Genomic DNA, 55,728 nt, shown 5'->3' with positions numbered 1-55,728 from the left:
CTGGGGCTGTCATCCGATCAATCCCATTCTGTGACCAATGTGTTATCGGCCACGTCGGTTTCGCGGTTCCCGACCGCAGACGGCGTGGGTGGTTCACAATGTCGCTCCCGCCCGCCGCCGACGCGTGCTCGACCGCTCCGAGGACGACGCGCTGGACGCGGATCGGTGCCTCCGCTGCTGATCGGGTCGACGTCGCTTACCGTAGACAGGTGACCAATGCAGCTCAGGGCGCCGACACCGTCTGGCCCGCGGTTCTCACGTGGCGGGCACACAACGCGCCTCGGATGGAGTCGGTGCGAGTGCAGTTGGTGGGCAACCGGATCAAGGCGTCCGGCCGGATCATCGGCGGGCAGTGCGCCGATCACCCCGCGTTCAGCGCCTCCTACGACCTCGTCACCGACGAGGCCGGGGTGACCCGACGCCTGTCGCTGCGGGCCAGCCTGGCAGCCGGGGAACGGCACGTGTCGATCAGCCGGGACGCCGAGGGGTACTGGATGGTCGAGGACGGCACCAACCATCACCGGTCCGCGTTCGGCGGCGCCCTCGACGTGGACGTGGTGCTCAGCCCGTTCTTCAACACGCTGCCGATCCGCCGGTTCGGGATGCAGCACGACTCCGAGGACATCCAGGTTCCGGTGGTCTACGTGTACCTGCCCGACCTGAGCGTGCGGCCTGCGGACCTGACCTACAGCTCGGGTCCCGACGGCATCCACGTGCTGTCGCCGGTGTCGAGCTCGTCGGTGACCGTCGACGCGGACGGCTTCATCCTCGACTACCCGGGGCTCGCCGAGCGGATTTGAGCGCTTCGCGTCCGTGCGTGATCTCACCCCGGTGAGGGTGAAATTCACTCACAGGGTGCGCAGCGCTCCGCCTCGCCTGCCCGCGTCCCTCAGGGCCTCGGCCCAGCCCGGGCTGCCGATCTCGATGTCGGTGATGTCCCAGCGGTCGAGGTCGTCGTGCCGCCTCCGTGCCCGGTACCCCGCCTCGACCAGCGCCTCGGTGCTGCCCGAGTCGGCCAGGGCGCGGCGGGCGTCGGTCAGCAGCGCCAGGGCCTCGTCCAACGCGACCGTCAACGCCTGCGCGTTCGCCTCGCACATCGCCCGCACCAGCCTCGGGGCGGTGCCGGCGACGCGGGTGCCGTCCCGGTAGGAGCCGGCCGCCAGCGCCAGCGCCAGGTCGCCGCCGGACGCCGCGGTGACGGCGAGCGCCTCGGCCAGCAGGTGCGGCAGGTGGGAGATCCGCGCGACCGCCGAGTCGTGTTCGGCGGCCCCGGCGGGCACCACCACGGACCCGCAGTCGAGGGCCAACCGCGCGACCGAAGTCCAGGCGGCCGGGTCGGTGTCGTCCTCGGCGGAGACCACCCACACCGCGCCGCGGAACAGGTCGACGTCCCCGGCCGACCATCCGGACTGTGCGGTGCCTGCCATCGGGTGCCCACCCACGAAGTTCGCGGCCAGGCCGTGCCGTCGGACGGCGTCGAGGACCACGCCCTTCACGCTGACCACGTCGGTGAGTATGCAGTCGGGGGCGTGCGCCGCGACCTGCGTCAGGACGGCGTCGAGCGCCGGTTCGGGCACCGCGACCACCAGGATGGCGCCGGTGTCGCGGGCCCGGGTCAACGCGGTCTGCAGGTCGGTGTCGGCGTCGTAGCCGTCCGCGCGGGCGCCCTCGACCGGGTCGGCCGACCGGTTCCAGCCCCACACGGTGCGGCCCGCCGCGGCCGCCGCCCGCACGAGTGATCCGCCGATCAATCCGAGGCCGAGCACACACACCGGACGATCAGCAGATTCAGCAGACACCCGGATAGGTTGGCACATTTCCCCGTCGGACTTCATGTAGGGGCCGCGCGCGGACTACGGTTGCCGCATGGCTGCACAGCGCGCGGGGAACAACGCCCCCTCGGACCGGTTCGAAGACCTCGAAGGCTTCGGTGTGGCAGTGGTGCTCGACGACGGGAAATGGAAGTGCACGGCCCTGACCGCGGCCGCACTGACCAGCCTCGATCAGGCCGAGAAGGAGCTGCTCGAGATGCGCGCGTCGGGCGCGGTGTTCGGCCTGCTGGACGTCGACGAGGAGTTCTTCGTCATCCTGCGGCCCGCACCGACCGGGACGCGGCTGCTGCTGTCCGACGCGACCATGGCCCTCGACTACGACATCGCCGCCGACGTGCTCGAGGCGCTGAACATCGAGGCCCCCGACATCGACCCCGACGACCTCGACGACATCGAGCCGTGGGAGGAGGGCGACCTGGGCGTCCTCTCCGACCTCGGTCTGCCGGAACCGGTACTCGGTGTGATCCTCGCGGAGACGGACCTGTACCCGGACGAGCAGCTGACGATGATCGCGCAGCGGCTCGGCTTCGGCACGGAGCTGACCGCGGTACTCGACGCCGCGCCGCGGTAGTGACGCTGTCGCAGTCGCCGCTCGCGCGCGACGAGGCGATGGTGCGTGCCGCGATCGAGGCCGCCGCCGCTGCCGGGGACGCGGACGTCCCGGTCGGGGCGGTCGTGTTCGACGCCGACGGGATCGAGCTCGCGCGGGCGGCGAACGCCAGGGAGGCGTCCGGCGACCCGACCGCGCACGCGGAGATCCTGGCGTTGCGGCAGGCCGCGAAGGTGCACGGGGACGGCTGGCGGCTCGAGGGTGCCACCCTCGCGGTGACGCTGGAGCCGTGCACGATGTGCGCCGGCGCGCTGGTGCTGGCGCGGGTGTCGAGGGTCGTGTTCGGGGCGTGGGAACCGAAGACCGGGGCAGTCGGGTCGTTGTGGGACGTGGTCCGCGACCGCAGGCTCACCCACCGCCCACAGGTGCGCGGCGGGGTCCTCGAGGCCGAATGCGTGACGCTGCTCGACGACTTCTTCCGCACCCACCGCTGACGGCGACCTGCTCGTCGGCGGGTGTGGGGCTCAGCGCGGGAGGAGGCCCGCGACGAGCGCGTCGACGATCTCGTCGGTCGAGGTGTCGGGCATCAGCGGTGTGGTGAGCCGGTCCAGGAGGAGCCCGTCGACGGCGTAGTGGAACAGCGCGATCTCGCGGGCGCCGCCGGGCAGGCCGGCCGCGGTGTTGAATGCGACGTCCGCTTCGAAGCCCGATCGTCCCCACTCCGACATCATCGCCGCGACTTCCGGGCGCCTCGTGCTCTCGAGTCGCAGTTCGAAGAGTGCCATGGTCACCTCCCGGTTCTCGGTCAGCCGGCGCACGATGTCGCGCAGGTAGTCGGCGAACAGTTCGCGGCTCGGCTCCCTGTCCGCGAGGGTGGCGAGGACGTCCGCGTCGGGCGTCAGGCGCTCACCGATGCGTTCCACCAGTCCGGCGATGAGCTCGTCCCGGCTGCGGAAGTAGTTCGAGGCCGTGCCCAGGGGCACGCCCGCCTCGCGATCGACCGCCCGGTGGGTCAGCCCCCGAGCGCCCTGATTCGCCAGAACCGTCAGGCCTGCGTCGGCGAGCAACTGCCGACGCTCGTCGTTGCGCGCCATGGAAAACATGCTAGCCGAACCACGACACCTGTTGTACATTGTCATTCACGACAGTTGTAGTGATTGGAGTTGGAATGCGTGAACTCGTGTACTACGTCGCCACCAGCCTCGATGGTTACATCGCCGGTCCCGAAGGTCAGTTCGATGCGTTCATCCTCGAGGGCGACCACATGGCCGACCTCGCGCGCTTCGCCGACGCACTCCCCACCGACGGCGCCGAGCATCTCGGCATCGCTCAGCCGCGTACCGGGTTCGACACCGTGCTCATGGGGTGGAACACCTACGCCGCCGGGCTGCCCGACGGCGTGACCAGCCCGTACCGCCATCTGCGGCAGATCGTGTTCTCGCGCAGCAACACCGCCGACGCCGAGAACCTGGAGGTGACCGATGCCGATCCGGTGGAGTTGGTGCGTGAACTGAAGCGCTCGGACGGCGCGGACATCTGGCTGTGCGGCGGCGGCAAACTGGCCGGCCGGCTCGCCGGCGAGATCGACCGGCTGATCGTCAAGCGCCATCCGGTGCTCTTCGGGGCCGGCATTCCGCTGTTCGACGGGGTCGCGTACCTCCCTGTCGTGTTCGACGTGGTCGACACCCGTGCGTTCGCCTCCGGGGTCGAGGTCGTCGAGTACGCGCCGCGGCGCTGACGGGCCGGGTCGGCCGGTGCCGGTTGACCTGCGGATTTAGTGCCGTGCGGTCGAGTCGGGTAAAGTCACCAGCGGTGGCGTGTCCGAGCGGCCTAAGGAGCACGCCTCGAAAGCGTGTGACGGGTAACCCCCGTCCGAGGGTTCAAATCCCTCCGCCACCGCCAAAGCTCCCCACCTGTGTACGCAGGTGGGGAGCTTTTTTCATGGACAGAACCGTCGGGCTGGTCGGGAGAACGCGAGAACGACCACCCCTCGAGGCCGCGGCGAGACTCACCGAATGCGCGCCGACAGGCCGGTCGGCGCGACCGAATGCCTAGCCGGCGCGGCGACTGTACGGCGCCTCGGCATCCCTGATGACGTCTCGCATGACGTCGTAGCCGCAATCGGCGGCCGTGCCTGCGGCGATCACCACGAGTGCCACGCGGCGGCCGCTGTCCCCGAAGACGTACATCTGGTTCGTGGGTTGGCCGGGGAGTGGGCCGGTGACCGTTATCCCGTCCCACTCGTCGATACCACGCTGCCTGACGCTGATTGCGTTCCAGTCGAACGCAATTCGCGTGACATGCCCGAGGCGGATCGTGAGGGCGGTGGCCAGATCGTGGAGTTCGGTCGTGAGATTGGTGGTCCACGGCCACCAGGCCCCATCCACTGCGGTTCGGTGCTCCGCCCGTGGGGTCAGCAGTAGCCGAGAGGTTCGAGTGGTCGGGGCGAACGGCTGCCGGTTGGCCGGAGTCGGTGTGTGTCGTCCCATGTCGAAATGCGATGGGATGCGGGAAGGCGTCATGACGACGCTCCTTCGAAGCCGCGAATCGGCTGTTGATTTCCAATCGGTGCAGACCGAAGTGATGTCAATTCCGGTTCACGGTGCGTCCGATGCCTCAACTGTACAGCGCCCGCGAGGCGCCGAGACCGTGGTCGCCGCCGGTGAGTGTCCGTCGAAGGGACCGATTTTCCCCGGACCGGCGGTGACGCGCGCGTCGATCTGGTAACCATGTGGCCGTGAACAAGGCTTCGATCGTGATTCCCCTCGCCGGTGCAGCGGTGCTGGCGCTCGCCGGCTGCTCGTCGGACGACTCGTCTTCCTCCTCCGGCGCCACCGAGGACGGCCTGCGGGCCGCGGTCGACGCCCAGTACGCGAACCTGCAGAAGGCCGACTGGTCCGCGGACTACGACAACCTGTCCGCGCGGTGCCAGGAGAAGTTCGGCCGGGAGGAGTACGCCACGGCCGCGGCGACGGCATACGCCGGCCGCGACTTCTCCGGGGCGCAGGAGGTCGCCATCACCATGGACGGGGAGTCGGCCACCGTGGTCGCGACCTCGTTCGACGGCAAGGGCAGCAAGGCGCCGATGACGTGGACATACGTGGACGGGCAGTGGAAGTTCGACAACTGCTGACACCTCGCTCACCGGTTGCCCCTCGGGCTCCGCGCGCATCGTGACGCCCCCACGACCTTGAAAGCTCAACTATTCTGGCCGTCATGACCAAGCGCTGGTGGATTCTCGGTGGAATCGTCGTCGTCGCGCTCCTCGCGCTCGTCGCAGGACCGTGGGTGTACGGGAACTGGATCGCGGAGGACGACGCCCCGGCCGCGTCGGTGTCCACGGAAGGCGCACAGACGGCGCAGGGCGACGTCAACGGTCAGTGGACCGTGGTCGCGGGCGCGGAGCCCAACAAGACCGCCGCCGGCTACACCGTCCACGAGATCCTCAACGGCGCCAGCGTCACCGTCGTCGGCACCACCGGCGACGTCTCCGGCTCGGCGACCGTCGAGTCCGACAAGCTCACCGCCGCCGAGGTCGTCGTGCAGGTCGCGTCCGTCAAGACCGACAGCGCCCGCCGCGACGGCCAGTTCACCGGCAACGTGATGAATGCCGCGCAGTACCCGACCGCGACCTTCACGCTCGACGGTCCGGTCGACCTGTCCGCGGTGCCCACCGACGGCACCGCAGGCACCGTCACCGCGACCGGCACCCTCACCCTCAAGGGCACTTCGCGCCCGGTCAGCGTCGACGTCGAGGTGCTGCGCTCGGGGAACGAGCTGATCGCCTCCGGTGCCATTCCCGTCACCTGGACCGACTTCGGTGTCACCCCGCCGTCGCTCGGGTTCGTCACCGTCGACGGCACCGGCACCGTCGACTTCCTGGTCAGCCTGCAGAAGTAGGCGTCCACCCGGGTGGGCCGAAGACGTAGCCGAACTTGTGCCGCCACGAGTCGGCGGCGCGCACGTCCCGGGCGATGGCCGCGTACTCGTGGCCCTGCAGGGTGAGGATGTTGTATGTGCCGACGGGTTTGGTCAGCCCGTACGTCGGCCGGTGCGTCTCCTCCCGGAAGGTGCCGAACATCCGGTCCCAGAGGATCAGGATTCCCGCGTAATTCCGGTCCAGGTACTCCGGGTCACAGCCGTGGTGGACCCGGTGGTGCGAGGGTGTGTTGAAGACGAACTCGATCGGCCGCGGTAACCGGTCGACGTGCTCGGTGTGCACCAGGAACTGGTAGACGCGGTTCGCCGAGAACCCGACGAACACCATCCACGGCGGCATCCCGAGGAGCGGCAACGGGAGCCACATCAGGATCTCGCCGCTGTCGTTCCACTTCTGCCGCAGCGCGGTCGCGAAGTTGTAGTACTCGCTCGAGTGGTGCGCCTGGTGGGTGGCCCACACGATCCGCACCCGGTGCGCGATCCGGTGATACCAGTAGAACAGCAGGTCGACGCCCACGATCAGGATCACCCACGTGTACCAGGCGTCGGGCGGCAGGTGCCACGGCGCGAGGTATGCCCAGATCGCCGCGTAGCCGACCAACGCGAGTGCCTTCCACGCCGCGCTCGTGGCGACCGACACCAGCCCCATCGAGATGCTCGTCCGCGCGTCCCGGCCCTGGTAGCCACCCTTCGGTGGGTGCGTGCGCCCGGCCTCGTCGATCTCCGGTTCGGCGAGGTAGCGGGCCGCGACCCACTCCAGCACCAGGAACAGCACGAAGAACGGGATCGCGAGCGCGACCGGGTCACGCAGCGGCTGCGGCAGAGAATTCCACAGGTCGGGCACCGAGAACATGCAAGCAGTGTGGACCCGTCGGCCGCCCGCGATCCAGGGAATGGCGGACGCAATGCGGCGGTGCCCGGTTCCCCTGGGGACAAGCCCCTGTGCAGCGCCGCCGCCGCGCCGATCCCGCCGATAGCGTGCCGGTGACGTGAGCGGAGGGGGACCGGATGGACGGGGAGATGCGCGTCGACGCCGACGCGGTGGTCGCGCTGGCGCGGGAGCTGGCGGCAGCCGCGGACGCGGTGGCCGGTGGTGATCCGGGGAGACCGGTCGGATCGGCCGCGGAGGCGCTGCCGGGATCGGACACCGCCGCCGCGCTCGCGCCGCTGTCCGCCGCCCTCACGGACGCGGTCGCGGACACCGCGCTGCGGCTCCGGGCGCTGTCCGCCGCCGCGACCGGCACGGCCGCCGGATACGCCGGCACCGACGCCGCCACCGCCGCGCGGCTCGCCGCGGAGAACCACCGGCGGCCCGCCGCCGGCGATGACTGGCGGCCCGCCGCCGGTGACCGCTGATGCGCCCGACCCTGACCCGGCTGCGCGGCTGGACCCCGGATGCGCTCACCGACTGTGCGGGCGCGCTCGACGCGGTGAGCCGGGACCATCTCGCCGCCGTCCGCGCCGCCCACGTGCGGACCCACGACACCGACTGGACGGGTGTGGCCGCAGTTGCCGCCCTCGACCGTGTCGAGCGCGAATTCCGTTCGGCGACCGAGTTTTCCGCGGCGCTGGACGACGTCGCGACCGCGCTGCGAACGGCCGCGGCCACCATCGTCGCGGCCCGCTCGACAGCGCTCGCCGTCGCGGGCGACGCTGCCGACGTGTTCGGGTTGCGCGTGAGCGACAGCGGACGGGTGACCGCGCTCGCGGCGCCGTGGCTCGCGGCCGTGCCGGCCACCGCGGTCGTCGGTGCCGCCCTCGCCGTCCTCGCGCGCATGCAGGACGCCCGGCTGTCGGCCGCGCTGGACGCCGTGGACGAGGCCGACCGAGCGGCCGCGGACGCGCTGCGACGGGGCGGGGTGGGACCGGTGTCCGAACCCGCCTTACCGGCGAACGAAGCGGTGCCCGAAGCGAACACGAGCTACTGGACGCGCCTGACCGAGGAGGAGCGCCGCGAGGTGATCGCGGCGCACCCCGGGTGGATCGGCAACCGGGACGGCATCCCGGCCGCCGCTCGTGACGCCGCGAACCGGGCCCAGCTCGCCGCCGACCGGCACGGACTCGGGCAGCGTCTCGAAGAACTTCGTGCCGCCGGTCGCTACCAGGAGTCCTTCGGCGCGGCCGGTTCCTGGGCCCGGGCCGAGATCGGGGCCGTCCGCGCCCGGCTCGACGAGATCGACGCGGTCTCACGGGCTATCGCCGATCCGGACCGGCGGCTGCTCGTCTACCGAGGCGGAGTGGAGGTGCGGGCCGCGGTCGCCATCGGGGACGTCGACAATGCCGACCACGTCGCCGCGTTCACTCCGGGCGTCAACTCGACCGTGCGTGACGACCTCGCGAGGTATGCCGAGTCGATGGAGGGGCTGCGCGGTGACGCCACGCGCCAGCTCGTCGCCGCCGATCGCGCCGACGAGACCGTCGCGGCCGTCGTCTGGATGGACTACCGTGCACCGCAAATCGATCCGGGCGATCCGGTGGGATCGGTGCGGGACGCGATCGTCGACCTCGGCGGCGCGAAGGCGGCGCGCGCCGGAGCCCAGGCACTGGCGTCGTTCTACCGCGGTCTCGCCGCGTCCCGGACGGATCCGATGCATCTGACCGCGGTCGGACACTCCTACGGGTCGACGACCACCGGGATGGCGCTGCGGCGCGGGGACACCGGGGTCGACGACGCGGTGTTCCTCGGCTCGCCCGGGCTCGGCACCGACACCGTCGCGGATCTCGGCCTGGCCCCGGGGCACGTCTACGTGGCCGAGGCGCACGGTGACCGGGTGGCCGACCTCGCGGCCTACGGGACCGACCCGAACCGTCTCTCGGGGGTCACCAATCTTTCCACGGTGGCTGCCGAGGTGGACGGCGAATCATATTCCGGTGCAACCGGACACAGTGACTACCTGAGTGCCGGGAGCACGAGCCGACACAACGTCGCCGCCGTGGTCGCGGGGCTGCCGGAGCACACGGTGGAGGGAACCGACCGCGGGGTCGCCGACCGCGTGCCCGGATCCCCGCTCGGCGACCTGCGGGAACGGGTCTTCGGCGGCGGGCGGTGACCCGGGCGGACGGCTCAGGCGTGGACCAGGGCGCGGTCGCCGGCCAGCAGGCCGCGGCGCGCGAGGATCGGACGCACACCCTCGCCGAACCAGTACGCCTCCTCGACGTGCGGGTAGCCGGACAGGATGAACTCGTCGATGCCGAGGGCGTGGTACTCCTCGATCCGGTCCGCGACCTCGGTGTGGCTGCCGACCAGGGCGGTTCCGGCGCCGCCGCGAACCAGTCCGACCCCTGCCCACAGGTTCGGGGCGATCTCCAGGTCGGCGGTGCTGCCGCCGTGCAGGGCGGTCATCCGGCGCTGTCCCTCCGACTCGGCGTTCGCGAACCGGGCGGCGGTGTCGGCGATCGCGTCGGGGTCGAGGCCGGCGAGCATCTTCTCGGTCACCGCCCATGCCTCGGCCGAGGTGTCGCGGGTGATCACGTGCAGTCGGATGCCGAATCGGATTGTCCGGCCGGCCCGTTCGGCGTGCTCGCGGACGGCGGCGATCTTGGCGGCCACCGCGTCGGGGCGTTCACCCCAGGTGAGGTAGACGTCGGCGTTCGCGCCCGCGACCGGGAGTGCAGCTGCGGATGAGCCGCCGAAGTACAACGGCGGCACCGGATTCGGCGGTGCGGAGGTCGTGGCACCAACCAGGCGGTAGTGCTCACCCGTGTAGTCGAACGGGGCCTCGCCCCACGAGCCGCGGAGCGCCTGCATGAACTCGGCGGTGCGCGCATACCGCTCGTCCTTGGTCAGCCAGTCGCCGAACTGGCGTTGCTCGGCGGAGTCGCCGCCCGTCACCACGTTGAGCAGCAGTCGTCCGCCGGACAGGCGTTGGAAGCTCGACGCCATCTGCGCGGCCAGGGTGGGGGAGATGACGCCGGGGCGGAAGGCGACGAGGAACTTCAGGCGGGTCGTCGCCGGGATCAGTGCCGCGGTCGTCAGCCAGGCGTCCTCGCAATGGGTTCCGGTCGGGGTGAGCACACCGGTGAATCCGGCCGCCTCCGCGGCGCGGGCGACCTGCGTCAGGTACTCCAGGGTGGGGGCCCGGTTGCCGGCCGTGCGCGGGTCGGCGTTCGAGGAGTTCGAGTTGTCCACGATGCCGCGGCCGTCGCCGGCGGTGGGCAGGAACCAGTGCAAATCGATGCTCATGGGGTCTTCCGATGCGGTGTGGCGGTCGGGGCCGCGCAGGAGAGCGCCGTACCCGGGAGGATCCGGTCGACGAGAGAAGAGGAGGCAGATCGATCAGCGACAGAGAGCGCCGGCGACGCGCAGGAGGTCGACGTGGCGTCGAACCGTGAGTGCGAGGTGGCCGGACATGCGCACAGGATTTCAGCGCACGACCTGTCTGTCAATCGGTTCTTGGCTATTCCATACCGAAATGGTAGGAATTGAGCTCGACTTCAGGTACAGGGAGGGACACGCGTGCACATCAGCGCGAAGGTCGACTACGCGGTGCGCACGCTCGTCGAGATCGCCGCCGCCGACACGACCACCCCCGTCAAGGCGGAGTACCTGGCCACCGCCCAGACCATCCCGCACAAATTCCTCGAAGCGGTCCTCGGCGACCTGCGACGCGCAGGCATGGTGCACAGCCGCCGCGGACCCGACGGTGGCTACTGGCTGGCCCGGCCCGCGGACGAGATCGCGGTCGCGGACGTGATCCGCACGGTCGAGGGCCCGCTGGCCTCGGTGCGGGGGGAACGGCCCGAAGAGGTCGAGTACACCGGCGCGGCCGCGCCGCTGCGGGACGTGTGGATCGCGGTCCGGGTCAACCTGCGTGCGGTGCTCGAAGCGGTCACCATCGCGGACATCGCGGTCGGCGCCCTTCCGGAGTTCGTCGACGAGCTGACGGCCGAGCCTCAGGCATGGCGCCGCCGCTGACCGACCTGCTGTGATCCGAGCGCGTCCCCCGGGCAGCAAACAAGCAGGTTGGTAGCCTCGGTCAATATGTTGTACTCACTGCTCCGGACATACCTGCGGCCGTACCGGGCCGATCTGACGGGTGTGATCGTGCTGCAGTTGATCTCCACGATGGCGTCGCTGTACCTGCCGAGCCTCAACGCGGACATCATCGACAAGGGCGTCACCAAGGGTGACACCGGTGTGGTGCTGTCCACCGGCGGCGTCATGCTGCTCATCACCGGCCTGCAGATCGCGTGCAGCATCGGCGCGGTGTACTTCGGTGCCCGCGCGGCGATGGGTCTCGGCCGTGACCTGCGCGCCGCGGTGATGTACAAGGTCGGCGACTTCTCCTCCCGGGAGGTCGGCTTCTTCGGCGCGCCGTCGCTGATCACACGCAACACCAACGACGTCCAGCAGATCCAGATGGTCGTCGTGATCTCCTGCACCATCCTGGTGGCGGCCCCGATCATGTGCATCGGCGGTGTTGTCATGTCGATCCGGCAGTCGCAGGGCCTGGCCTGGGTGCTGGCCGTCGCCGTGCCGGTCCTGGCGGTGACGATGTTCCTGGTGATCCGGAAGATGGTCCCGGAGTTTCGGTCCATGCAGGTGCGGATCGACGCGATCAACCGGGTGCTGCGTGAACAGATCACCGGCATCCGCGTGGTCCGCGCCTTCGTCCGGGAGCGGCACGAGGAAGAGCGGTTCGGCCTCGCGAACGATTCCCTCGTCTCCGTCGCGCTGCGGGTGGGCCGGCTGACGGCGTTCATGGGCCCCGCCGTGATGCTGATCGCGAACCTCACCAGCATCTCGGTGTTGTGGTTCGGTGCCCACCTGATCAACGACGGCAAGATGGAGATCGGCGCGCTGACCGCGGTGCTGTCCTACATCATGCAGATCCTGATGTCGGTGATGATGGTCACGGTGATGACGGTGCTGTTGCCGCGCGCCTCGGTGTGCGCCGAACGGATCACCGAGGTCCTCGACACCGAACCGTCCGTCACCGAACCGGAGTGGCTGCTCGAGTCCTGGCGCGAGCGCGGCATCGTCGAGATGCGCGACGTGTCCTTCGCCTTTCCCGGCGCGGACGAGCCGGTGCTCCGCAACATCAGCTTCCTCGCCGAACCGGGTATGACCACCGCGATCATCGGCGGCACCGGCGCGGGCAAGTCAACCCTGCTGAACCTGATCCCCCGACTGATAGATGTCACCGACGGCCAGGTCCGTGTCGGAGCGGCGGACGTCCGGTCGATCGCCCCGGAGCGGTTGCGCGCCTCGATCGGGCTGGTACCGCAAAAGCCGTTCCTGTTCTCCGGCACCGTCGCCACCAACCTGCGCTACGGCAACCCCGACGCGACCGATGCCCAATTGTGGCGGGCGCTCGAGGTGGCGCAGGCAGCGGACTTCGTGCGCGCCGTCCCCACCGGGCTCGACACCCCCATCGCGCAGGGCGGGACCAACCTGTCCGGGGGGCAGCGGCAGCGCATCGCGATCGCCCGCGCCCTCGTCCGCCGCGCCGAGATATACCTGTTCGACGACTCGTTCTCCGCGCTCGACCTCGGCACCGACGCCCGGCTGCGGGCGGCACTGGAGCCGGTCACCCGCGAGGCCTGCGTGATCATGGTCGCGCAGCGGGTGTCGACGATCGTCGCCGCCGATCAGATCCTGGTGCTCGACAACGGGCGGATCGTCGGCGTCGGCAGGCACGAGCAACTTCTCGACACCTGTCCCACCTATGCGGAGATCGTCGCCTCCCAGTTCACCGCACAGGAGGCGTCGTGAGTGCCGCAAAGAAGGGCGGCGCGAAGAAGGCCGCCGCCACGATCCCTGGCAAGAAGGCGCTGAACTTCTGGCCGTCGCTGCGGCGGCTGCTGCGCCGGTTGGCCCCGCACCGCTTCCAGGTGGCGGCAGTCATCGTCCTCGCCACGATCAGCGTGGTGTTCAGCGTGGTGAGCCCGAAGATCATGGGGCGCGCCACCAACATCATCTTCGACGGCATGATCGGCAGGCAGCTTCCTGCCGGTCTGACCAAGGACCAGGCCGTCGAGGCGCTGCGCGCGGAGGGGCAGGACACCTTCGCCGACATGATCTCGGGGATGGACGTCGTCCCGGGTGTCGGCATCGACTGGTCCGCGCTGACGCAGGTCCTCGTCCTGGTGCTCGTGCTGTTCCTGATGGCGTCGCTGTTCGCGTGGCTGCAGGCGTACCTGCTCAACGACGTCGTCCAGGGCACGGTCAAGCAGTTGCGCGCCGACGTCGAGGCCAAGATCCACCGGCTGCCGCTGCGCTACTTCGACACCACCCAGCGCGGCGACCTGCTCTCCCGGGTCACCAACGACATCGACAATGTCGCCCAGACGGTGAGCCAGACGGTCAACCAACTGCTCACCGCCGTGCTCACCGTGGTCGGCATCCTCGCGATGATGCTGTGGATCTCGCCGCTGCTGACGCTGATCGCGGTGCTGACGGTGCCGGCGTCGGTGGCGGTGACCGCGGTCATCGCGAAGCGTTCGCAGAAGCACTTCGTCGCCCAGTGGCAGAACACCGGCGCCCTCAACGCACAGATCGAGGAGGCCTACACCGGCCACGACCTGGTGCAGGCGTTCGGCAGGCAGCGTGAGGTCCGTGCCGCGTTCGACGAGAAGAACGGCAACCTCTACGAGTCGGGGTTCAAGGCGCAGTTCATCTCCGGTCTGGTGCAGCCGGCAGTGATGTTCCTCGGCAACCTGAACTACGTCGCGATCGCGGTGATCGGTGGCATGCGAGTGGCGTCGGGCTCGATGACCCTCGGTGACGTGCAGGCGTTCATCCAGTACTCGCGACAGTTCTCCCAGCCGATCACCCAGATCAGCTCGATGATGAACCTCATGCAGTCCGGCGTCGCCTCCGCGGAGCGGGTGTTCGAGCTGCTCGACGAACCGGAGGAGATCCCGGACCCGGAGTCCGCCGTCACCCCCCGGGTGAACCGGGGCCTGGTCGAATTCCAGGACGTGTGCTTCCGGTACAAGGAGGACCAGCCGCTGATCGAGGACCTGAACCTCATCACGCGGCCCGGCCAGATGGTCGCGATCGTGGGTCCGACCGGCGCAGGCAAGACGACGCTGGTGAACCTGGTGATGCGGTTCTACGAGGTGAACGCGGGCCGGATCCTGCTCGACGGCGCCGACATCGCGCACATGACGCGCGACGACCTGCGGTCCCGGATCGGGATGGTGCTGCAGGACACGTGGCTGTTCGGCGGCACGATCCGCGACAACATCGCCTACGGCCTGCCCGGAGCCACCGAGGAACAGATCCTGGAGGCCGCGCGGATGAGCTACGTGGACCGGTTCGTGCGGACCCTGCCGAACGGCTACGACACGATCATCGACGAGGAGGGCAACAACGTCAGCGCCGGCGAGAAGCAGCTGATCACCATCGCCCGCGCGTTCGTGGCCCAGCCGTCGATCCTGATCCTCGACGAGGCCACCAGCTCCGTCGACACCCGCACCGAGCTGCTCGTCCAGCACGCGACCGCCGCGCTGCGCAGCGACCGCACCAGCTTCGTCATCGCGCACCGGCTCTCGACCATCCGCGACGCCGACGTGATCCTCGTGATGAAGGACGGGCGCATCGTCGAGCAGGGCTCGCACACCCACCTGCTCGAGCAGGGCGGTGCGTATGCGGAGCTCTACCACAGCCAGTTCGCGGGAGCGATGAGCTGACCTTCAGTTCACCCCACCCGGTGTCGGTGCCGGGTGGAGTCGACCGTCACGCGAAGCTGCTCTTGCGAATTCGTGCGTGCACGCCCTTCACGACATCGACCACCTGGGAGATGTTGAAATCCGTTGCCGCGGAAAGATAGGCGTAGGCGTAGCGAGGGTCCATGCCGTAGCGGGCATCGAGCAGGGCGATCGCCGCCCGCACACAGTTCTGCATGGCGACATCGAGATCCTCGTCGAGACCGGTGGGGATCAGGTACTCGGTCGATTCGGCGACGGGGCCGACCAGGGCACCGAACGCGTCGACGGCCTCCTCGTGCGGGATGACGTCGAATCGGATCGTGGCGCGCAGCGATGCTTCGAGCGCGGTGAGCGCCACCTCGCCGTCGCCCTGCGCGAAGTGGGGGTCGCCGATGTAGGCGAGCCCCCCGGGCACCTGCACCGGCAGGTAGAGGGTCGAGCCGGCCGTCAACAGATTGATGTCGATGTTGCCGCCGTGCGGTCCCGGCGGCACCGAGTGCGCCCGGGTCTCGGTGTCCGTGGCCACCCCCATCGTTCCGAGGAAGGGGGCCACCGGGAACGAGGCGGCGCGCGCGTCCTCGGGCCCGAGCGGGACCCGGGCCCGCGAGGGATCGTTCTCGTCGAGTGCGGCGAACACGCTGAACACGTCACCGGACAGCGGGAACTCGCCGGGCAGCGCACCCCTGCCGTGCCGGTTGGAGATCACGCCATAGGGCACCCGGGGCAGGGTCTCGACGACCCGCATCGCCAGCACGTCCCCCGGTTGCGCCCCGCGGATCTCGATCGGACCGGTCACCACGTGCGGGCCGTCCACGCCGAAGGTGCGGGGGTATTCGCTGGCCGCGAGCGCGACGGCATCGTCGAGCACCCCCTCGACGCCATGGGCCCCGAAGAAGGCCTTGGGGTCGCGGCCCTGGTCCTCGAGGATGCCCTCGTGGCTGATCGTGTCGATCGTGACCTCGCTGCCCGAGTCGATCGAGAGTACGGCCCGATCGGTGCGGCAGGGCAGCCGACCCCACAGCACGTTGTCCAGGGTGGAGGGCAGGTAGAGGTCCGAACGAATCGGTCCCGCACCGGGATTGAGCATGGCGGTGTCGCTTTCTCGAGGGCGCCGCGCCTGCGGCCGGGGAAGTGGGTCAGTGGAAGGGGGTGATGGCGTGCCTGCGCGCGCGGATCTCCTGGCCCGCCTGCCGGGCCAGCGGGTGCAGGCTGCGCATTCCGTCGCCGACCCGCACCCCGCCGACGTAGACCCCGCGCAGGTTCCGCAGCCCGCACGCCAGGACATAGGCGTCGACCGGATTCCACAGCGGACCGACGTCCGGGGCGGTGGGGTCGACCACGACGAAGTCCGCGTACTTGCCGGGGGTGAGGCTGCCGACCCGGTCGTCGACCCCGAGGATGCGGGCCGCGCCGAGGGTCTGCATGTGCAGGACCTGCCGGATCCTGACCGCTCGGGCGTCCCGGCGGGCGGCGCGCACGCTGTAGGCGGCGATCCGCATGTTCTGCCAGGGATCGGCCAGGTCCGAGCAGGCCTGGTCGTCCAGGCCCAGTCCGATCTCGATGCCGGCCGCGAGGATCTCCGGGATCGGCGCGACGCCGGAACCGAGGCGGCCGTTGGCGGTGGCCTGCCAGCTCATCCGGGCACCGGCCCGGGCGGTGCGTGCGATCACCTCGTCGGTGGCCTGGACGAAGTGCCCGAAGATGAAGTCCGGACCAAGTGCCCCGGCCTCGTCGTACCAGGAGAATCGGTCGAGCTGGTGGTCGAGTGCTTCGGCGGTCTCCAGGAAATGTGCCTGGTTGACGATGCCGAACTCGCGCATCAGGGTCACCTCGTGCTCGGCGGCGTCCCGGTTCCGGGCCCACTGCACACCACCGAAGACGGCGGCGCCCAGCGCGAATCGCGGGTCCAGCCGGTCGAGGTACTCGACCGTCGGCCGGAACCGCTCCACGATCTCCTCGGCGGTGCCGATGTCGGAGTCCGGCCGGGTGGCGTTGACGAACCGGATGCCGGCGTCGTGCTTGGCGTCGATCTGGCGCAGGATGTACTCGACCGGCCGCAGCGACTCCGGAGCAGGCTCGGATCGCTTGCCGTCGACCATCTCCGACCACGGTTCGCGGGAATCGGTGAAGTCGAACGCGGTGGTCACCCCGGCGCCGAGGAAGTCGAGCGACCCGTGCAGGGTCGCCCAGTAGATGTCCTCGGGAGTGGCGTCCCGGGTGGCGCCCATCGTGGCACCAGCCCAGCCGTACAGGGTCTCGTCGCTGGCCACCCCGCGCAGCCCGCTGGTGAAAAGGTGGCTGTGTGAGGAGACGAAGCCCGGCGCGACGATCGCGCCCGCCGCGTCCACGCGGGCGACCTCGGGGCCGACCGCGGGCGGTGTGCCCGACCCCAGGTCGGCCACGACTCCGTCCTCGACCAGCAGCCAGCCCTCCTCGAGGTACTCCGGCAGGTCAGGGTCCACCGGGATCAGCAGCGCGTCGGCGACCAGGACGGAGGCGGAACGGGCGGTCACCGTGCGGCCTGCTCGAGGGCGGCCAGTGTGTCGGCCCAGCCTGCGGTGAACCCGAAGCACTGCCGGGTGTTGTACAGGGTTGCCTGAACACAGAATTCGGGGGAGGAGGTCGTCGCGGCCCCCTCGACGAGAACGACGTTGTAGCCCAGGCCCGCGGCGTCCATCAGGGTCGCCAGGACGCACTGGTCGACGTTCACGCCCGCCAGCAGCAGGGTGTCGACCCCGCGCAGTCGCAGCACGCTGTCGAGCTCGGTGTCGAAGAACCCGCTCATCCGGTACTTGTCGACGGCGACGTCGCCGGGCTCGACGGTCAGCTCGTCGACCACCGCGGCGCCCCAGCTGCCGCGGGTCAGCACCGCGTCGCTGCGGCCGGCCCGGTCACCGATGCCGCCGCCGGTGCCGTCGCCGTCGTAGACGTGCACGACGCCGGCGGGCAGGTTCGCCAGATCCGGCCTGTTGCCCCAGTTCACCCACGCCACAGGAACATCCGAGGAGCGGGCGGCGACGGTCAGTGCCGCGCACGGGGCGATGGCGGCGCGCGGTCCGCTGACGTCGACGCCGATCCCGGCGAGCCAGCCGTCCGGATGGCAGAAGTCGTTCTGCATGTCGATCACCACGAGTGCGGTGCGCGTCAGGTCGAGGGTGAGGGACTGCGGCAGCGCGGGCAGGTCCACCCGCACCGGCGCGGGCGGGGTGGGGTGGAGGTCCACGTGATCCGGTGTGCGGATCCAGGTTTGCATGGGGGCCATCAGAGTCCTCGGGAACGGGGGGTCGGGAAGGCGAAGGTGCTGATCTCGGTCAGCGCGTCGGCGAGCCGGTCGATCTGATGCTCCACGACCGCGCGGCCGAGCTCGGCCGACGACCTCCGCGGGTCGCCGATGACGCCGTTCTCCGGCGAGATGTCGTCGGTCGTCCAGGCCGGGGAGATTCCGTTCTCGATGGTGAGAAGCGTTGAGGCGGTGAAGAGTTCGTGGGCAGACATGCCGCCGACGACGGCGGCCTCCAGGTCGACCAGGTCGGGAGCGACGTGCATCATCATGCTGGTCTCGAGCTCGCCGGCATGGATGCCCCACTCGGCATCGGCGACGGTCACGTCCTCCGGCACGCCCAGCTGTCCGGGCATCACGTTGACCACCTGCAGACCGAACTCGACCCGGATGTCGCGGGCGAGCATCGACAGCAGGTGGGTCTGGCCGCCGTGGCCGTTGACGAACACCAGCCGGGTGAAGCCGGAGGCGTGCACCGAGCGGGCGATGTCCCGCCCGACGGCGAGCAGGGTGGCGGTGTCCAGTGACACCGTGCCGGTCCAGCCGAGGTGTTCGTTCGAGGTGCCGTAGGAGAGTGTCGGCAGCACCCAGGCCGGCGCCGTCGATCGGCTCGCACCCTCTCGTGCAATGTATTCGGCGAGAAGGGCATCGGTCCCGACCGGAAGGTGGGGGCCGTGCTGTTCCACCGCGCCGATCGGCTGTACGACGACCGCGTTCTCGCGGTCGAGGTCGTCGATTCGGGTGGTGGGCAGGTGGGCGAGAAGGGGAACGCGCGTCACACGAGCACCCGCGGAACGAAGTTCGCGAAGATCGCTGCCTTGTCCCGCTCGTCGAGGATGGTGGGGGTGCCGTTGACGACCAGGTGCTCGAATCCGTTCGCCATCGAGCCCTCGGCATCGACGGTCATGATCGTCACCGTGTAGAGGCGCTCGGTCTCGGATGCGTTGCGGATCTTGTGAACCGAACCCTTCGGCAGGATCAGGACGTCACCCTGGCGGAGGGGCACGGTGTGCTCGTCGCTGTGCGCCTGCGCCTCGCCGGACAGGACGACGAAGATCTCGACCGAGTCCGGGTGCGAGTTGTCCGGCTGGGCACCGCCGGGCTCCCAGATCTCGAAGAAGACGCTGGAGGGGGAGCCGTCCCCGGGGCCTGCGAGCGGTACCAGTTTGACGGTGTCCTCGGGCGAAATCAGGTGTGCCGTAAGGTCGTCCAGGTTCTTCAGGATGGGGGCATCAGCCACGGGATTCTCCTTCTCGCCGAGTGCGGGACGCATGGGTGCCGGCGCGCCGCTTCTCGACCGTATACGCCCTCCGGGCTGTCAGACCGCGATGTAAACGACCCGTAACACGACCTTTACCGCGGCGACGCGCGCCGCCCCGGAATGTGGTCCGGTTCACTACGCGGCGCAAGTGGTGGATGCGAAACCGATTGTGGTGAAGGGAATTAACGCAGGAAATGTCGACGTAATGCTGTGGAGAAAGTTGCGTTACAGCGTGGTTTTACGATCGGTCCCACCGAAAGGTCAAGTGGCGCAATTCGGTGCCCTTCCACAGAGGAGAACCAAGTGTTCAAAATGGCGCGCCAACGTGTCCTGGCCGCAACCGTTCTCGCGTCCGCCCTGACGCTGTCCGCCTGTTCGAGTGGATCGTCGGAACCTGCGGCAGACGGCGGACTGACCGATGTCACCGTGGTGCTCGGCTGGTACCCCAACGCGGAGAGCGGCGGCTTCTACGCGGCCCAGCAGCTCGGCTACTACGAGGAGGCCGGCCTGAACGTGAAGATCGAGCCGGGCGGACCGCAGGTCTCCGGGACCCAGCTCGTGGCCTCCGGTCGCGCGGACTTCGGCATCACCGGCAGCGGCGCCAACGAGATCGTGCAGGCCCAGGAGGAAGGCATCCCGCTCAAGGCCGTGAACGCGATCATCCAGAAGAGCATCACCGGCATGATGGTGCACGCCGACTCCGGCATCGACAGCTTCGAGAAGACCGACGGCCTGACCTGGGTCAACTCCCCGGGCGTCCTGGGCGCCGACTGGGTCAAGCAGGAGTACGGCATCGACTTCAAGCAGATGCAGTACACCGGCAGCCTCGCGAACTTCATCCGCGACGACAAGCTCGTCCAGCAGGGCATCGCCGTGAACGAACCGTACGTCGCGCACAAGGAGGGCGACCTCGCGGTCAAGTTCCTGCCCTTCGCCGACACGGGGTTCAACCCCTACAACACCGTCACGTACGTCACCGAGGACTACCTCGACGGGAACCGGGACGTCGTCGAGGCGTTCGTCGAGGCCAGCAACAAGGGCTGGCGGGACTACATGGGTGACCTCGACGTCGCCCAGAAGGTCAACGACCACCTGATGACCGAGGTCGACAAGGAACTGTCCCCGGACCTGCTGTGGTTCGAGTGGAACGCGCAGCGAGACTATGTCCTCACCGCCGAGGGCGAGGCGAAGATCGGTGCGATGACCGAAGAGCGCTGGTCCACCCTGATCGAGCAGATGAAGAAGCTGGGTGTCATCAAGCAGGACATCGCAGTCGAGGACGTCGCCGATCTGACCGTCACCCCGGACATCGCACCGCTCGACACCCGTCCGGTGGCCCCCGAAGGCTCCTACGAGCACATCGAGTTCTGACCGCTCGGCGGGCGGATCCCCCTGACGACTTCCGCCCCGACGGACGGATCCCCCGCCCGGACAGACGACTCCCGAGGAGAGGCTATGACCACCGCAACCCTGGACCCCGTGACCGTGCCGACGCCGCAGCCCATGCTCGAGTTCCGCGGAGTGGAGAAGGTCTTCCGCAACGGGTACCACGCGATCACGCCGCTGGACCTGAGCATCGAGAAGGGCGAAATCGTCTCGATCGTAGGGCCTTCCGGCTGCGGCAAGACCACGGTCCTGCGCATGGCCGCGGGCCTCTCCGAGGTGAGTCGTGGCCAGCTGATCCGGCGTGCGCAGGAGCAGGCCTACGTCTTCCAGGACCCGACGCTACTGGCGTGGCGCACGGTGCAGAGCAACGCGGAACTGGTTGCCAAGCTCAAGGGCGTGCCCAAGGCAGAACGCCGTGCTGCCGCCACGGCGGCCCTCGAGACGGTCGGCCTGGCGCCGTTCGCCTCCTCCCTGCCGCGCCAGCTCTCCGGCGGTATGAAGATGCGGGTTTCGCTGGCCCGGGCGATCACCAGCTCGCCGGAGATCATGTTCTTCGACGAACCGTTCGCCGCACTCGACGAGTTCACCCGCGCGAAGATGTCGGAAGTCGTGCTGGACCTGTGGCGGATGCAGCAGTTCAGCGCCCTGTTCATCACGCACTCCATCCAGGAGGCGGTGAACATCGCCCATCGGGTGGTGGTCATGGCCGCCCGTCCGGGGCGGATCGACCGGATCATCGACTCGCCCAGCCCGCCACGCCAGGACGGCGGCCCGCGTGACCTCGCGGCGCTCGACGCCCTCACCACCGAGATCTCCGGCCTGCTGGCCTTCGAACACTGAGAGGCCGCCGATGTCCCAGACACTGCAGTCACCCGTCGAAACACCGCCGCCGACCACCCTGGACGGCGCGGGCACCGAACCCGCGGCGCCGAAACCGCGTAGGGGACTGGGCCGCAAGGTCGCCGTCCCGATCGCCTTCGCCGTCGTCGCACTCGCGCTCTGGCAGGGCGGGGTCGCCCTCTCCGGTGTCCCTTCCTATCTGGTGCCCTCCCCGCTGGACGTGGTCTCCGCACTGATCGAGCGGGCCCCGGACCTGGTCGAGCCGACCTTGGTGACGATGCAGGAGGCCTACCTCGGGTTCCTGCTCGCCGCGGTGAGCGGCTTCGCCACCGCCCTGATCATGGGCCGCTGGAAGACCGCCGAACTCGGCATCTACCCCTATCTCGTGATCCTGCAGACGATTCCGATCATCGCGGTCGCGCCGATCCTGGTGGTCTGGTTCGGGGCAGGTATCGCCACCAACACCCTGGTCGCCGCGATGCTCGCGGTCTTCCCGGTCGCGGCGAACACCCTGCAGGGACTCAAGTCGACCGATCGCAATCTCGTCCAGCTCTACCGGATGGCCGGCGCACCGGCTCGCGTGCAGCTGTTCTCGCTGCGCGTGCCGCATGCCCTGCCGGAGATCATGACCGGGCTCAAGGTCGCCGCCAGCTCGGCCGCGATCGGTGCGATCGTCGGCGAATTCGCCGCCGGCATCGGCGGCGGCGCAGGCGGTCTCGGTTACGCGATCACCCACTACGCCAATCAGCTCCGCACCCCGGAACTGTTCGCGGCCGTCGTGCTCGCCAGCGTCGTCGCCCTGATCCTGTTCGGGATCGTCAGCTTCGTCGAATGGCTGGTGCTGCACCGCTGGCACGAGTCCGCGGTCCCCGAGGACGAGTGAGAACCACGAGGGAACACGAGAACTGAACACTCACACCCGACGGAGACCCGGCTGGATACCCCCCAGCCGGGTCTCGTCGTGTGCGGATGCCCTCCCTCGGCGTCCCGTTCCCTCGTCTCCCGGGGCGACGCGAGGTCGTCTGCGGGGTGCGGTCGTGGGTGCCGGCAACCGGCACCCGCTGACATCGGCCACCGGGGATGGGACTGGTCGGTGGCCGAGCCGTCGTCGGTGGCGGTGGTCCGGCCGAACGGGTGGAGGTGTCTGCGCGACCGCGTCCGTTCACGCGGGGCCCGCACCCGTCCGCGCCGGCTGCCGCGGTCCCGCCCGCACCCGCTCGTGCGTGAGGCTGTGGTCGCGGTGCACGCACAGCAGGACGGCCGCGACCTCCCTCGGGGGAAATCGCGGCCGTCGGCCGGTGTCTTCGGCTTTGGGGCTCAGGCCAGGGCGGCAACCGGATTCTCGACCGTGAGCCGGGTGAACACCTCGTCGGTGATCCCCCGGGCCGCCAGCTGCGGGCGGATGCCGCGCAGCAGGTGCCGCAGCCCCCACCCTCCGTAGTGGGTGAACTGGGGTTTCATCGCGATGTCGTGGCTCAGCAGTACCCGGTCGCCGTAGCCGGCGTCGAGCAGCGCCACCAGCAGTTCGATCCGGTGGTGGTCGAACGAGCGCGGGGGATAGTCGTCCCCGCGGCGCGCCGAGACCGCCCACTGCTCCATGCCGAAGGTGTCGAGCTCCACCCAGCACCCGCGGCGAGCCAGCTCGAACGCGAACTCGGATCCCGGTCGCTCGTCGCAGTGGCTGACGATCAGCTTGCGGGGATCGACGCCCATCTCCAGTACCTCGTCCACCACCGGCAGTGTGGCCAGCGGGTCGGGAAAGATGGTGCGGTGCAGGTTCAGTGCCAGGCCGGACTCCATCTGCGCCAGCGCCGCACCGCGGACGACCTTGCGTTCCTCCGCGGTAGGCGGATTGCCGGTGCCGATCTCGCCGATGATCCCGGGCCGGACGCCGGTGTTGCCGACGCCGTTCTCGATCTCGTCGAGCAGGACGTCCCGCACCACCTCGGCGGAGGAGAACTTCACGTACGGGGAGTGCGAATGCTCCACGTACTCACCGCAGCCCATGATCACCGTGGCGCCGGTCAGCTCGGACAGCGCCTTGAGGGCCACCGGATCTCGGCCGAACCCGGGGATTCCGAGATCGACCACGGTGTGCCCGCCCGCGCCGAGGTAGCTGTCGAGCTCCTCCCGGGCCACGTCCAGGTCCAGCTGCTGCATCGCCGAGCGGAACGAGAACGGTTCGAGCTGAACCTCGCCGTGCAGCTGCGCGGTGTAGGCCTGGGTGTAGTAGTCGAGTTCGCCGCGGTCCTCGGGGTAGATCCACTGGGTGTGGGCGTTGGCGATCAGGTGTTCGTGCGGCATGACCACGCCCAGCGACTCGACGTCGACGGGGCCGGTCACGCTCATCACCTCGCGTGTCATACCAGTGCCTCCCGTCCGACCGGGATGCCTGCGCGGCGCCGGACCTCGGCGATCAGCTCGGACTGCTCCACCGAGGCCGCCAGCGCGTTCTGCCGACCGGTCACCGGTGCCAGCAGGCAACCGGAGACACCCTCGCTCTCGATCAGCTCGGTGAGCAGTTCGGCGGCGATCTCGATGCCCTCGTCCTGCGGGTCCTTGGCCTGACGCAGCCGGGTCAGCAGCGTTTCGGGGATGGAGAATCCGCGCAGTCCGGCGTTGACCTGACGGGCGATCGTCTCGCTGGGCATGATCGCGATGCCGCCGAGCAGGTGGAACGGCCGCTCGCCGACGCGGAGACGGTTGACCTCGGCGAGGAACGACCGCCAGCGATCGACGTCGAAGATGTGCTGGGAGATGATGAAATCAGCGCCGGACCGCACCTTCCGGATGGCCTGGCGGGGCCGGTCGTCGTAGGGCGGGGCGAAGGGGTGCACCACGGCACCGAGGTAGAGGTCCGGCGCCACCTCCACCGCGCGGCCGTTGTCGAGAACGCCCTCGGTGCGCAGCCGGTCGGCAATTGCCAGCAGGCGCGGGCTGTCGAGATCGAAGACCGCGCGGGCATCCGGCGAATCACCCACGTCCACATGGTTTCCGGTCACGATCAGGGCGTTGCGTACGCCCAGGCTGGCCGCGCCGAGGAGATCGCCCTGTAGCGCGATCCGGTTGCGGTCGCGGCACCCGAAGGTCGGCATCACGTCCAGGCCGGCGTTGCGCAGGTGTGCGGTCGCGGCGATGTTGCCCATGTGCACGTTCGCACCGGAGTGGTCGGTGATCGAGACGATGTCCGCCACCTCGGCGACGACGCGGGAGGAGTCGACGAATTCCGTTGCGTCGGAACTGTCGGCGCCGTTCACCTCAGCGATGATCGTGAACCTGCCGCTGTCCAGGGTCGCCTTCAGGCTGCTGCCCGCCGGGTGTGCTGGACGGCTGCCTGCGGCGGGGACGAAGGCGGACTCGTCGGCCGAGCGGGCCTCGGCCTTCCCGAGGTCGAGGAAGCTGCAGGCCCGGCTCGGACGGATCTCGCAACCACCATCGGCGAAGACGCCACCGCACGGTCCGATCCGCATCGACTTGGGACAGGTTTCTAGGATGGGCAGCATGTTCGGCAACTTTCTTCCTTACTTCGAGGTGAGGGCAAATCCCATGGAGCGGAGTGTGATCGGGACATGAACAGTCCACGGATCGGGCTGGTGGTACCGGCGGTCGGCGGCGACGCGGGCTGGCTGGACGGGGCCTGGGGCGCGTTGGCATCGTGGCGTGAGGCCGGTCTGGACGCCGAGGTCGTGGTCGGCGCGGTCGACGACACCGTCGACGGCTGGGATGTGGTGGTACTGCACGGAATCCAGTACCTCGACGAGGCCCGGCGGTTGGCTGATGGGAAGCGGACGGTCATCCTGTCCGATGTGCCCGCCGAGTACGCGCAGGCCCCGGACACCTTCACGACGCCACCTCGGGTGACGATGGTCGACTGGTGCTGGTGGCTGGGGGCCGAGCATGCCGGCCGGGCCGCGGTGGAGGAGGTCGACGGGCCGCTCGGCTACATCGCCGGCCCGCCGGTGCCGACTCAGCAACGGGCGGCAGCGGGATTCGTCCGCGGTGTGGCCGCTGTGGACCCAGCGCGCCGGGTGAACGTGCTGTACCTGTCGAGCTTCCTGGCGATGGACGAGGGGCCGCACGCAGCGCGGGTCCTGGTCGAGCAGTTGGAGTGCGCGCTCGTCGCACACTCGGTCGACGCCCCCGGGGCCGCGGCGACTGCGGTGGCGCGGGAACTCGGCGCCACGACCTACGGTTTCCTGACCCCTGTCGGTGCGGACTCGGCGAGCGTACGATCGGCGATCACACCGGTTCTCGTCGATCTGGCACGCCGGGCGCTCGACGGCGAGGAGCTGCCCGACGTGTACGAGTGTTCCTGGGAAACGGGGGAGATTCGGCTCGAGCGTCCCGGCGGGTGAGCGGCTGTGGGCGGGTCCGGTCAACGACGGCTCCTTTCGCTCGTTCTTGCGGGTGAATAGAACGTAAGACGACGTCGTAACCCATTCATATCCGTGGTATGACATTCATGTTGCGCCACTACGATTTTGCGAAGGTAGTGCTTAGACTCAGCCGGTCTGTTCGAAGGAGGGGCGGGGACCGATGGAACACAGCTGGGACGACGAGTTCGGCGGTGAGCTCGAACGAATCTGGCGCGAGGCCGCCACCCAGCGAGTACCCCTCCCGACCGAACTCGAACTCGCCAAGGCGCTGGGCATCAGTCGCCCCATGGTGCGGGAAGCGCTGGTGCGACTCGAGAGTCAGGGACTGGTCGCCCGGCGGGCGCACCAGGGCACCTTCGCGAACGTCGCCGCACTCTCGGTTCCGTTCCGCATCGACCAGAGCTACGAGCTGAGCAAGCGGCTCGTCGAGGCCGGCTACGAGGTGAAGGTCGACATTGTCAGCGCGCAGTGGTCGGAGCTGACCGAGGAGGAGGCCCGCGACCTCGAATCGACACCCGGAGCGTCCTGTTTCCGGGTGGTCAAGCGGTGGCTGGCGGACGGCCGTCCGCTGATCCTGGCCGAGGACGTGGTGCCCGCGCGCCGGCGGGAGGGCGTCGAGTTCGACGACGAGTACTCGATCTTCGAGTCGGTCACGACCCTGCGCGGGGTGCCGGTGGAATGGGAGTCGGCGACCCTCAAGCCTGTCCTTCCGGATCCGGCCGTGCAGGAACTGCTTGCCGTCGAGGCCGATCGTCCGCTGCTGACGATCAGCCTCGTCGGGATGTCCCTGCACGGCGAACGCCTCTACCGCGGTTTTGAGACGCATGTACCCGACGGACCGGAGTACGGCATGGTGCGCCGCGCGATTCGGCGCTAGGGACCGGTCCGCTCTGTCCCCGGCGCCGGATCGCGTTGGTCAGGCGCCGAGTTCTGCGCCGATTCGCCCGGCCAGCTCCATCAGTCCGCGATCGGATCCGGCCGCACCGACCAGGGAGAGGCCGAGCGGGGCGCCGTCCAGGGAGAGCGCCGGGATCGAGACCGCGGGGGAGCCGGTGAGCGAGGCCAGGGTGGTCAACCGCAGCGTCGACTGCCGGTGCGAGTCCACCTCGGCGGGAGTGGCGTTCACCTGCGGTGTGGCGGAGCCGACGGTCGGCAGCATCAGGGCCCGGCCGTCGAGCAGGCCGGCCAGCGTGGTCCGCGCGGTGCGCAGGGTGTCGCGGGCGTCGGCCAGGTCCGCCTCGGTCACCGGGCTCCCGGCGTGGAAACGGGACTTCACCTCGGGGCCGAGCGCGCTGGGATGCGCGGTGATCCACTTGCCGTGCGCCCCCCACGCCTCGTGCGCCTGCACGGTGCGGAAGGCTGCGGTCCACTCCGCGAGGGCAGGCAGCGGCGGTAGCTCCTGCGCGCTCAGGGTGCGGGCGGTGTCGCGAACAATGTCCTGCACCAGTGGATCTGCCGGGCCGATCACGTCGGGCGACCAGACCGTGTCGGTGGGGGCCGGTGCGTCGTCCTCGGGCAGCAGCACCTGTCCGACCGCGATCAGTGTCGCGGCGTCCCGGGTCAGCCAGGAGACGGTGTCGAAGGACGGCGCCAGCGGCAGTGCGCCGTCGGTGCTCACCGCGCCGTGCGTCGGACGGAAACCCCACAGTCCCTGATAGCTGGACGGCACCCGGATCGAGCCGGCGGTGTCGGTGCCCAGGCCGATGCTCGACCAACCCTGTCGCACGGCTGCGGCCGATCCGCTCGTCGATCCGCCCGGGATGCGGGTCGGGGCGGCGAGATTGACCGGAGTGCCGAAGTCCGCGTTCTGGCCCGCGAGCCCGAAAGCGAACTGGTCGGTGTGGGTGACGCCGGTGACGGACGCACCCGCGTCGAGGAGCCGGCGCACCGCGACGGCCGAATCGGTCTGCGGATCCTGTTCCGCGAGATACGCTTTGACGCCACCGGAGCGCGCCACGCCGGCCACGGCGAACAGGTCCTTCACCGCCACCGTCTCGCCGGACAGTGGGCCGTCGCCCGCCCCGGCGAGCAACGGCGAACCCACGACGCGCCAGATGGTGCTCTCGACCGGCTTGCTCGGCGGGGTGACATGAGCCGCGGCGATCTGCCACCCGTGCGCGGTACGCCTCCACAGCTGCGTCTGCAGTCCCGCTGCGCCGGTCGCCGACCGCACCTCGGCGGTGGTGTAGACCAGGTCGTCGGCGAGTACCCGTGTCCACCAGCGGGTGATCCGGCGGGTCGGCCGATCGGGACGCACCGCCCGGAAGTCGCTGATCGCCGCGTGGCCCTCGAGGATGCCGTTGCCGTCGGCGCGCAGTGTGTGGTCCGACTGCTCGAACAACGAGTCGAGTTCGCGCGTGTCGTTCGAGAGGAGTGCGGCGTCGTAGCGCCAGAAGGCGTCGATCAATCCAGGGGGAACCGGGGCATCGGTGTGGGGCGTCACGGGGTGGGTCATGGGAAGTGTCTAGTGCAGCCATGTTTCGCGGGAGTGTCGCCGCGACGTCATTCGTGCGCATGTTTTCGGGGCGGTGTCGGCGAGCACACCCGTTCCGGGCTTCCGCCGCGTGGCGGACGAGGCGTTGTGGGGCTGTGACACGATGGCGAGGTGAGTGATGCAGTGCCGACGCCGCCCGATCCGTTCTTCACGGTGCGGACCCGGATCCCCGGACAGCTCGGACGGACCGGCACGATCCACACCCCGCACGGTGACATCGCCACCCCCGCGTTCATCGCGGTCGGCACCAACGCCACCGTCAAGGCGGTGCTGCCGGAGACGATCCGCGAGGCCGGTGCGCAGGCGGTGCTCGCCAACGCCTACCACCTGTACCTGCAGCCAGGACCGGACATCGTCGACGAGGCCGGCGGCCTGGGCCGGTTCATGAACTGGCCGGGCCCGACCTTCACCGACAGCGGCGGCTTCCAGGTGATGTCCCTCGGCGTGGGCTTCAAGAAGGTGCTCGCGATGGAGGCCGTCGGCGTCCAGTCCGACGACGTGATCGCGGTTGGCAAGGAGCGGCTCGCGCACGTCGACGACGACGGGGTGACGTTCAAGTCACACCGGGACGGCAGCAGGCACCGGTTCACGCCCGAGATCTCGATGGGCATCCAGCACCAGCTGGGCGCGGACATCATCTTCGCGTTCGACGAGCTGACCACCTTGTTCAACACCCGCGCCTACCAGGAGGAGTCGGTACAGCGGACGCAGGCGTGGGCGGTGCGCTGCATCGCCGAACACGAACGACTCACCGCGCAGCGCACACACCGGCCGTACCAGGCACTCTTCGGTGTGGTGCAGGGCGCGCAGTACGAGGACCTGCGCCGGCAGGCCTGCCGCGGGCTGGAGTCGATCGTCGGCGAGACCGGCCGCGGGTTCGACGGCTACGGCATCGGCGGTGCGCTCGAGAAGCAGAACTTGGGCACCATCGTCCGCTGGTGCAACGAGGAACTGCCCGAGCACAAGCCGCGGCACCTGCTCGGCATCAGCGAGCCCGACGACCTGTTCACCGCGGTGGAGAACGGTGCCGACACGTTCGACTGCGTCAACCCGTCGCGGGTGGCGCGCAACGCCGCGATGTACACCGAGAACGGCCGGTTCAACGTCAACACCAGCAGGTTCAAGCGGGACTTCAACCCGATCGACGAGAACTGTGACTGCTACACCTGCCGCAACTACTCGCGGGCGTACCTGCACCACCTGTTCAAGGCCAAGGAGATGCTCGCGTCCACGCTCGCGACGATCCACAACGAGCGGTTCACCATCCGCCTCGTCGACCGGATCCGGGACAGCATCGACGGCGGGTACTTCGACGACCTGAAGGCACAGACGCTCAGCAGCTTCTACGCCACCGCCCGCGCCTGACCCCGTGGTGCCCCTGGGGGTTCCCTAATGTCACATTCGCTCACCTGAGGTGACCGAATGTGACATTAGGGAACCAAGGCGGGGCGGTCAGGAAGCGACGACGTAGGTCGGCTCGCGCTTCTTGACGTACGCGATGACCCGGTAGGTGATCGGCATGACGAGCACCTCGACCAGCGTCTTCCACAGGAACCCGACGAGCACGTAGTTCAGGAAGTCGTCCCAGGTGCTGATGCCGATTGCGCCGGCGGCGATCGCGCAGAAGATCAGGGTGTCCGCGAACTCGCCGACCACGGTCGAACCGATCAGCCGCGCCCACAGGTGCTTCTCCTTGGTGCGTTCCTTGATGGAAACCATCACCAGGGAGTTCAGCAACTGGCCGACGAGGTAGCCGGCGAGTCCGGCGAGCAGCAGCCGCGGGTACACCCCGACCACCGCCTCGAGCGACGCCTGGTTCTCGTAGAAGTCGGCGGACGGCAGTTCGATCAGGATCAGGAAGCACACCGACGCCAGGATCAGGGCGCCGAAGCCCAGGTAGATCGCGCGCCGGGTGGCCTTGAAGCCGTACACCTCGCTGAGTACGTCGCCGACGATGTAGGCGAGCGGGAACAGGAAGAACCCGCCGTCGGTGATGATCGGCAGGATCTGCAGCGGGCCGACGGACAGGTCGGCGTCCGAGAAGAATGCGACGCCCTTGGTGGCGCAGATGTTGGAGATCAGCAGCACCGCGGTGAACAGTGCGACGAAGGTCGGATAGTAGCCGCGGGCGACGTGGGCGAACGTCGCGTGCTCGGTTTGCTGGTCGACCTGGTCTGAAGCTGTCACGACGGCCATCCAAGCACCGAGACGACGTCGGGCGCGAACCCGGTTGGGTTCGCGCCCGATGTGCGAGGTTTGTGATTGCCCTGCACCGTGCATGGTTCAGGGTGCAGGATGCCGATCGGTCAGGCGGAGACGCGGCCTCCGACCACCACCCGGTACGCATAGGTGGATGCGATGGTGGTCAGCGGAATGGTGATCAGCAGGCCCAGGCCGCACAGCAGCGCGCCGACGATGTTCAGGGCGACCAGGACCAGGGCCAGCAGCACCAGCGGCCCGACGTTCTCGGAGATCGCCCGGAAGCTGGACTTGATCGCCGTGACCGCATCCTGCTCCTTGTCGACGACGAACTGGAGTGTCCACCAGGTCAGGAACGCCAGGATGATGCCCGGGATGATGAAGAGCACGAATCCGATGCCGGTGATGATGCCGACGAGGAGGCTGGCCAGGATGATCGCGCCGACGTTGGTGAACTGGAAGAACGAGCCGATGCCCGGCTTGTTTCCGTCCAGTTCGTGCAGGGCGCCCCGCACCAGTGCCGCATTGACCAGGTAGCTGACGATGGCGCTGACGACGGTGCCGAGGATGCGCCAGAACGTGAAGTAGTCACCGAAGCTGTCATATGAGTCGTTGAAACCGAAGATGAAGCTGACCACGAGCTCGATCAGGAAGATGATCACGGTGATCCCGACCCACACGCCGGCATTGGCCTTGAACTTGTTCCACGCGTAGCCGAGCGCATCCGGGATGGTCAGCTGCGGGGTGCCTCCGGGTCCACCGAAGCCGGGTGCCGGCTGGAGCGGTGCCCCGTAACCCCCGGACGGGGGCGGCGGCGGATATCCGCCGGGCTGGGGCGTGCCGTAACCCGGCGGTGGGGGATAGCCGCCGGGCTGCGGTGCACCGTAGCCGGGCGGAGGCGGGTAGCCGCCGGGCTGCCCGTACGTGGGCTGCTGTCCGTAGCCGGGTTGTCCGGGGCCGGGCTGCCCGTAGCCGGGTTGTCCGGGGCCGGGCTGTCCGTAGCCGGGCTGTCCGGAGTTCGGCGGCGGGGTGCCCTGGTTCGGGGGCTGCTGCGGATGGTTCGGATCGGGTGCCCCGGGCGGGTTCTCACTCACGTGCGGTTCCCCTCAATGGTCCTGGTCGATGCGCGGCGACACATCGGCGCGCCGCGCTGTTTGTTGATCTTGGTAGACACTACGGCGCCCGCAGCCTGTTCGCGCGCTGGCGAACAGGCGTTTCGTACCGATTCGGCTACAACTCGGAGCCGGCTGCGAACACCCAGGGGTCGCGGGGGAGCGCGGCGGGGTCGAACCGGTCGAGCAGGTCCGCCATCGACGGCTTCTCGTCCGATTCGGCCAGCCCGAGTGAGGCCGCGAGATGGCCGCGTACCGCATCCGGGGTGCGTCCCGCGGCCTGCTGGTCCGCGAGGGTGACCGCGCCGTCTCGTTTGGCGAGGCGTTTGCCCTCGGCGTTCAAGGCCAGCGGCACGTGCGCGAAGGTCGGCACGGGAAGTCCGAGGAGGGTTGCCAGGTATGCCTGGCGCGGGGCGGACCCGAGCAGGTCGTCGCCGCGCACCACCTGGTCGACGCCCTGCGCGGCGTCGTCGACGACGACCGCGAGGTTGTACGCGGGCACGCCGTCGCCGCGGCGCAGCACCACGTCGTCGACGGCTCCGGTGTAGCGGCCGTGCAGCAGGTCCTCGACCTCGAACTCCGCGACGTCGGCACGCAACCGGATCGCCGGAGGCCGCCCGGCGTCCCGTTTGGCCTGCCGCTGCTGGGTTGTGAGGTACCGACATGTGCCCGGGTAGTGCCCGTCCGGGCCGTGCGGCGCGGTGGCCGCCTGCTGGATTTCCCTCCGGGTGCAGAAACACTCGTAGGTCAGGCCGGCGGCGGACAGGGCGTCGACGGCGGCGGCGTAATGCGGCAGTCGCTGCGACTGGTGGACGATCTCGCCGTCCCAGTCCACACCGATCGCGGCGAGGTCGGCGAGCTGCCGTTCCTCGGCGCCGGGCCGTACTCGGTCCAGGTCCTCGACCCGCATCAGGAACCCGCGGCCGGTGGAGCGGGCGAACAGCCACGCCAGCAGGGCGGTTCGCAGATTGCCCAGGTGGAGGTCGCCGGACGGGCTGGGTGCAAACCGCCCGGCACCGTCTCCACTCATGGCGTCCAGCCTAGCGATCCGCCGAGTGCGCACTCGGCGCCGCTCAGGCGCGCCGCCCCAGCACCGCGAGGATGCGCGTCTGCTCGTCCGCGTCGGCCGGGACCTCGACCGCGGGACCGCACACGCCCGAGCTGCGGATCTGCTCACCCATCCGGTCGGCGAGGGCGGCCGCCGCCGCGAGGTCCTCGGCCGGGATCGTCTCGTCGACACCGGTGGCGTGCGCGATGTCCCAGCGGTGAATCGCCAGGTCGAAGCCGAGGAAGGAGTCGAACGTCGCGGCGACCGAGGTACGGCCGAGGCTGCTGTCGTACTCGAGGCCCGCGCGCTGCGGGTCGTCGAGGATCTCGAGTACCGCGTCGCGGGTCCGGGTCCATGCCGCGAGCGGGTCCTCGTCGACGCTGGGCACCGGCGGAAGAGACAGTCCCACGGGCTTCAACGGGAAGGAATGGACGTCGATGAGGTGCCGCAACACGTCGCGTGCGGTCCAGCCCTCACACGGGGAGGACGAGTCCCACCGGTCGGCGGGGACCGAGGCGACGGTGCCGGTCAGGTTGTCGGCGCGGCGGCGGTAGCGGGCTGCGATCGCGGAGGTGTCGGTCATGGACCCATCCTGCGCCGCTCCCGCGCCGGAGTCTTGAACATTCGCGTCACGGGGTGGCGGATACGACGATGGCCCCCGATCCGGAGATCGGGGGCCATCGTGTGGCGGAGGATAGGGGATTTGAACCCCTGAGGGCGTTAACCCAACCCGCGTTCCAGGCGAGCGCCATAGGCCACTAGGCGAATCCTCCGTGGGCGAGCATACCGGCTCACCCCCGCAATCCGGAAAACGGGGGTGCCGGGGCCCCGATGACCGGCCGATTGTCCGTCCGTGCGACGGGCTCGCTACACTCGTCAGTGGATCCCGCGCGGCGCGCATCCTGTGAACTCCCCCAGGGCCGGAAGGCAGCAAGGGTCAATGGGCTCTGCCGGGTGCGCGGGGTCCCCTTATTTTCTATGCAGCTCTGCCCCCGCCGCTTCGGTGTGAAAGGTTTTTCCGGGATGCCTACCCAAACCCAGATTGGGTTGATGAGCCACGAGGAACTCCGTTCCGAGCACGAACGGCAGTCCGAGAAGTACACGCAGCTCAAGGCAGAGAAGCTGGTCCTCGACCTCACCCGCGGCAAGCCGTCCCCCGAACAGCTCGACCTGTCGGAGGCGCTGCTGACGCTCCCCGGCGAGGGCGATCACCGCGACGGCAGCGGCACCGACGTCCGCAACTACGGCGGGCTGACCGGCCTGCCGGAACTGCGTGCCATCTTCGGTGAGCTGCTGAACATCCCGACCGCGAACCTGCTCGCGGGCAACAACGCCAGCCTCGAGATCATGCACGACCTGATCGTGTTCTCCCTGCTGCACGGCAACGTGGACTCGCCGCGGCCGTGGACGCAGGAGACGAAGGTCAAGTTCCTGTGCCCGGCCCCCGGCTACGACCGGCACTTCGCGATCACCGAGTCGTTCGGCATCGAGATGATCCCGGTTCCGATCCGCCCGGACGGCCCGGACGTCGACGCGATCGCGCATATGGTCGCCGATGACCCGCAGATCAAGGGCATGTGGGTCGTGCCGACGTACTCCAACCCGACCGGCGCGGTGTACTCGGAGGAGGTCGTGCGCGCCCTGACGTCGATGCCGACCGCCGCCCCCGACTTCCGCCTCTTCTGGGACAACGCCTACGCGGTGCATCCGCTGACCGAGGAGTTCGCGCCGGCGTACGACGTGCTCGGTCTCGCCGCTGCTGCCGGTAACCCGAACCGGCCGTACGTGTTCGCGTCCACCTCGAAGATCACCTTCGCCGGTGCCGGCGTCAGCTTCTTCGGCAGCTCCGACGCGAACCTGGCCTGGTACCAGAAGCACGTCGGCAAGAAGAGCATCGGACCGGACAAGGTCAATCAGCTGCGGCACCTGCGCTTCTTCGGCGACGCCGACGGCGTTCGCGCGCACATGGCCAAGCATCGCGAGATCCTGGCGCCGAAGTTCGCGGCCGTGCTGCGGATCCTCGAGGACCGGCTCGGTCCGTCGAAGATCGCGTCCTGGACCGAGCCCAGGGGCGGCTACTTCATCAGCCTCGATGTGGTCCCGGGCACCGCGAAGCGGGTCATCGCGTTGGCCAAGGATGCGGGCATCGCGCTGACCGCCGCCGGATCCGCGTTCCCGTACTCGACCGATCCGGACGACATGAACATCCGGCTTGCGCCGAGCTTCCCGTCGATGAACGATCTCGAGACGGCGATGGACGGTGTCGCGACCTGCGTCCTGCTCGCCGCCACCGAGAAGGCGCTCGAAGCGTAACTCGCGCGCCCTTTACCCGAGTCGAACTGCGGGAAGGGCTTTTTCGCGGGGAACCTGCGATACTCCGGCTCAGGTCCGCTGCGATCGGCGCAGTGGGTTGGACTGAGTGGTGAGTGTCATGACCAGTCGCGCTGGTGTGCAGTCCGGACCGGGTCCGACGAACGTTGGGTCGGCCGGAGCGTGCAACGGGGTGCTGAGAATGTTTCTGTTGGCGCTCGACGTCCGTGAGGGGCCGTCGCCGACACGGGTCGAGCCGATCCCTGCCGTGGAGCCGTTCCTGCCGGCCCGGATCGGGCCACGGCGGCGGACCGAGCGCGGGGTGCGGCCGGCGGTACTGCTGGCGTACCGGCATCGCAGCGAGGCGGGGGCGGAGCTCACGTTCGGGGCCGCGACCGCCGCGATGCGGTCGGGCGAACCTGGCGTCCGTCCCTATATGGGGCCCGCCGCCACCTGCCTGTCCCTGTGGGAAGTACCGGACAACGGGCTCGTCCTCGCGCTCGAGTCGCTGTCCGATGTCCCGGACACCACGCTGGTCGGCTGGAACACCGACCCCCTGCAGGACCGGGACGGAGCAGGATTCCGCCCGGCCGTGGACGAGTTCCTCACGCTCTTCGGCCTCGATTCCGATGCCAGCCTGGTCGACCTGTTCCCGGGGCTGCACACCCGACTTTCCGATCCGGCCGTGCATCGGCCGCTGACCGACGTGGTCGTGCACAGTCACCGTGGCATCGGCGATCAGGAGGCGATCGAAGGCCTCGTCGTCGAGGTGACCGCGGACGGCGCTGACCGGGTCCGTGGCCTGGTGGAGGGGCCGCAGACCGGGCCGCTGGCGCGCGCCGCGGCCGGGCGGTGGGGAGTGCTCTGGCACTGGGATCGGGTCTCGCTCGTCGACCAGCCGGTCGAGCCCGGTGCGACGGTCGCGGTACGTGAGGACTCCGCCGCGGTGCTCCTCGACCTCGAGGCGACCGCCCGCGGCCACGACTACGTCGGCTCCGGCACCCGCGAGATGCTGTACTGCCTGCTCCCGTGGGTGGCGATCCGGGCGCGGTGCTCGATGGACTTCTGGCAAGTCCTCGACCATTTGCGCTGCCGCGAGGACCTCACCGGAGACCGGTTGGTCCAAGCGCTCGACGACGTCGCCGCGATGCAGGCCCGGCGAATGGAGCGGGCCCTGTTGCGCAAGGACCACCAGCGCGACAACCGCTATCACTCTTGGATCCAGCCCACCCAGCTCCGCTCGATCCTGGTCCGGCGGGCCGCGGAGGAGACCGAGGAACTCGACATCGAACTGGCCGAGGCAATGCGTGTGATCGAACACGGGCTGCTGCGCAGCGCGGAACTTCGGGGCGCCCGGCACTCGCGGCTCGCCAACGCGTGGTCGGTGCTCGCCGGGGTGATCGCGGCGGTGGCGTTGTTCGCGGCGCTGGCGGCGATCCCGGCCACGACGGAGCCGACACTGTTCACGCACTGGGCGTACGCGCTGACCGCGACCACCGTGATGATGGGGTCGGTGGTCGCGGCCGCGGTGCTGTGGCGGCGGCGCTGACCGTCAGGTGCCGATCCGGCGGCCGGCCGAGGCGGAGCCGAGCCAGGCGTGCGGGTTTCCGTTCCAGCACCAGCCGAGCTTCGGTCGCCGCTGACTGATCCACAGCGCGGCACCCATGCGAAATTGTTCCGCGCCGGGCGCCCGCGCGGATGTCAGAATCGAGCAATGACTGTGAAGCTGTGCCTGACCCAGGACCCGGCGTCCGACGAGCTGCTGGCCGAGAATCCGGCCGCGCTCCTCACCGGGATGCTCCTCGATCAGCAGGTCACGATGGAATCCGCGTTCGCGGGCCCGAAGAAGATCGCCGACCGGATCGGCGGTTTCGATGTGCACACGATCGCGGAGATGAACCCGGACGACTTCATCGCGGTGTGTTCGCAGCCGCCGGCGGTGCACCGGTTCCCCAAGTCGATGGGCGCGCGGATCCAGTCGCTGTGCGGCTACATCGTCGAGCACTACGACGGCGACACCGCTGCGATCTGGACGTCGGGCGACCCGGATGGCAGGGAAGTGCTCAGGCGGCTGAAGGCGCTACCCGGCTACGGCGACCAGAAGGCGCGGATCTTCCTGGCCCTGCTCGGCAAGCAGATCGGCGTGCAGCCGGCCGGGTGGCGGGAGGCCGCCGGTGCCTACGGCGACGACGGTGCCCGCCGGTCGATCGCCGACGTCGTCGACCAGCAGACGCTCATGGAGGTCCGTGAGTTCAAGCAGGCCGCCAAGGCCGCCGCGAAGGCCGCGAAGGCGTAGTGCGGGAACCGAATCGACCGATTGGTGACGCCCTCCTGGGCTGTGGGTGGACGCGCGTCAGAGGTCGGATCGATCGAATGATGTGTGCTACCGGCCGATTCGGGGCGTTGGTGCCGAGAACCTGATGCCCGGGCGTGGTGCGCGGATCTCGAGGCGCACCACGCCCTGGCGCGAAGGGTCAGCTGCCGCTTGATCCGCTGGAGCCGGAGCTGCCACCCTCGCCGCCGGTCTCGTCGAGCGGGTCGGTGCCGCCGGCGGCGGACGGGAACAGGAAGCCGGTGGACACGGTCTCCAGCGATGTGCCGGTGCCGTTCGGAACCTTTGCCCGCCAGTTGACGATCGGGTTCAGTGCCCCGAACGGACCGCAGCCGGTGGCGCCGGGCAGGGAGAACTCGGTGGCCTTGTTGTGGATGCCCGACAGCCACGCGGTCTCGGCGGGGTAGGGATCCTCGTAGTGGGATTCGAAGCCGGCGGGATCATTGTCGAGTTCGAACACGACCGGGTTCTCCGGTGATCCGATGTAGCAGTTGTCGCCCAGCAGGGGGTTGTTGATCTTCAGGCGCGCGGGAAGGGTGATGTCGAAGTCGGTGACCAGTCCGTTGAGGGTCGGGGTCTCCACCGCCTCGACCTGTGAGGTGACCGCGGCGAGGCCGAAGAGGTTGTCGAACGGCAGGTCGACACCCAGGACGCCGCCCGGCACCGTCATCGGCTTGGAGTAGACGCCGAAGTGACCGTCGTCGCGAGGCACCATTGCCCCGTCGCCGTCGGGCAGAGTCGCGGCGATGGTCAGGTCGCCGTCGCCTATCGGAAGCGTGAACCCGTTGTTGTTGAAGGTTCCACTGTTGACGACGACGCTCAGGCATCCCTGGCCGACAGTCGGATCGCAGACGGCGCCGCCGGGAACGGGTGTGGTTCCGGGCGCAGCGGCCGCGGTGGGTGCGGCGAGGGCGAGGGCGCCGCCGGTTGCGAGGCCTGCGAGTGCGATTCGGGTGAGGGTTCCGGTTCGCCGGGGGGAACGTTTCGTCGAGTTTGTCATGCGGCTCCTTACGTCGTAAGAACGTTTGCGAGCGCGCCCGGGGAGGACGCGCGCCGGCTCCGTGGAGCCGACCGGCCGAGACGGTTCCGCTGCCGTGTGTGCAAATTCACGTAACGGACAAAAGCTGTTTATAGCACGCCGCCAGTGTCGTTCGTGTCGTAACCGAACTGTCGGATATTCCCTGGTCATGTGGGATTACTGGCAAGTAGAAATGTGCAACACTCCAGCTCGTGGTCAGAGTTCGAAACGCCGTGACGGTCGTGGCCGCGGTGATGTGTGGCGGTCTGTCGGGGTGCTCGACTCCGGTCGATGCCGGGCAGGAGTCGGGCGCGCCGACACCTGCGGCGGTGTCCTCGAGCCGGCTTCCGGCACCGGTGGCGGAGAACCGCGGGGCCGAGATCCCGGCCCCGGCGGACGAGGTGATGCCGACCGTCGACGTGACGCCGGAAAGCACACCTGAACCGTCTCCACGGGCGGTGCCCGCAACGTCGCCGAGATCTACGTCGCCACCGCCGAACGGGTCTACTGCTGACGCGCGTAATGCCGGTGTGCACAAGCCTTTTCGGGTGTGCACACCCGCATTCGGCGCCGAATAGGGGTGTGGACCACCGAAAAGGTGTGTGCAGAGCCGCGTCCGCTCCTGCTCGTGCAGGTCGCGGGGAGGTCAGTCGCGCTGAAGATCGTCCTGGTCCGGATCCGGCTCGTGGTCCGGACGGCGGGTCCCGTCGTGCCGCGTGTCGAACAGGCCGGGGTGGGTACCGAAGATGCCGGAGCCGCCCGGGCCGCTGTGCGCGAGGACCGCGTGCTCATAAGCGGATTCGGCGTGCAGGGCGAGATCGATGCCACCGGTCTCCTGCTCTGCGGTGACCCGGAATCCGAAGAAGCGGTCGATCAGCTTGCCGAGGGCGTAGGTGAGGCCGAACGCGTACACGCCGACCACGCCGACCGCCAGCGCCTGCTTGCCGAGCTGGGTGAGGCCCCCGCCGTACAGCAGTCCCTCGGGGCCGTGGGTCATCACCTGTGCGGCGAGCAGGCCGATCGCGAGGGTGCCGACGATGCCGCCGATCAGGTGCACGCCCACCACGTCGAGGGAGTCGTCGTATCCGAACCGGAACTTCCAGCCGACCGCGAACGAGCAGACGACACCGGCGAGGGTGCCGACGACGGCGGCGCCGAGAATGGTCACCCAACCACAGGACGGGGTGATCGCGACCAGGCCGGCGACGACGCCGGACGCGGCGCCGAACGTGGTCGGGTGCCCGTCGCGGCGATGCTCGACGACCATCCAGCCGAGCATGCCGGTGCAGCCGGCCACGAGGGTGTTGACGAACACCGCGGCAGCGGTGCCGTTCGCGCCGAGCGCGGAACCGGCGTTGAAGCCGAACCAGCCGAACCACAGGAGTCCGACGCCGAGCAGCACGAGGGGCAGGTTGTGCGGGCGCATCGGCTCGGTGCGGAACCCGATCCGCCGGCCCAGGACCAGGGCGAGCGCCAGCCCGGACGCGCCGGAGACGATCTCGACCACGAGGCCACCGGCGTAGTCGAGGACACCGAGGCGGGCGATCCAGCCGTCGGGGCCCCACACCCAGTGCGCGACGGGCACGTAGACCAGCAGCGCCCACACGGGGACGAACAGCATCCACGCGGAGAACTTGGCCCGGTCGGCGATCGCACCGCTGATCAGCGCGGCTGTGAGGACCGCGAAGGTGAGCTGGAAGGTGGCGAACAGCAGTTCGGGCACGGTGCCGTGCACCGTGTCGGGGGAGATCCCGGCCATGCCTGCGTGCTCGAGGCCACCGAGCAGGCCGCCGCCGATGTCGTCACCGAAGACGAGGCTGTACCCGGCAATCAGCCATACGACGGTGACCAGCGCGATTGCGACGAAACTCATCATGATCATGTTGAGCACGCCCTTGGACCGCACCATGCCGCCGTAGAACAGGGCCAGGCCCGGAGTCATCAGCAGCACCAGAGCGGTGCTCACCAGCAGCCAGGCGGTGTCCCCGGCGTCGATCGTGTGCACGGTCAGCCTCCTCCGCGTGCGGTCGGCTCGCACGCCGCAGCAGAGAATCGTCCCTCGGAGTTTCACGAGCGCTGCCGTGACGTTGCGGGTGTGTTTCGCCTTTCTCACACTGGTCACGCGCCGTGCATGGCCTGCAGAGCGGGCGGCGCATCCGCTCGATTCGGTCGAGTGAACGGAAGCGTTCGGTCGATCCGATCGGGTGAACGGAACATTCGGTCGATCCACGGACGCGGCCGGACCCGCTCGGCCGACCGGCGCGCGGGCGGTCAATGGTCCCGATGTCGGTGCTCGCCGGTACCCTCACCGCGTGGCCCTCTACCGGAAATACCGACCGGCGACCTTCGCGGAGGTGGTGGGGCAGGAGCACGTCACCGAGCCTCTGAGCACCGCCCTCGACGCGGGACGCATCAACCACGCGTACCTGTTCTCCGGCCCGCGCGGCTGCGGCAAGACCTCGTCCGCCCGCATCCTGGCGCGCTCCCTGAACTGTGTTCAGGGCCCGACGTCGACTCCGTGTGGGACGTGCCACTCCTGTGTTGCTCTCGGTCCCGGCGGTCCGGGCAATCTCGACGTCATCGAGCTGGACGCGGCCAGCCACGGCGGTGTCGACGACACCCGCGAGCTGCGCGACCGCGCCTTCTACGCGCCCGCCGAGTCGCGGTACCGCATCTTCATCGTCGACGAGGCCCACATGGTCACCACGCAGGGCTTCAACGCCCTGCTCAAGATCGTCGAGGAGCCGCCGGAGCACCTGATCTTCGTGTTCGCGACGACGGAGCCGGAGAAGGTGCTGCCGACCATCCGGTCGCGCACCCACCACTATCCGTTCCGGTTGCTGGCGCCGAACACGATGCGTGGACTGCTCGAGAAGATCTGCGCGCAGGAGGACGTCGCGGTCCAGGATGCGGTGTATCCGCTGGTGATCCGCGCCGGTGGTGGCTCACCCCGCGACTCGCTCAGCGTCCTCGATCAGCTCCTCGCCGGTGCGGGTGAGGAGGGCGTCACCTACGCGCGCGCCCTCGCACTGCTCGGCGTCACCGATGTCGCGCTGATCGACGAGGCCGTCGACGCCCTCGCGGCGGGCGACGGGGCCGCGCTGTTCGGCACCGTCGACAAGGTGATGGACGCCGGTCACGACCCGCGCCGGTTCGCTGTGGATCTGCTCGAACGGATCCGTGACCTGATCCTGATGCGTGCCGTCCCCGACGCCGGTGAGAGGGGCCTCGTCGACGCGCCCGGCGATGTCCTCGAACGTATGCGGGAGGAGTCGGAACGGATCGGTCCGGCGACGCTGGCCCGGTACGCGGAACTGCTGCACACCGGGCTCGGTGAGATGCGGGGCGCGACGGCACCGCGGTTGCTGCTCGAGGTGATCTGCGCCCGGATGCTGCTGCCGTCCGCATCGGATGCGGAGTCGGCGGTGCTGCAGCGCCTCGAGCGACTCGAGATCGGTGGGGTGGTCGCAGGGCCCGGCGGCGCGGCGCCCGCGGCCAGGCCGCTCACCCCCACTGCGCCCGAGTCGGCGGGCCCTGCGCCCGACGAACCCGCACCGCGCTTCCTGCGGCCCTCGCAGCGCAAGCAGGCGGAAGCGGATGCGGAGGCCCGTGCCCAGGCCGAAGCTGCGCAGGCCGCGGCTCAGGCGGAGACGGCCGCGCAGGCCGAGGCGGAAGCTGCGGCACGGGCCGAGGCGGAAGCGGCCGCGCGCGCCGAGGCGGAAGCAGCGGCCCAGGCCGAGGCCGCTGCCCGGGCGGAGGCAGTTGCGCAGGCCGCGGCTGCTGCCCGGGCGAAGGCGGCTGCCGAGGCCCAAGCCGCAGCGGAGGCGGAGGCCGCGGCACTGGCCAAGGCGGCTGCCGAGGCCCAGGCCGCAGCGGAGGCGGCGGCGGCACGCGCACGGGCCGTGGCGGCCCAGATGGAAGCGGCGCCGGTGCAGTCCGGTGAACCCCTCGACATCCCGTCCGTCGAACCGTCGCCGCTCGTGCCCGACAGCTTCGACACGGTGGCGGATGCGCTCACGCCCGCTGCCGATCCCGACTTCGCCGAATTCTTCTCTCCGGCAGAGGATTCTGCGGAGCCGGTATCCGAGCCCGAGCTTGAAATCGCCGAGTCTGCCGCCGCCGAGCCGGTCGACACCGAGCCGGTCGACGCCGAGCCGGCAGTCGTGGAGCCGGTGGCGGTCGAGCCGGTCGTCACCGAGCCTGTCGTCACCGAGCCTGTCGGCGTCGAGCCCGAGCTCGTGGCAGTCGAGCCCGCCGTCCCGGAACCGGGAGGCGTCGAGCCCCCGGTGGCCGCGGCGGGAGGCGCCGAGCCGGACGCGGCTGCGATCCGGGCGGTGTGGTCGGAGGTGCGGGCCAAGGTCCGTGAGCACAGCCGCACCGTCGAGGTGATGCTCTCCGGGGCGACGGTTCGCTCCGTCGAGAATGGCACGGTGGTGCTCGTGCACGCCTCCGCCCCGCTCGCGAAGCGGCTTGTCGAACCCCGGAACGCCGACGTGATCCGGCGTGCGCTGCACGACGTGTTCGGCGTCGACTGGTCCGTCGACTGCCAGGTCGGCACCCCAGACCAGGATGTGCCGAGCAGGCCGGCCCCGGTTCGTCAGCAAGCGAAATCGTCTGGTGCGCCGCGGTTCTCGAGGCCGAGTCAGGCGAATGCGGCACCGCAGCCTGCCCGTCCGGCCGGTCCCGAACCGGTCGTCGGGCCGCCGGTCGACGACATCCCGCCGCCCGACGAGCCGGACTACCCCGACGATCCGGGGCCGATGGACTTCGACCCGCCGTCGCCGGATTCGGTGACGGCCGAGGACGAGGAAGAGATGATGGCGGAGGCCGCCGAACCGGCCGACCCGTCCGTGCGGCGTGATCCGAACGACGTGGCACTGGAGTTGCTGGCCGACGTCCTCGGGGCGAAACCGCTCGACGAATGACGCCGCGGCGCAGTCTCGCCGAGCGGGCGCTGGCCCTGGTGAACCGCCGCGCGTCCGGCCCCCAGCCGCCGGTGCGTCAGCCTCTCGACCTGCGTCCGCCCGGTGCTCGCGGCAGCTTCGGGTCGCGGTGGTTCAACTGGGCGCACTACGGGGTGATGGTGCCGAATCTGCCCGAGCCGCATCGATACTTCGGGGTGATGGCAATCGTCGGAACCCCTGAGGCGGCGGTCTTCGCGAACGACTGGGCGATCGAGACGACGCCTCGCGACACCACCACCGTCGTCTCGTCGACGGCGGCGATGACCGGTGGCGGGTTTCTGCACCGCTCGACGTCGCGGGACTGCGAGTTCGCGGCGGACGGCAGCGTGCTGCGATTCGGGGACGAGTTGCTCCTCGAGTCCCGGTATCCCGAGTTCACCGTGCGTCGCACCCATCCGGAGGTCGGAGTCGATCTGCGACTGCGGGCAACCGGTGCGATCAGCCGGTTCTTCGACATCCCCGGCGTGTACCGGCACTGGAGCCTGCTCTGCGAGTACGAGGGCACCGTCACGCACGCGGGCGACGGGCAGGGTGTGTCCGGTCTGTGCACGGTCGAGTACGCCCGCGGCGCCGGTCCGCACAGTGTGTTGCCGCCCGGGTTGGCCTCGCGCGCCAAGCTCCCCGCACGCCTGTTCACCTATCACGTGGTGAACGTCGACGAGGGCACCCAGGTGCTGCTCAGTCACGTCACCGGTCCGGGTGGTGTTCCGCTGCTGCGCACCGCATACCTGCGGACGCGGAGCGGGGACAGTGTCGGCTACACGGCGGGCTGCACCCTCACCGTCGTGCAGGCCGCGGACCGGTCACACCGCACCCCGGACGGTCGCGAGATGACGCTCCCGGAGACCTTCAGGTGGCGGCTGAGCGTCGGCGGTGACGAACTGCTGACGCTGGACTGCACGGCGTCGGGGGACTGGTGTTACGGGCTCGGTGCCGGATACGTCGGAAGCTTTCGCTACGACGGGTGGTTCCGTGGCCGGGCCGTCACCGGCCTGGGCTATGCCGAGTACGTCGACGTTCGCGGCTGAGCGTCAGGCGGTCCGGCGTTGGCGGGCGGCGACGTTGCGACGCGCGAAGTCGACGCTCAGCGCGACGAGTTCCCGGCTTTCCCGCAGGATCGTGCCGAGCACCGGGAACGCGTGGATCTGACCGCTCCACAGATGGGTCTCGACGGTCCGCCCGGCGTGTTCGAACCGACTCGTCAGCAGCTCGACATCCGGCCGCATCAGCTCGTACTCGGCGCACGAGAGGAACACGGGCGGGAACACGGCCGGGTCGGCGTCGACTGGCGAGTCCACGCCGACGATGGCGTCGGGTCCGCCGAGCCAGCGGTCCTTGAGCTTGGCGACCTGGCCCATCGGCAGGTACGCGTCCTTGCGCATGAACTTCGGGTCGTGTCGTTCGAGGTGCACGTTCAGCAGCGGGGAGTAGCCGATCACGGCGGCCGGCCGGGGGAGCCCCTGCAGCGCGGCGATCTCGGCGACCTTCATGGCGAGGTAACCGCCCGCGGAATCGCCGGCGACGACGATCTTCGCCGGGTCGGGACACGATTCGAGCACGGCCCGGTAGGCGGCCATCGCATCGGCGATCGAGGTGCCGACACCGCCGTCCGGCAACTGCCGGTACTCCACCGAGATCACCGGAACTCCGGCGCGGGCGGACAGCAGGGCGCACAGGCTGCGGTGGGTGCCGCGACCACAGAACACGAAGCCGCCGCCGTGCAGGTAGAGGATCGTCGCATCGGCCAGCTCGTCGGTCGCGACGTGGCGGTGCGTGACCCGCTCGCACGGAACCCCACCCAGGGTCAGGTCCTGGACGGTGCTGCCGGGTGGGGCGGGCAGGCGGTCGACGTAGGTTTCCAGCTTGGCAAGGATCCGGATGCCGCCGTCGGTGGCCGGCCAGATCGTGAACAGCGGTTTGACGACGATTCGCGTGAACCCCGCGATCAGCCGCGCTCGAATGCTGACGTCCCAGTGCCAGACGGTGTTCTCCCCGGTGCGCATGAGCGTCCCCCTGTGTGTGACCGTGTGTCACGCATACGATAGGTGGCCGCGGTCGGTCTCGCCCGGTTTCGGGCGCGCCGGGGTCAGGCCCGTTCCGCCTCGCGGGCCCGCAGGCGTTCGCGGGTCTCCTCGAATCGGCGCGCCGAGCGTTCCAGCTCAGCCAGATGGGCCGCGAGCCGTTCCCTGGCCTGCTCACCGACCGGACCGACGTCGGTCCGGTCGAACACCTGCCAGATCCTCAGCACCGGCCACACCACCTCGTCGAGGTGCTGGCGCAGATCGTAGACGCCGTGCCGCGCGAGCAGTGCCGCATTGCGGCGGAAATTGGGCATCGACATCCCCGGCATCTGGAAGCGGACCAGGATCTCGGTGAGCGCGTCCATCGCCGCATCGGGCGCCACGTCGAGGGCGGCACCGGCAAGGGAACGGTAGAAGACCATGTGCAGGTTCTCGTCGGCGGAGACCCGGCTCAGCATCCGCTCGGCGACGTCGTCCGCGCAGGCCCGGCCGGTGTTGCGGTGCGCGAGCCGGGTCGCGAGCTCCTGGAACGTCACGTACGTGACCGAGTGCAGGAAGGACTCGTCCAGGGGCGACGACACCCCCGTGGTCATGTGCTGCATCCGGAACCGCTCGAGTTCGACCGGATCGACGGCGCGGGTCACCGTCAGGTAGTCCCGGATCACGATGCCGTGGCGGTTCTCCTCGGCCGTCCACCGGTTCACCCACGTTCCCCACGCCCCGTCCCGGGAGAAGCTGCCCGCGATCTCCCGGTGATAGGACGGCAGATTGTCCTCGGTCAGCAGGTTGGTCACCATCGCGACCTTCGCGACCTCGGTGAGTCGGGACTGGCCGGGCTCCCAGTCGTCGCCGCCCATCGGGGCGAAGTTCCGGCCCTCGTCCCAGGGCACGTACTCGTGGGGATTCCAGTCGCGGGCCATCGACAGGTGCCGGTTCAGCAGCGCCTCGACGGTCGGTTCGAGTTCGCGCAGGAGTGCGGCCTGGTTCGGTGTCGCGATCGCCATGGGAAGGGCTCCGGTGCGATGAGGTCAGCCCCGCAGGGACTGGGAGGGGGAAGTGCCGTACTTGTTGCGGTAGGCCGCCGCGAAGCGGCCCGTGTGGGTGAATCCCCACCTTTGCGCGATCTCGGTGACGGTGCGGCTGGGGTCCGCATCCAGGAGTTCTTCGTGTGCCCGCTGCAGCCGAATGTCGAGCAGGTACTCGGACGGGCTGCGTCCAACGTACCTGCGAAACCCCTCCTGCAGGCGGCGAACGCCCACCCCGGCGCACTCGGCCATGTCGCCCGCCGTCCACACGCGGCCGGGGTCGGCGTGCAGGGCGTCGACCACCCGCTTGACGATCCGCGGCCGCGGCGTCGGAGCCGCAGTCGACGGCACGGCCGCGAGGACCAGTGCCGTCGTGACGGCACCGGCCAACTGGTCGGCGACGAGGGCGTTGCCGAGCACCCCCGGATCGTCCGTGAGCTGCTGCGCGAGCGAGACGACCAGACGCAGCCAGCTCGCGCCCTCGGGAGTGGTGAGGTCGACCTGCCGGGGCAGCTGCCGCTCGGTCTCGAGAACGCGGAGTATTTCGCGGTCGAGGTGGGTGCGATCGATGCCGACCCCGAGGATGTGGCAGGCCCGGTCCCATTCGACGATCCGTGTCGCAGTGTCGGGTGGGCAGATCGTCGCCTGCCCGACCGCGGAGGTCACCTCGGTACCGCGGATGACCGATGTCAGGTGACCCGTGAGCGGGATGTTGACGGCGTAGCCGCCCGGGTGGGCGGATTCGACGGTTACCTCCGTACCCCACCCGATGCGGGCGAGCCGGATCGGCCCGAGGTCCGCGTTGCGCAGCACCAGCCCAGGAGTGCTGTCCGGGGACAGCCGGATCAGGTTGTGCGGGAAGTACGCGTCCGATGCGATCCGGGACGCCTCCTCCCAGTTGTCCGGGATCTGGGGAGCCCCCGGCCGGCCCGAGTGCTCGGGTGTGGACAGCGCGGACAGATCGGATGCGTCGAGAAGACTCGGAGGCGAGGCGGCCGGCACCGGCGTGTTCGCAGGATGGAGCATCGGCTCGCTCACCTCCTGTCCGCCAACCTCCCCGGGCGCGGGGAGGACGTCATCCGATGTGGCGGGCGCCCCGGTCGAGGGCACGCCTTTCGGCGTCGGCGTGGTCGGTCGGTTGCACGCCGCCCGTCAATTGAACCTGACCGGCGGGCCCACAGCCAGCGACCGGCCGAACTCATATTCACGAATCGGGCACGCGAGCGGCTGCGCAATGTGTACTTTCGGTGCGCACAGCGGATCGCGGTGGTGGCATCGATGACGTAGCGTCGGACCACTCAGCCGGGCCCGGTGGTGCGGTGCGACGACGAGGGAGTGCGTGACATGCCGTTACAGCGACTCGACTCGTCGTGTCCGGACGGTGAGTTCCCGGGCCCTGCGAAGCTGACCCTGGTTCCGAGCGCCGAACAGGAAATGAGAAGTGCCGGGCCCCTGCGGATGCTCGGCATCGTGCGGACGCACTCCGGTGATCCGATTCCCGATGCGCGACTCGACTGGTGGCATCCCGTCGACGACGACGCCGCCGCGACCGGCCTGCCCGTCGAGCCCAGCGGATCCGCGGTGACCTGCGACCGCGGCAGCTTCGACGTCGTCGCCGGCGCCGCGGACGAGCACATGCGGGTGGTGGTGCGGGCCGACGGCTACGCCCCGCTCGACGTGCGACTGGTCCCGCTGCCCGGGCTGCCGCCGATCTCGCCGCCGATCACCCGGTCCGGGCGGGCGCCGCTGGCGGTACGTCCCGGTGCCGCCGACCACGTCGAGTGCTGGTGCGAGTTCGCGCTCACTCCCGGGGAGACCGTCCACTCCGTGTGATTTCCCGGCCGTCCGGGTCATCGGCCCCTGGTGGCCGGGACGCCGGGCGGCACATCCTTTGCTGCAGTCGATCCGCCAGCGGGCGGGGCAGTGAAGGAGACCGCACATGAGCATCAGCAATTCGGTGGCGGCCGCATCCGCCGATCCGGCCCCCGACGCGCTGGCGACCCAGCGTCGAGCATGGGTGGCGGCCGGTGTCGTGGCCGGTCTCGCCGGCGTGGTCGGCATCCAGGCCAGTGGGGGCGTGACCGCCGTCTACGACGAGACGATCGCCGGGAACCCGGTCGCGATCGCCGAACGACTGGCCGACCAGCGGACCATGATCCTGATCGAACACACCGGGTTCGCGGTCGCCGCGCTCGCGCTGCTGGTGTTCGCGGCGGGCCTGGCCCGGCTGATGGCCGCGCGACTGGCACCGGCGAGTGTGCTGCCGCAGGTCGCGGCCGGGGGGCTGATCGTGACGTCCGCGATCTCCCTGATCGGCACCGGTCTGACCACCGAACTGGTCTTCGGGCTGTCCGAGGGCACGAAGATGGTGCCGGAGTTCGCCGTGGTCGGGGCGCACTGGCTCGGCACCATCCCGTGGCTGTGGGCGGCCGCCGGCGTCAGCGCCCTCGCGGTCGCGGTGGCGTCCCTGCGGCACGGTGCGCTGCCGAGGTGGCTCGGCTGGACCAGCGTGGTCCTCGGCGGATTGACCGCGCTGTTCGGAATCTCGCCGCTGCAGTACATGGCCGGATTCACCGGTCCGGTGTGGGTGCTGGTCTGCGCTGTCGGACTGTGGTTCACGGGCCGCAAGCGCTGAACCTGTGCGCGTTTCTGGTAGTCCTGGCTACCGGAAACGCGCACGGGCGTCGCCGGAGCCGGGAAGGGTGTGACGAGTGAGCGAGCGATACGAGGGGTCGGTGGGCGGCGGTGCGCCGGTGCCCGCCGCTGCGCTCGCCGTCACGGCCTGGCTGCTCGCAGTGCTGTCGGTGGTCGCCTTCCTGGCGGCGGAGCCGACACTGGACGCGAACCAGCTGTTCTTCCTGGTCGACGTCGTCGGGGCGGCGGTGTACGGCACCGTCGGCGGCGTGGTGCTGGCCCGCAGGGTGCATCCGGTTCCGATCATCCTGGGCCTGGGTGCGATCGGGATCGGGCTCGCCGCGCTGAGCTACGCCTACACCGAACTGGCGGCCGTCCGGCCCGGATTGCCCGCGGTCGCGGCGATCGAGCCGCTGCAGAACACCGCGTGGATCCCCGGCACCCTCGCGCTGTTCCTGGTGGTGCCGTGGCTGATCCGCGACCAGCGGCTCGACATCGTCGCTCGCGCCGGGTTGGTCGCCGGAGTGGCAGCGACGGCGTGGTTCTTCGTCGCCCGCACCTGGAGCGACGTCGCCGCGATCTGGCTCGTCGCGCCGGTCGTGGCGGTCGGACTGGTTGCGGCGGGCGACGCGGCGCGGAGGGCGCGCCGCGGCCCGGTGGAGGAACGGGTCGGTCTCGGTTGGCTGGCAGTCGGTACCGCGCTGATGGCGCTGTCGTTCGTCCCGCTGGCGCTGCCGTCGTCGTGGCCGCACATGTGGATGATCACCCCACTCGTCCACCTCGCGGTGCAGGCGTTCTACCCGGCCGCGATGTTGGTGGCGGTGCTGCGTCAACGGATGTGGGGACTCGATCTGGCCGTGAGCCGTGCGGTGCTGGCCGGCACGCTCACGGTCGGGTTGATCGCCCTGTATGTGGTGACCGCGACGGCGCTGGCGCAGCTGCTCCCGTCGTCGGATTCTGTTCTCGCGCAGGCCGTCGCGGCCGGCGCCGTGGCAGTGGCCGTGCAGCCGGTGCGATCGTGGCTGCAGCGTCGCGTGCACGACCTCGTGTACGGGTCCGGCGCGGATCCGGCGCGCGCGGTGCGTGACCTGGGCAGCCGATTCGCGACGGCCGCCGCGCCGGACGAACTGATGGGGGAGCTCGCCGCCGGGGTCGCCGCGGCGCTGCGACTGGAGTCGGTGACGGTCTGGCAGGCGGGGGATCCCGAACCCGTTGTGCGGTACGGGCATCCGACGGGCCGGGAGACGATGGTCGAGCTCGTGCATAGGGGTTCTCCGGTCGGCGGGCTCGCCGCGACGGCGCCCCCGGGCGAGTCGCTCGACGAGCGGGACCGGAAAGCGTTGCAGGAGCTGGGTTCGGTCGTTGCCACCGGCCTGGTGCTGGTGCGGGCGACGCGAGACCTGGATGCGGCCCGCGACCGGCTGTCCACGGTCCGGCTGGAGGAACGGCGGGTGATCCGGCGGGAGCTGCACGACGGTCTCGGACCGTCGCTCGCCGGGATCCGCCTCGGGCTGCAGGGGGTGCGGAATCTGCTCGGGGTGGACCCCGACGCCGCGGCCCGGCTGCTGGATTCGCTGCAGCAGCAGCTCGATCACCAGGTGGAGGGCGTTCGCTCCTTGTCGCGCACCCTGTTTCCGCCGATCCTCGACGAACTCGGCCTCGTCGCGGCCCTGCACGATCTCGCCGCGCAGCACGCCCGCGCCGGGTTCGTCCTCGCCGTGGACGCGCAGGTACCCGCGACGATCGACCCGCTCGCGAGCGCGGCCGCCTATGGCATCGCGGTCGAGGCGGTGTCGAATGCGCGCCGCCACAGCGGCGCGGACGGCTGTCGGGTCGAGGTGTGCGCCGCACCCGGTTCGACCGCGGGGGAGTTGACCGTCGTCGTGCACGACGACGGGCGCGGCTTCGATTCGGAGCACGTCGGCGGCGTCGGCACCCGCTCGATGCGGGAACGGGCCGGGGCCCTGGGCGGCACCCTGGTGATCGACTCGCCGGCGTCGGGAGGCACGCGGGTGGCCGCCCGGATACCGTTGGCCCCAACATGACCGACCACACCGTCACCGCCATCCGAGTCGCCGTCGTCGACGACCATCCCGTGTTCCGGCTCGGGATGGTCGCACTGCTGTCCACCCTCGACGGGATCGACGTGGTCGTCGAGGCCAGTTCCGTCGCGGAAGCGGCGACCGCGGTGACCTCGGACGTGGACGTGGTGCTGATGGACATTGAGCTCGGTGACGGTTCCGGCGTGGAGGCCACCCGGGACCTGCTGGCCCGCCTGCCCGCGCTGCGGGTGCTGATGGTGACGATGCACGAGGACGACGACGCCCTCGTGGCGTCGGTCCGCGCCGGCGCCCGCGGCTACCTGGTCAAGGGGGCCGGCCCGGACGAGGTGGAGCGGGCCGTGCGAGCGGTCGCGCACGGCGACCTGTTCCTCGGGGCGGCGGTGGCGGAGCGGGCGATGGGATTCATGGCGGCTTCGCGGGGACTGGCGCCGACGGTCTTCCCCGAGCTGACCGATCGGGAGCGGGAGATTCTCGACCTCGTCGCCGCCGGCCACGACACGTCCACCATCTCCCGTCGCCTGGTGCTCAGCCCGAAGACGGTGCGCAACCACACCTCGAACATCCTGACCAAGCTCGGCGTGCCGGACCGGTCCGCGGCGATCGTGCGGGCCCGGGAGGCGGGTCTGGGCTGACGGGCGCGGTGCGGTTGGTCGGCACGGCCGCGGTGCGGTTGATCGGCACGGCCGCGGTGCGGTTGATCGGCACGGCCGCGGCACGGTTGATCGGCACGGTCACAGGTCTCGCTCGCTTCGGTCCTAGACCCCATTTTGGAACACGTTCTACTATGGCGTGCATCGGGGTGTCTGCCTCGGGTCGGCGCACTCGCGGGTGCCCCGGCACCACGTTGGATCCGCAGAAGAACCGCTCGCACGCGGCGCAGCCGTGCACAGGAAGGAACACCGTGACCACAGAGGCGTTCATTTATGAAGCCATCCGAACCCCACGCGGCCGGGGCAAGTCGTCCGGCTCGTTGCATTCGGTGAAGCCGATCGACCTCGTCACCGGCCTGATCGACGAGCTGCGGGTGCGGTTCCCCGACCTGGACGAGGACCGTATCTCCGACGTGATCCTCGGTGTGGTCTCCCCGCTCGGCGACCAGGGCGCCGACATCGCCCGGACCGCGGTGACCGTCGCCGGGCTGCCGGAGACCGTCGGTGGCGTGCAGATCAACCGCTTCTGCGCGTCCGGCCTCGAGGCCGTGAACATGGCGGCGCAGAAGGTGCGGTCCGGCTGGGACGAGCTGGTCATCGCCGGCGGCGTCGAGTCGATGTCCCGGGTGAAGATGGGCTCCGACGGCGGTGCCTGGATGCTGGATCCGGCCACCAACTTCGACACCTACCTGGTGCCGCAGGGCATCGGCGCCGACCTGATCGCCACCATGGAGGGCTTCTCCCGCGAGGACGTCGACGCGTACGCGGTCCGTTCGCAGGACCTCGCGGCGAAGGCGTGGGCGGGCGGCTACTTCGCCAAGTCCGTCGTCCCGGTCAAGGACATCAACGGCGTCACCGTCCTCGACAACGACGAGCACATGCGTCCGGGCACCACCCTCGAGTCGCTGGCCGGGCTCGCGCCTGCGTTCGCGGGCATCGGCGCGATGGGCGGCTTCGACGCCGTCGCGCTGCAGAAGTACCACTGGGTCGAGAAGATCAACCACGTCCACCACGGCGGCAACAGCTCCGGCATCGTCGACGGCGCCGCTCTCGTCCTCGTCGGCTCCGAGCGGGCAGGCAAGGAGATGGGCCTGACCCCGCGTGCCCGCGTCGTCGCGACCGCCACCTCCGGCGCCGACTCGACGATCATGCTCACCGGTCCCACCCCGGCCGCGCACAAGGTGCTCGCCCAGGCCGGGCTCACCGTCGACGACATCGATCTGTTCGAGATCAACGAGGCGTTCGCGTCGGTCGCGATGAAGTTCCAGAAGGACCTGAAGATCCCCGACGAGAAGCTCAACGTCAACGGCGGAGCGATCGCGATGGGTCACCCGCTCGGTGCGACCGGCGCGATGATCACCGGAACCATGGTCGACGAGCTCGAGCGTCGCGGCGCCAAGCGGGCCCTGGTCACGCTGTGCATCGGCGGCGGCATGGGCGTGGCCACCATCATCGAGCGCGTCTGACGCTCACCGGACAATCAGGAGAGACGAAACAGTGAGCGATCAGAACATCATCAACTGGGAGCAGGACGCCGACGGCATCGTCGTGCTCACCATCGACGACCCGAACCAGGGCGCGAACACCATGAACGACCGCTACATCTCGTCGATGAAGGAGACCGTCGACCGGCTGTACGCGGAGAAGGACACCGTGACCGGTGTCGTGCTGACCTCCGGCAAGAAGACCTTCTTCGCCGGCGGCGACCTGAAGAACATGATCAAGTCGGGTCCCGACGACGCCGAGTACATCTACCACCACAGCCTCGCCCTCAAGGCCGACCTGCGTCGCCTCGAGACGCTCGGTAAGCCGGTCGTGACCTGCATCAACGGCGCGGCGCTCGGCGGTGGCCTCGAGATCGCGCTGGCCACCCACCACCGCATCGCCGCGGACGTCAAGGGCGTCAAGATCGGTCTGCCCGAGGTCACCCTCGGTCTGCTGCCGGGCGGCGGCGGCGTCGTCCGTACCGTCCGCAAGTTCGGCCTGATGACCGCGCTGACCCAGTTCCTGCTGCAGGGTCAGCAGCGCGGGCCGCAGCAGTCGCTCGAGGTCGGCCTGATCGACGAGGTCGTGTCCTCGGTCGAGGAACTGGTGCCCGCCGCGAAGGCGTGGATCAAGGCGAACCCGGACAAGGGCGTCCAGCCGTGGGACGAGAAGGGTTACAAGATCCCCGGCGGCACCCCTGCCACCCCGGCGTTCGCGGCGAACCTGCCCGCGATCCCGGCGAACCTGCGCAAGCAGATCAAAGGCGCCAACATGCCGGCGCCGCGCGCGATCCTCGCGGCCGCGGTCGAGGGCAGCCAGGTCGACATCGACAACGCGCTGAAGATCGAGTCGCGCTACTTCACCTCGCTGGTCACCGGCAACGTCGCGAAGAACATGATCCAGGCGTTCTTCTTCGACATCCAGACCATCGGCTCGGGTGCGTCGCGTCCGAAGGACATCCCCAAGCGTGAGATCAAGAAGGTCGGCGTCCTCGGCGCCGGCATGATGGGCGCAGGCATCGCGTACGTGTGTGCCAAGGCGGGAATCCCGGTCGTGCTCAAGGACGTCGCGATCGAGGCCGCGGAGAAGGGCAAGGCGTACTCGGAGAAGATCGAGGCCAAGGCGCTCTCGCGGGGCAAGACCACCGAGGAGAAGTCGAAGGCGCTGCTCGACCTCATCACGCCGACCGCCGATCCGGCCGACTTCGCCGGCGTCGACTTCGTCGTCGAGGCCGTCTTCGAGTCGCCCGACCTGAAGAAGAAGGTGTTCCAGGAGATCGAGGACATCGTCGACGCGGACGCCCTGCTCGGATCGAACACCTCGACGCTGCCGATCACCGATCTGGCGACCGGCGTCAAGCGTCCCGAGGACTTCATCGGCATCCACTTCTTCTCGCCCGTCGACAAGATGCCGCTGGTCGAGATCATCCGCGGTGAGAAGACGTCAGACGAGACCCTCGCGCGCGTCTTCGATTTCGTGCAGGCGATCCGCAAGACGCCGATCGTCGTCAACGACTCGCGTGGCTTCTTCACCTCGCGCGTGATCGGCACGTTCGTCAACGAGGCCATCGCCATGCTCGCCGAGGGCATCGAGCCGGCCACCATCGAGCAGGCGGGCATGCAGGCCGGTTACCCGGCGGCGCCGCTGCAGCTCTCGGATGAGCTGAACCTGACGCTGATGCAGAAGATCCGTGCGGAGTCGAAGGCCGCCGCGATCGCCGAGGGCAAGACGCTGCCGCCGGACCCGGCCGGTGACGTCATCAACGTCCTCGTCGAGGAGAACGGCCGCAAGGGTCGCCTCGGCGGTGCGGGCTTCTACGACTACGAGGACGGCAAGCGCGTCGGCCTGTGGCCGGGCCTGCGCGAGGCGTTCAACTCCGGATCGGCGACCCCGCCGCTCCAGGACCTGATCGACCGCATGCTGTTCATCGAGGCGCTCGAGACGGTCAAGTGCTTCGACGAGGGCGTCATCACGTCCACCGCCGACGCCAACATCGGCTCGATCATGGGCATCGGCTACCCGGCCTGGACCGGTGGCGTCAGCCAGTTCGTCACCGGCTACGAGGGCGGCGTCGCCGGATTCGTGGCCCGCGCCGAGGAACTCGCCGCAAAGTACGGCGAGCGCTTCACCCCGCCTGCTTCGCTCAAGGCATAGGCAGCTCCGCTGCTCGTGCGTGGTTTGCGGGTCCAGGGACCCGCACGGTGGGGTCGAGTTCGGCTCCCCGCGACAGCATCTCGGCGAGGGTGACGTCCTC

Annotated in this window: 52 protein-coding genes, 2 tRNA genes and 1 other RNA gene; 30 read left to right on the top strand and 25 right to left on the bottom strand. The window is 69.6% G+C overall.

The window, feature by feature from the left end:
- Positions 1 to 209 precede the first annotated feature (209 nt).
- Positions 210 to 800: a putative glycolipid-binding domain-containing protein gene (locus tag ACWEPG_RS24545; RefSeq protein WP_450115589.1), complete on the top strand. Its 591-nt coding sequence runs from the start codon at positions 210 to 212 to the stop codon at positions 798 to 800.
- 48 nt (positions 801 to 848) lie between these two features.
- Here the strand turns inward: ACWEPG_RS24545 and ACWEPG_RS24540 are convergent, their stop codons facing one another.
- Entirely contained in the window at positions 849 to 1,817 is a 969-nt protein-coding gene (locus ACWEPG_RS24540) for a prephenate dehydrogenase (protein ID WP_452595546.1), read from the bottom strand.
- A gap of 49 nt (positions 1,818 to 1,866) precedes the next feature.
- Between ACWEPG_RS24540 and ACWEPG_RS24535 the strand changes: the two genes are divergently transcribed.
- Both ACWEPG_RS24535 and ACWEPG_RS24530 read left to right on the top strand, forming a co-directional pair.
- Positions 1,867 to 2,403: a tRNA adenosine deaminase-associated protein gene (locus ACWEPG_RS24535; RefSeq protein WP_450115587.1), complete on the top strand. Its 537-nt coding sequence runs from the start codon at positions 1,867 to 1,869 to the stop codon at positions 2,401 to 2,403.
- Between the two features lie 38 nt (positions 2,404 to 2,441).
- A complete protein-coding gene (locus tag ACWEPG_RS24530; protein WP_450134203.1) occupies positions 2,442 to 2,876 on the top strand; it encodes a nucleoside deaminase in 435 nt (144 codons plus the stop codon).
- Between the two features lie 30 nt (positions 2,877 to 2,906).
- Here the strand turns inward: ACWEPG_RS24530 and ACWEPG_RS24525 are convergent, their stop codons facing one another.
- Complete coding sequence (locus ACWEPG_RS24525) at positions 2,907 to 3,476, bottom strand: TetR/AcrR family transcriptional regulator (protein ID WP_452595545.1); 570 nt, start codon at positions 3,474 to 3,476, stop codon at positions 2,907 to 2,909.
- Between the two features lie 74 nt (positions 3,477 to 3,550).
- Here ACWEPG_RS24525 and ACWEPG_RS24520 point away from each other — a divergent pair, with 74 nt between their 5' ends.
- Together ACWEPG_RS24520 and ACWEPG_RS24515 are read left to right on the top strand one after the other, a co-directional pair.
- Positions 3,551 to 4,120 (top strand): dihydrofolate reductase family protein, encoded by a 570-nt coding sequence (locus ACWEPG_RS24520; RefSeq protein WP_450115585.1) that lies wholly within the window; start codon positions 3,551 to 3,553, stop codon positions 4,118 to 4,120.
- A 73-nt stretch (positions 4,121 to 4,193) separates the two neighbouring features.
- Positions 4,194 to 4,284, top strand: a tRNA-Ser gene (locus ACWEPG_RS24515).
- 149 nt (positions 4,285 to 4,433) lie between these two features.
- Here ACWEPG_RS24515 and ACWEPG_RS24510 read toward each other — a convergent pair.
- Positions 4,434 to 4,871, bottom strand: a complete 438-nt coding sequence (locus ACWEPG_RS24510; RefSeq protein ID WP_450115584.1) for a DUF5994 family protein — start codon at positions 4,869 to 4,871, stop codon at positions 4,434 to 4,436.
- Between the two features lie 248 nt (positions 4,872 to 5,119).
- Here ACWEPG_RS24510 and ACWEPG_RS24505 point away from each other — a divergent pair, with 248 nt between their 5' ends.
- Together ACWEPG_RS24505 and ACWEPG_RS24500 are read left to right on the top strand one after the other, a co-directional pair.
- A complete protein-coding gene (locus ACWEPG_RS24505; protein ID WP_450115583.1) occupies positions 5,120 to 5,515 on the top strand; it encodes a hypothetical protein in 396 nt (131 codons plus the stop codon).
- Positions 5,516 to 5,598: 83 nt separating this feature from the next.
- The gene (locus ACWEPG_RS24500) at positions 5,599 to 6,282 is read left to right on the top strand and encodes a YceI family protein (protein ID WP_450115582.1); all 684 of its coding nucleotides are present in this window, start codon (positions 5,599 to 5,601) and stop codon (positions 6,280 to 6,282) included.
- Here ACWEPG_RS24500 and ACWEPG_RS24495 read toward each other — a convergent pair.
- Positions 6,266 to 7,174 carry a sterol desaturase family protein gene (locus ACWEPG_RS24495; RefSeq protein ID WP_450115581.1) on the bottom strand — a complete coding sequence of 303 codons (909 nt, stop codon included), beginning with the start codon at positions 7,172 to 7,174 and terminating at the stop codon, positions 6,266 to 6,268. The genes ACWEPG_RS24500 and ACWEPG_RS24495 overlap by 17 nt on opposite strands.
- Positions 7,175 to 7,329: 155 nt before the next feature.
- Between ACWEPG_RS24495 and ACWEPG_RS24490 the strand changes: the two genes are divergently transcribed.
- Together ACWEPG_RS24490 and ACWEPG_RS24485 are read left to right on the top strand one after the other, a co-directional pair.
- Positions 7,330 to 7,677: a hypothetical protein gene (locus tag ACWEPG_RS24490; protein ID WP_450115580.1), complete on the top strand. Its 348-nt coding sequence runs from the start codon at positions 7,330 to 7,332 to the stop codon at positions 7,675 to 7,677.
- Complete coding sequence (locus ACWEPG_RS24485; protein WP_452595544.1) at positions 7,677 to 9,371, top strand: alpha/beta hydrolase; 1,695 nt, start codon at positions 7,677 to 7,679, stop codon at positions 9,369 to 9,371. The genes ACWEPG_RS24490 and ACWEPG_RS24485 overlap by 1 nt, the downstream gene beginning before the upstream one ends.
- Positions 9,372 to 9,385: 14 nt before the next feature.
- On the opposite strand, the gene ACWEPG_RS24480 is transcribed toward ACWEPG_RS24485, so the two are convergent.
- Together ACWEPG_RS24480 and ACWEPG_RS24475 are read right to left on the bottom strand one after the other, a co-directional pair.
- A complete protein-coding gene (locus ACWEPG_RS24480) occupies positions 9,386 to 10,504 on the bottom strand; it encodes an LLM class flavin-dependent oxidoreductase (RefSeq protein ID WP_450115578.1) in 1,119 nt (372 codons plus the stop codon).
- Between the two features lie 93 nt (positions 10,505 to 10,597).
- Positions 10,598 to 10,672, bottom strand: coding sequence for a putative leader peptide (locus tag ACWEPG_RS24475; protein WP_450115625.1), 75 nt, complete (start codon positions 10,670 to 10,672; stop codon positions 10,598 to 10,600).
- Positions 10,673 to 10,777: 105 nt separating this feature from the next.
- Here ACWEPG_RS24475 and ACWEPG_RS24470 point away from each other — a divergent pair, with 105 nt between their 5' ends.
- The 3 genes from ACWEPG_RS24470 (at position 10,778) to ACWEPG_RS24460 (ending at position 14,958) form a co-directional block, all read left to right on the top strand.
- Positions 10,778 to 11,236 (top strand): RrF2 family transcriptional regulator, encoded by a 459-nt coding sequence (locus ACWEPG_RS24470; RefSeq protein WP_450115577.1) that lies wholly within the window; start codon positions 10,778 to 10,780, stop codon positions 11,234 to 11,236.
- A 66-nt stretch (positions 11,237 to 11,302) separates the two neighbouring features.
- Complete coding sequence (locus ACWEPG_RS24465) at positions 11,303 to 13,036, top strand: ABC transporter ATP-binding protein (protein WP_452595543.1); 1,734 nt, start codon at positions 11,303 to 11,305, stop codon at positions 13,034 to 13,036.
- Positions 13,033 to 14,958: an ABC transporter ATP-binding protein gene (locus ACWEPG_RS24460; protein WP_452595542.1), complete on the top strand. Its 1,926-nt coding sequence runs from the start codon at positions 13,033 to 13,035 to the stop codon at positions 14,956 to 14,958. The genes ACWEPG_RS24465 and ACWEPG_RS24460 overlap by 4 nt, the downstream gene beginning before the upstream one ends.
- 46 nt (positions 14,959 to 15,004) lie before the next feature.
- On the opposite strand, the gene ACWEPG_RS24455 is transcribed toward ACWEPG_RS24460, so the two are convergent.
- From ACWEPG_RS24455 to ACWEPG_RS24435, 5 genes are read right to left on the bottom strand one after another with little or no spacing between them, the layout of a single operon-like run.
- The gene (locus ACWEPG_RS24455; RefSeq protein ID WP_452595541.1) at positions 15,005 to 16,063 is read right to left on the bottom strand and encodes an acetamidase/formamidase family protein; all 1,059 of its coding nucleotides are present in this window, start codon (positions 16,061 to 16,063) and stop codon (positions 15,005 to 15,007) included.
- A 49-nt stretch (positions 16,064 to 16,112) separates the two neighbouring features.
- Positions 16,113 to 17,489 (bottom strand): amidohydrolase family protein, encoded by a 1,377-nt coding sequence (locus ACWEPG_RS24450; RefSeq protein WP_452595540.1) that lies wholly within the window; start codon positions 17,487 to 17,489, stop codon positions 16,113 to 16,115.
- Complete coding sequence (locus ACWEPG_RS24445) at positions 17,486 to 18,238, bottom strand: cysteine hydrolase family protein (RefSeq protein ID WP_452595539.1); 753 nt, start codon at positions 18,236 to 18,238, stop codon at positions 17,486 to 17,488. The genes ACWEPG_RS24450 and ACWEPG_RS24445 overlap by 4 nt, the downstream gene beginning before the upstream one ends.
- Entirely contained in the window at positions 18,238 to 19,035 is a 798-nt protein-coding gene (locus ACWEPG_RS24440; RefSeq protein WP_452595538.1) for a creatininase family protein, read from the bottom strand. The genes ACWEPG_RS24445 and ACWEPG_RS24440 overlap by 1 nt, the downstream gene beginning before the upstream one ends.
- Positions 19,032 to 19,496: a cupin domain-containing protein gene (locus ACWEPG_RS24435; protein ID WP_452595537.1), complete on the bottom strand. Its 465-nt coding sequence runs from the start codon at positions 19,494 to 19,496 to the stop codon at positions 19,032 to 19,034. Before ACWEPG_RS24435 ends, ACWEPG_RS24440 begins: the two co-directional genes overlap by 4 nt.
- 333 nt (positions 19,497 to 19,829) lie before the next feature.
- On the opposite strand from ACWEPG_RS24435, the gene ACWEPG_RS24430 reads away from it, so the two are divergent.
- The 3 genes from ACWEPG_RS24430 (at position 19,830) to ACWEPG_RS24420 (ending at position 22,626) form a co-directional block, all read left to right on the top strand.
- Positions 19,830 to 20,888 (top strand): ABC transporter substrate-binding protein, encoded by a 1,059-nt coding sequence (locus tag ACWEPG_RS24430; RefSeq protein WP_450115563.1) that lies wholly within the window; start codon positions 19,830 to 19,832, stop codon positions 20,886 to 20,888.
- 84 nt (positions 20,889 to 20,972) lie between these two features.
- Positions 20,973 to 21,743 (top strand): ABC transporter ATP-binding protein, encoded by a 771-nt coding sequence (locus ACWEPG_RS24425; RefSeq protein ID WP_452595536.1) that lies wholly within the window; start codon positions 20,973 to 20,975, stop codon positions 21,741 to 21,743.
- Between the two features lie 10 nt (positions 21,744 to 21,753).
- A complete protein-coding gene (locus tag ACWEPG_RS24420; RefSeq protein WP_452595535.1) occupies positions 21,754 to 22,626 on the top strand; it encodes an ABC transporter permease in 873 nt (290 codons plus the stop codon).
- A gap of 434 nt (positions 22,627 to 23,060) precedes the next feature.
- On the opposite strand, the gene ACWEPG_RS24415 is transcribed toward ACWEPG_RS24420, so the two are convergent.
- Together ACWEPG_RS24415 and ACWEPG_RS24410 are read right to left on the bottom strand one after the other, a co-directional pair.
- Positions 23,061 to 24,107 carry a phosphotriesterase family protein gene (locus ACWEPG_RS24415; protein ID WP_452595534.1) on the bottom strand — a complete coding sequence of 349 codons (1,047 nt, stop codon included), beginning with the start codon at positions 24,105 to 24,107 and terminating at the stop codon, positions 23,061 to 23,063.
- Positions 24,104 to 25,246 carry a methylenetetrahydrofolate reductase C-terminal domain-containing protein gene (locus tag ACWEPG_RS24410; RefSeq protein WP_452595533.1) on the bottom strand — a complete coding sequence of 381 codons (1,143 nt, stop codon included), beginning with the start codon at positions 25,244 to 25,246 and terminating at the stop codon, positions 24,104 to 24,106. Before ACWEPG_RS24410 ends, ACWEPG_RS24415 begins: the two co-directional genes overlap by 4 nt.
- A 66-nt stretch (positions 25,247 to 25,312) precedes the next feature.
- Between ACWEPG_RS24410 and ACWEPG_RS24405 the strand changes: the two genes are divergently transcribed.
- The gene (locus tag ACWEPG_RS24405) at positions 25,313 to 26,098 is read left to right on the top strand and encodes a BMP family ABC transporter substrate-binding protein (protein WP_452595532.1); all 786 of its coding nucleotides are present in this window, start codon (positions 25,313 to 25,315) and stop codon (positions 26,096 to 26,098) included.
- Between the two features lie 181 nt (positions 26,099 to 26,279).
- The gene (locus ACWEPG_RS24400; RefSeq protein WP_452595531.1) at positions 26,280 to 26,996 is read left to right on the top strand and encodes a GntR family transcriptional regulator; all 717 of its coding nucleotides are present in this window, start codon (positions 26,280 to 26,282) and stop codon (positions 26,994 to 26,996) included.
- A 39-nt stretch (positions 26,997 to 27,035) separates the two neighbouring features.
- Here the strand turns inward: ACWEPG_RS24400 and ACWEPG_RS24395 are convergent, their stop codons facing one another.
- Positions 27,036 to 28,574, bottom strand: coding sequence for an AtzH-like domain-containing protein (locus ACWEPG_RS24395; RefSeq protein WP_452595530.1), 1,539 nt, complete (start codon positions 28,572 to 28,574; stop codon positions 27,036 to 27,038).
- 150 nt (positions 28,575 to 28,724) lie between these two features.
- Here ACWEPG_RS24395 and tgt point away from each other — a divergent pair, with 150 nt between their 5' ends.
- On the top strand, positions 28,725 to 29,978 hold the full coding sequence (gene tgt, locus ACWEPG_RS24390) for a tRNA guanosine(34) transglycosylase Tgt (RefSeq protein WP_450115555.1): 1,254 nt from the start codon (positions 28,725 to 28,727) through the stop codon (positions 29,976 to 29,978).
- Between the two features lie 87 nt (positions 29,979 to 30,065).
- On the opposite strand, the gene ACWEPG_RS24385 is transcribed toward tgt, so the two are convergent.
- The 5 genes from ACWEPG_RS24385 to ACWEPG_RS24365 all read right to left on the bottom strand — a co-directional run bounded on the left by ACWEPG_RS24385 (position 30,066) and on the right by ACWEPG_RS24365 (position 33,745).
- Complete coding sequence (locus ACWEPG_RS24385) at positions 30,066 to 30,800, bottom strand: queuosine precursor transporter (protein ID WP_450116988.1); 735 nt, start codon at positions 30,798 to 30,800, stop codon at positions 30,066 to 30,068.
- A 119-nt stretch (positions 30,801 to 30,919) separates the two neighbouring features.
- Positions 30,920 to 31,906, bottom strand: a complete 987-nt coding sequence (locus tag ACWEPG_RS24380) for a hypothetical protein (RefSeq protein WP_450116989.1) — start codon at positions 31,904 to 31,906, stop codon at positions 30,920 to 30,922.
- 136 nt (positions 31,907 to 32,042) lie between these two features.
- Positions 32,043 to 32,954, bottom strand: coding sequence for a tRNA glutamyl-Q(34) synthetase GluQRS (gene gluQRS, locus ACWEPG_RS24375; RefSeq protein ID WP_450116990.1), 912 nt, complete (start codon positions 32,952 to 32,954; stop codon positions 32,043 to 32,045).
- 43 nt (positions 32,955 to 32,997) lie between these two features.
- On the bottom strand, positions 32,998 to 33,555 hold the full coding sequence (locus tag ACWEPG_RS24370; RefSeq protein WP_450116991.1) for a TIGR03086 family metal-binding protein: 558 nt from the start codon (positions 33,553 to 33,555) through the stop codon (positions 32,998 to 33,000).
- A 102-nt stretch (positions 33,556 to 33,657) separates the two neighbouring features.
- A tRNA-Ser gene (locus ACWEPG_RS24365) sits at positions 33,658 to 33,745 on the bottom strand.
- Between the two features lie 105 nt (positions 33,746 to 33,850).
- Between ACWEPG_RS24365 and ffs the strand changes: the two genes are divergently transcribed.
- The 3 genes from ffs (at position 33,851) to ACWEPG_RS24350 (ending at position 36,831) form a co-directional block, all read left to right on the top strand.
- Positions 33,851 to 33,945: signal recognition particle sRNA small type (gene ffs, locus ACWEPG_RS24360), an RNA gene on the top strand.
- Positions 33,946 to 33,995: 50 nt separating this feature from the next.
- Entirely contained in the window at positions 33,996 to 35,285 is a 1,290-nt protein-coding gene (locus tag ACWEPG_RS24355; protein WP_452595529.1) for an aminotransferase class I/II-fold pyridoxal phosphate-dependent enzyme, read from the top strand.
- Positions 35,286 to 35,484: 199 nt separating this feature from the next.
- Positions 35,485 to 36,831, top strand: a complete 1,347-nt coding sequence (locus ACWEPG_RS24350) for a hypothetical protein (protein WP_452595528.1) — start codon at positions 35,485 to 35,487, stop codon at positions 36,829 to 36,831.
- Positions 36,832 to 36,834: 3 nt separating this feature from the next.
- Here ACWEPG_RS24350 and ACWEPG_RS24345 read toward each other — a convergent pair whose 3' ends face one another.
- Positions 36,835 to 36,948, bottom strand: a complete 114-nt coding sequence (locus ACWEPG_RS24345; RefSeq protein WP_452595527.1) for a DUF5701 family protein — start codon at positions 36,946 to 36,948, stop codon at positions 36,835 to 36,837.
- A gap of 48 nt (positions 36,949 to 36,996) precedes the next feature.
- On the opposite strand from ACWEPG_RS24345, the gene ACWEPG_RS24340 reads away from it, so the two are divergent.
- Positions 36,997 to 37,578 (top strand): HhH-GPD-type base excision DNA repair protein, encoded by a 582-nt coding sequence (locus tag ACWEPG_RS24340; protein ID WP_450116994.1) that lies wholly within the window; start codon positions 36,997 to 36,999, stop codon positions 37,576 to 37,578.
- Between the two features lie 178 nt (positions 37,579 to 37,756).
- Here ACWEPG_RS24340 and ACWEPG_RS24335 read toward each other — a convergent pair whose 3' ends face one another.
- Together ACWEPG_RS24335 and ACWEPG_RS24330 are read right to left on the bottom strand one after the other, a co-directional pair.
- The gene (locus ACWEPG_RS24335) at positions 37,757 to 38,614 is read right to left on the bottom strand and encodes a hypothetical protein (RefSeq protein WP_452595526.1); all 858 of its coding nucleotides are present in this window, start codon (positions 38,612 to 38,614) and stop codon (positions 37,757 to 37,759) included.
- Positions 38,615 to 39,278: 664 nt separating this feature from the next.
- Positions 39,279 to 40,637, bottom strand: coding sequence for an ammonium transporter (locus ACWEPG_RS24330; RefSeq protein ID WP_450116996.1), 1,359 nt, complete (start codon positions 40,635 to 40,637; stop codon positions 39,279 to 39,281).
- A gap of 307 nt (positions 40,638 to 40,944) precedes the next feature.
- Between ACWEPG_RS24330 and ACWEPG_RS24325 the strand changes: the two genes are divergently transcribed.
- Together ACWEPG_RS24325 and ACWEPG_RS24320 are read left to right on the top strand one after the other, a co-directional pair.
- Positions 40,945 to 43,557 (top strand): DNA polymerase III subunit gamma and tau, encoded by a 2,613-nt coding sequence (locus ACWEPG_RS24325; protein WP_452595525.1) that lies wholly within the window; start codon positions 40,945 to 40,947, stop codon positions 43,555 to 43,557.
- Positions 43,554 to 44,624, top strand: coding sequence for a DUF6670 family protein (locus ACWEPG_RS24320; RefSeq protein ID WP_452595524.1), 1,071 nt, complete (start codon positions 43,554 to 43,556; stop codon positions 44,622 to 44,624). Before ACWEPG_RS24325 ends, ACWEPG_RS24320 begins: the two co-directional genes overlap by 4 nt.
- Positions 44,625 to 44,627: 3 nt before the next feature.
- Here the strand turns inward: ACWEPG_RS24320 and ACWEPG_RS24315 are convergent, their stop codons facing one another.
- From ACWEPG_RS24315 to ACWEPG_RS24305, 3 genes are all read right to left on the bottom strand, one after another.
- Positions 44,628 to 45,599 (bottom strand): alpha/beta hydrolase, encoded by a 972-nt coding sequence (locus ACWEPG_RS24315; protein ID WP_452595523.1) that lies wholly within the window; start codon positions 45,597 to 45,599, stop codon positions 44,628 to 44,630.
- An 83-nt stretch (positions 45,600 to 45,682) separates the two neighbouring features.
- On the bottom strand, positions 45,683 to 46,621 hold the full coding sequence (locus ACWEPG_RS24310; protein ID WP_450117000.1) for an acyl-ACP desaturase: 939 nt from the start codon (positions 46,619 to 46,621) through the stop codon (positions 45,683 to 45,685).
- A 24-nt stretch (positions 46,622 to 46,645) separates the two neighbouring features.
- On the bottom strand, positions 46,646 to 47,668 hold the full coding sequence (locus ACWEPG_RS24305; RefSeq protein ID WP_452595522.1) for an AraC family transcriptional regulator: 1,023 nt from the start codon (positions 47,666 to 47,668) through the stop codon (positions 46,646 to 46,648).
- Positions 47,669 to 47,986: 318 nt separating this feature from the next.
- On the opposite strand from ACWEPG_RS24305, the gene ACWEPG_RS24300 reads away from it, so the two are divergent.
- The 6 genes from ACWEPG_RS24300 to ACWEPG_RS24275 all read left to right on the top strand — a co-directional run bounded on the left by ACWEPG_RS24300 (position 47,987) and on the right by ACWEPG_RS24275 (position 55,628).
- Positions 47,987 to 48,475, top strand: a complete 489-nt coding sequence (locus tag ACWEPG_RS24300; RefSeq protein ID WP_450117002.1) for a hypothetical protein — start codon at positions 47,987 to 47,989, stop codon at positions 48,473 to 48,475.
- A gap of 106 nt (positions 48,476 to 48,581) precedes the next feature.
- Positions 48,582 to 49,277, top strand: coding sequence for a hypothetical protein (locus tag ACWEPG_RS24295; protein WP_452595521.1), 696 nt, complete (start codon positions 48,582 to 48,584; stop codon positions 49,275 to 49,277).
- 76 nt (positions 49,278 to 49,353) lie between these two features.
- Positions 49,354 to 51,321: a sensor histidine kinase gene (locus ACWEPG_RS24290; protein ID WP_450117004.1), complete on the top strand. Its 1,968-nt coding sequence runs from the start codon at positions 49,354 to 49,356 to the stop codon at positions 51,319 to 51,321.
- Positions 51,318 to 51,971, top strand: coding sequence for a response regulator (locus tag ACWEPG_RS24285; protein ID WP_450134111.1), 654 nt, complete (start codon positions 51,318 to 51,320; stop codon positions 51,969 to 51,971). Before ACWEPG_RS24290 ends, ACWEPG_RS24285 begins: the two co-directional genes overlap by 4 nt.
- A 269-nt stretch (positions 51,972 to 52,240) precedes the next feature.
- Complete coding sequence (locus ACWEPG_RS24280; protein ID WP_450117006.1) at positions 52,241 to 53,455, top strand: acetyl-CoA C-acetyltransferase; 1,215 nt, start codon at positions 52,241 to 52,243, stop codon at positions 53,453 to 53,455.
- A 31-nt stretch (positions 53,456 to 53,486) separates the two neighbouring features.
- Positions 53,487 to 55,628: a 3-hydroxyacyl-CoA dehydrogenase NAD-binding domain-containing protein gene (locus tag ACWEPG_RS24275; RefSeq protein ID WP_450117007.1), complete on the top strand. Its 2,142-nt coding sequence runs from the start codon at positions 53,487 to 53,489 to the stop codon at positions 55,626 to 55,628.
- Positions 55,629 to 55,728 lie beyond the last annotated feature (100 nt).

The organism is Rhodococcus sp. NPDC004095, assembly GCF_053604015.1.
The sequence above is the reverse complement of the archived record's forward strand: the minus strand, read 5'-3'. Positions and strand labels throughout refer to the sequence as shown.

Coding starts and splice junctions, on each gene's coding strand:
- ACWEPG_RS24540 (WP_452595546.1), bottom strand. CDS start 1,817: ATGTGCCAACCTATCCGGGTGTCTGCTGAATCTGCTGATCGTCCGGTG.
- ACWEPG_RS24535 (WP_450115587.1), top strand. CDS start 1,867: ATGGCTGCACAGCGCGCGGGGAACAACGCCCCCTCGGACCGGTTCGAA.
- ACWEPG_RS24530 (WP_450134203.1), top strand. CDS start 2,442: ATGGTGCGTGCCGCGATCGAGGCCGCCGCCGCTGCCGGGGACGCGGAC.
- ACWEPG_RS24525 (WP_452595545.1), bottom strand. CDS start 3,476: ATGGCGCGCAACGACGAGCGTCGGCAGTTGCTCGCCGACGCAGGCCTG.
- ACWEPG_RS24520 (WP_450115585.1), top strand. CDS start 3,551: ATGCGTGAACTCGTGTACTACGTCGCCACCAGCCTCGATGGTTACATC.
- ACWEPG_RS24510 (WP_450115584.1), bottom strand. CDS start 4,871: ATGGGACGACACACACCGACTCCGGCCAACCGGCAGCCGTTCGCCCCG.
- ACWEPG_RS24500 (WP_450115582.1), top strand. CDS start 5,599: ATGACCAAGCGCTGGTGGATTCTCGGTGGAATCGTCGTCGTCGCGCTC.
- ACWEPG_RS24495 (WP_450115581.1), bottom strand. CDS start 7,174: ATGTTCTCGGTGCCCGACCTGTGGAATTCTCTGCCGCAGCCGCTGCGT.
- ACWEPG_RS24490 (WP_450115580.1), top strand. CDS start 7,330: ATGGACGGGGAGATGCGCGTCGACGCCGACGCGGTGGTCGCGCTGGCG.
- ACWEPG_RS24485 (WP_452595544.1), top strand. CDS start 7,677: ATGCGCCCGACCCTGACCCGGCTGCGCGGCTGGACCCCGGATGCGCTC.
- ACWEPG_RS24480 (WP_450115578.1), bottom strand. CDS start 10,504: ATGAGCATCGATTTGCACTGGTTCCTGCCCACCGCCGGCGACGGCCGC.
- ACWEPG_RS24465 (WP_452595543.1), top strand. CDS start 11,303: ATGTTGTACTCACTGCTCCGGACATACCTGCGGCCGTACCGGGCCGAT.
- ACWEPG_RS24455 (WP_452595541.1), bottom strand. CDS start 16,063: ATGCTCAATCCCGGTGCGGGACCGATTCGTTCGGACCTCTACCTGCCC.
- ACWEPG_RS24445 (WP_452595539.1), bottom strand. CDS start 18,238: ATGGCCCCCATGCAAACCTGGATCCGCACACCGGATCACGTGGACCTC.
- ACWEPG_RS24430 (WP_450115563.1), top strand. CDS start 19,830: ATGGCGCGCCAACGTGTCCTGGCCGCAACCGTTCTCGCGTCCGCCCTG.
- ACWEPG_RS24425 (WP_452595536.1), top strand. CDS start 20,973: ATGACCACCGCAACCCTGGACCCCGTGACCGTGCCGACGCCGCAGCCC.
- ACWEPG_RS24420 (WP_452595535.1), top strand. CDS start 21,754: ATGTCCCAGACACTGCAGTCACCCGTCGAAACACCGCCGCCGACCACC.
- ACWEPG_RS24415 (WP_452595534.1), bottom strand. CDS start 24,107: ATGACACGCGAGGTGATGAGCGTGACCGGCCCCGTCGACGTCGAGTCG.
- ACWEPG_RS24410 (WP_452595533.1), bottom strand. CDS start 25,246: ATGCTGCCCATCCTAGAAACCTGTCCCAAGTCGATGCGGATCGGACCG.
- ACWEPG_RS24405 (WP_452595532.1), top strand. CDS start 25,313: ATGAACAGTCCACGGATCGGGCTGGTGGTACCGGCGGTCGGCGGCGAC.
- ACWEPG_RS24400 (WP_452595531.1), top strand. CDS start 26,280: ATGGAACACAGCTGGGACGACGAGTTCGGCGGTGAGCTCGAACGAATC.
- ACWEPG_RS24395 (WP_452595530.1), bottom strand. CDS start 28,574: ATGACCCACCCCGTGACGCCCCACACCGATGCCCCGGTTCCCCCTGGA.
- gluQRS (WP_450116990.1), bottom strand. CDS start 32,954: ATGAGTGGAGACGGTGCCGGGCGGTTTGCACCCAGCCCGTCCGGCGAC.
- ACWEPG_RS24370 (WP_450116991.1), bottom strand. CDS start 33,555: ATGACCGACACCTCCGCGATCGCAGCCCGCTACCGCCGCCGCGCCGAC.
- ACWEPG_RS24355 (WP_452595529.1), top strand. CDS start 33,996: ATGCCTACCCAAACCCAGATTGGGTTGATGAGCCACGAGGAACTCCGT.
- ACWEPG_RS24350 (WP_452595528.1), top strand. CDS start 35,485: ATGTTTCTGTTGGCGCTCGACGTCCGTGAGGGGCCGTCGCCGACACGG.
- ACWEPG_RS24345 (WP_452595527.1), bottom strand. CDS start 36,948: ATGGGTGCCGCGCTGTGGATCAGTCAGCGGCGACCGAAGCTCGGCTGG.
- ACWEPG_RS24340 (WP_450116994.1), top strand. CDS start 36,997: ATGACTGTGAAGCTGTGCCTGACCCAGGACCCGGCGTCCGACGAGCTG.
- ACWEPG_RS24335 (WP_452595526.1), bottom strand. CDS start 38,614: ATGACAAACTCGACGAAACGTTCCCCCCGGCGAACCGGAACCCTCACC.
- ACWEPG_RS24320 (WP_452595524.1), top strand. CDS start 43,554: ATGACGCCGCGGCGCAGTCTCGCCGAGCGGGCGCTGGCCCTGGTGAAC.
- ACWEPG_RS24315 (WP_452595523.1), bottom strand. CDS start 45,599: ATGCGCACCGGGGAGAACACCGTCTGGCACTGGGACGTCAGCATTCGA.
- ACWEPG_RS24310 (WP_450117000.1), bottom strand. CDS start 46,621: ATGGCGATCGCGACACCGAACCAGGCCGCACTCCTGCGCGAACTCGAA.
- ACWEPG_RS24305 (WP_452595522.1), bottom strand. CDS start 47,668: ATGCTCCATCCTGCGAACACGCCGGTGCCGGCCGCCTCGCCTCCGAGT.
- ACWEPG_RS24300 (WP_450117002.1), top strand. CDS start 47,987: ATGCCGTTACAGCGACTCGACTCGTCGTGTCCGGACGGTGAGTTCCCG.
- ACWEPG_RS24295 (WP_452595521.1), top strand. CDS start 48,582: ATGAGCATCAGCAATTCGGTGGCGGCCGCATCCGCCGATCCGGCCCCC.
- ACWEPG_RS24285 (WP_450134111.1), top strand. CDS start 51,318: ATGACCGACCACACCGTCACCGCCATCCGAGTCGCCGTCGTCGACGAC.